The organism is Erythrobacter sp. JB1-15, from assembly GCF_057365035.1.
Genome location: NZ_CP200295.1, coordinates 3024745 through 3080667, shown reverse-complemented (window position 1 = coordinate 3080667; position 55923 = coordinate 3024745). Strand labels below are relative to the sequence as shown.

General features: G+C 58.3%; 59 protein-coding genes, 1 tRNA gene and 2 pseudogenes (2 of these 62 cut by a window edge). 39 read left to right on the top strand and 23 right to left on the bottom strand.

Going from position 1 to position 55923, the window contains the following annotated elements; genetic code table 11:
* Both AC0V6L_RS14870 and AC0V6L_RS14865 read left to right on the top strand, forming a co-directional pair.
* A protein-coding gene (locus AC0V6L_RS14870; RefSeq protein ID WP_486154939.1) for a DUF3857 domain-containing protein crosses the window boundary here: on the top strand, window positions 1-1738 show its 3' portion. Its footprint begins 1079 nt before the window's first position; only the last 1738 of its 2817 coding nucleotides appear in the window; its start codon lies beyond the left edge, outside the window; its stop codon occupies window positions 1736-1738.
* Window positions 1739-1850: 112 nt separating this feature from the next.
* Window positions 1851-4046, top strand: coding sequence for an FAD-dependent oxidoreductase (locus tag AC0V6L_RS14865; RefSeq protein ID WP_486154938.1), 2196 nt, complete (start codon window positions 1851-1853; stop codon window positions 4044-4046).
* Window positions 4047-4053: 7 nt separating this feature from the next.
* On the opposite strand, the gene radC is transcribed toward AC0V6L_RS14865, so the two are convergent.
* A complete protein-coding gene (radC, locus tag AC0V6L_RS14860; RefSeq protein ID WP_486154937.1) occupies window positions 4054-4902 on the bottom strand; it encodes a RadC family protein in 849 nt (282 codons plus the stop codon).
* On the opposite strand from radC, the gene AC0V6L_RS14855 reads away from it, so the two are divergent.
* The 8 genes from AC0V6L_RS14855 to AC0V6L_RS14820 all read left to right on the top strand — a co-directional run bounded on the left by AC0V6L_RS14855 (window position 4889) and on the right by AC0V6L_RS14820 (window position 11779).
* Window positions 4889-8146, top strand: a complete 3258-nt coding sequence (locus AC0V6L_RS14855) for an intermembrane phospholipid transport protein YdbH family protein (protein ID WP_486154936.1) — start codon at window positions 4889-4891, stop codon at window positions 8144-8146. The two genes, radC and AC0V6L_RS14855, sit on opposite strands and share 14 nt — an antisense overlap.
* Before the next feature lie 104 nt (window positions 8147-8250).
* Window positions 8251-8412 (top strand): YnbE family lipoprotein, encoded by a 162-nt coding sequence (locus tag AC0V6L_RS14850; protein ID WP_486154935.1) that lies wholly within the window; start codon window positions 8251-8253, stop codon window positions 8410-8412.
* Between the two features lie 64 nt (window positions 8413-8476).
* On the top strand, window positions 8477-8866 hold the full coding sequence (locus AC0V6L_RS14845) for a YdbL family probable chaperone protein (protein WP_486155159.1): 390 nt from the start codon (window positions 8477-8479) through the stop codon (window positions 8864-8866).
* Between the two features lie 226 nt (window positions 8867-9092).
* A complete protein-coding gene (locus AC0V6L_RS14840) occupies window positions 9093-9443 on the top strand; it encodes an AtpZ/AtpI family protein (RefSeq protein WP_486154934.1) in 351 nt (116 codons plus the stop codon).
* Between the two features lie 116 nt (window positions 9444-9559).
* A complete protein-coding gene (locus AC0V6L_RS14835; RefSeq protein ID WP_486155158.1) occupies window positions 9560-10324 on the top strand; it encodes a F0F1 ATP synthase subunit A in 765 nt (254 codons plus the stop codon).
* A gap of 54 nt (window positions 10325-10378) precedes the next feature.
* A complete protein-coding gene (locus AC0V6L_RS14830) occupies window positions 10379-10606 on the top strand; it encodes a F0F1 ATP synthase subunit C (protein WP_486146625.1) in 228 nt (75 codons plus the stop codon).
* A 110-nt stretch (window positions 10607-10716) separates the two neighbouring features.
* Window positions 10717-11211 (top strand): F0F1 ATP synthase subunit B family protein, encoded by a 495-nt coding sequence (locus AC0V6L_RS14825; RefSeq protein WP_486154933.1) that lies wholly within the window; start codon window positions 10717-10719, stop codon window positions 11209-11211.
* Window positions 11204-11779, top strand: a complete 576-nt coding sequence (locus AC0V6L_RS14820; RefSeq protein WP_486154932.1) for a F0F1 ATP synthase subunit B family protein — start codon at window positions 11204-11206, stop codon at window positions 11777-11779. The genes AC0V6L_RS14825 and AC0V6L_RS14820 overlap by 8 nt, the downstream gene beginning before the upstream one ends.
* A gap of 63 nt (window positions 11780-11842) precedes the next feature.
* Here AC0V6L_RS14820 and AC0V6L_RS14815 read toward each other — a convergent pair whose 3' ends face one another.
* The 7 genes from AC0V6L_RS14815 to aroA all read right to left on the bottom strand — a co-directional run bounded on the left by AC0V6L_RS14815 (window position 11843) and on the right by aroA (window position 18375).
* On the bottom strand, window positions 11843-12823 hold the full coding sequence (locus tag AC0V6L_RS14815) for an NADPH:quinone oxidoreductase family protein (RefSeq protein WP_486154931.1): 981 nt from the start codon (window positions 12821-12823) through the stop codon (window positions 11843-11845).
* 6 nt (window positions 12824-12829) lie between these two features.
* Window positions 12830-13585, bottom strand: coding sequence for a hydroxyacylglutathione hydrolase (gene gloB / locus AC0V6L_RS14810; RefSeq protein ID WP_486154930.1), 756 nt, complete (start codon window positions 13583-13585; stop codon window positions 12830-12832).
* Between the two features lie 179 nt (window positions 13586-13764).
* Window positions 13765-15474: a 30S ribosomal protein S1 gene (gene rpsA / locus AC0V6L_RS14805; protein ID WP_486146615.1), complete on the bottom strand. Its 1710-nt coding sequence runs from the start codon at window positions 15472-15474 to the stop codon at window positions 13765-13767.
* A 471-nt stretch (window positions 15475-15945) separates the two neighbouring features.
* Window positions 15946-16572: a (d)CMP kinase gene (locus AC0V6L_RS14800; RefSeq protein WP_486154929.1), complete on the bottom strand. Its 627-nt coding sequence runs from the start codon at window positions 16570-16572 to the stop codon at window positions 15946-15948.
* Window positions 16569-16790, bottom strand: coding sequence for a hypothetical protein (locus AC0V6L_RS14795; protein WP_486154928.1), 222 nt, complete (start codon window positions 16788-16790; stop codon window positions 16569-16571). Before AC0V6L_RS14795 ends, AC0V6L_RS14800 begins: the two co-directional genes overlap by 4 nt.
* A complete protein-coding gene (locus tag AC0V6L_RS14790; protein WP_486154927.1) occupies window positions 16787-17062 on the bottom strand; it encodes a CBU_0592 family membrane protein in 276 nt (91 codons plus the stop codon). The genes AC0V6L_RS14795 and AC0V6L_RS14790 overlap by 4 nt, the downstream gene beginning before the upstream one ends.
* Window positions 17059-18375, bottom strand: coding sequence for a 3-phosphoshikimate 1-carboxyvinyltransferase (aroA, locus tag AC0V6L_RS14785; RefSeq protein ID WP_486154926.1), 1317 nt, complete (start codon window positions 18373-18375; stop codon window positions 17059-17061). The genes AC0V6L_RS14790 and aroA overlap by 4 nt, the downstream gene beginning before the upstream one ends.
* Window positions 18376-18525: 150 nt before the next feature.
* Here aroA and AC0V6L_RS14780 point away from each other — a divergent pair, with 150 nt between their 5' ends.
* From AC0V6L_RS14780 to AC0V6L_RS14750, 7 genes are all read left to right on the top strand, one after another.
* A complete protein-coding gene (locus AC0V6L_RS14780; protein ID WP_486146603.1) occupies window positions 18526-18867 on the top strand; it encodes a TIGR02300 family protein in 342 nt (113 codons plus the stop codon).
* 96 nt (window positions 18868-18963) lie between these two features.
* Window positions 18964-19039, top strand: a tRNA-Ala gene (locus AC0V6L_RS14775).
* 160 nt (window positions 19040-19199) lie between these two features.
* On the top strand, window positions 19200-20705 hold the full coding sequence (gene ffh, locus AC0V6L_RS14770; protein ID WP_486154925.1) for a signal recognition particle protein: 1506 nt from the start codon (window positions 19200-19202) through the stop codon (window positions 20703-20705).
* Between the two features lie 46 nt (window positions 20706-20751).
* Window positions 20752-21297: a 30S ribosomal protein S16 gene (rpsP, locus tag AC0V6L_RS14765; RefSeq protein ID WP_486154924.1), complete on the top strand. Its 546-nt coding sequence runs from the start codon at window positions 20752-20754 to the stop codon at window positions 21295-21297.
* A 107-nt stretch (window positions 21298-21404) separates the two neighbouring features.
* Window positions 21405-21920 (top strand): ribosome maturation factor RimM, encoded by a 516-nt coding sequence (gene rimM / locus AC0V6L_RS14760; protein WP_486154923.1) that lies wholly within the window; start codon window positions 21405-21407, stop codon window positions 21918-21920.
* 153 nt (window positions 21921-22073) lie between these two features.
* Window positions 22074-22286 (top strand): hypothetical protein, encoded by a 213-nt coding sequence (locus tag AC0V6L_RS14755; RefSeq protein WP_486154922.1) that lies wholly within the window; start codon window positions 22074-22076, stop codon window positions 22284-22286.
* Window positions 22283-23245, top strand: coding sequence for a carbon-nitrogen hydrolase family protein (locus tag AC0V6L_RS14750; RefSeq protein ID WP_486154921.1), 963 nt, complete (start codon window positions 22283-22285; stop codon window positions 23243-23245). The genes AC0V6L_RS14755 and AC0V6L_RS14750 overlap by 4 nt, the downstream gene beginning before the upstream one ends.
* Before the next feature lie 398 nt (window positions 23246-23643).
* On the opposite strand, the gene AC0V6L_RS14745 is transcribed toward AC0V6L_RS14750, so the two are convergent.
* Window positions 23644-24075: a hypothetical protein gene (locus AC0V6L_RS14745; protein WP_486154920.1), complete on the bottom strand. Its 432-nt coding sequence runs from the start codon at window positions 24073-24075 to the stop codon at window positions 23644-23646.
* A 68-nt stretch (window positions 24076-24143) separates the two neighbouring features.
* Here AC0V6L_RS14745 and trmD point away from each other — a divergent pair.
* The 11 genes and pseudogenes from trmD to AC0V6L_RS14690 all read left to right on the top strand — a co-directional run bounded on the left by trmD (window position 24144) and on the right by AC0V6L_RS14690 (window position 33576).
* A pseudogene (gene trmD, locus AC0V6L_RS14740) lies at window positions 24144-24991 on the top strand (tRNA (guanosine(37)-N1)-methyltransferase TrmD).
* Window positions 24988-25356, top strand: coding sequence for a 50S ribosomal protein L19 (rplS, locus tag AC0V6L_RS14735; protein ID WP_486146591.1), 369 nt, complete (start codon window positions 24988-24990; stop codon window positions 25354-25356). The pseudogene trmD and the gene rplS overlap by 4 nt, the downstream one beginning before the upstream one ends.
* A 189-nt stretch (window positions 25357-25545) precedes the next feature.
* Window positions 25546-27762: a S9 family peptidase gene (locus AC0V6L_RS14730; RefSeq protein WP_486154919.1), complete on the top strand. Its 2217-nt coding sequence runs from the start codon at window positions 25546-25548 to the stop codon at window positions 27760-27762.
* A gap of 83 nt (window positions 27763-27845) precedes the next feature.
* Window positions 27846-28871: an aspartate-semialdehyde dehydrogenase gene (locus tag AC0V6L_RS14725; protein WP_486154918.1), complete on the top strand. Its 1026-nt coding sequence runs from the start codon at window positions 27846-27848 to the stop codon at window positions 28869-28871.
* 5 nt (window positions 28872-28876) lie between these two features.
* A complete protein-coding gene (locus AC0V6L_RS14720) occupies window positions 28877-29443 on the top strand; it encodes an aspartate-semialdehyde dehydrogenase (protein WP_486154917.1) in 567 nt (188 codons plus the stop codon).
* A gap of 21 nt (window positions 29444-29464) precedes the next feature.
* A complete protein-coding gene (locus tag AC0V6L_RS14715) occupies window positions 29465-30115 on the top strand; it encodes a DsbA family protein (RefSeq protein WP_486154916.1) in 651 nt (216 codons plus the stop codon).
* Entirely contained in the window at window positions 30112-30555 is a 444-nt protein-coding gene (locus tag AC0V6L_RS14710) for a GFA family protein (protein WP_486154915.1), read from the top strand. The genes AC0V6L_RS14715 and AC0V6L_RS14710 overlap by 4 nt, the downstream gene beginning before the upstream one ends.
* Window positions 30552-31319, top strand: a complete 768-nt coding sequence (locus AC0V6L_RS14705; protein WP_486154914.1) for an alpha/beta fold hydrolase — start codon at window positions 30552-30554, stop codon at window positions 31317-31319. Before AC0V6L_RS14710 ends, AC0V6L_RS14705 begins: the two co-directional genes overlap by 4 nt.
* Entirely contained in the window at window positions 31294-32895 is a 1602-nt protein-coding gene (locus tag AC0V6L_RS14700; protein ID WP_486154913.1) for a YbjN domain-containing protein, read from the top strand. Before AC0V6L_RS14705 ends, AC0V6L_RS14700 begins: the two co-directional genes overlap by 26 nt.
* Before the next feature lie 16 nt (window positions 32896-32911).
* The gene (locus AC0V6L_RS14695; protein WP_486154912.1) at window positions 32912-33070 is read left to right on the top strand and encodes a hypothetical protein; all 159 of its coding nucleotides are present in this window, start codon (window positions 32912-32914) and stop codon (window positions 33068-33070) included.
* Window positions 33067-33576 carry a type III secretion system chaperone family protein gene (locus AC0V6L_RS14690; protein ID WP_486154911.1) on the top strand — a complete coding sequence of 170 codons (510 nt, stop codon included), beginning with the start codon at window positions 33067-33069 and terminating at the stop codon, window positions 33574-33576. Before AC0V6L_RS14695 ends, AC0V6L_RS14690 begins: the two co-directional genes overlap by 4 nt.
* A gap of 37 nt (window positions 33577-33613) precedes the next feature.
* On the opposite strand, the gene AC0V6L_RS14685 is transcribed toward AC0V6L_RS14690, so the two are convergent.
* From AC0V6L_RS14685 to rpsF, 8 genes are all read right to left on the bottom strand, one after another.
* Window positions 33614-35119: a methyl-accepting chemotaxis protein gene (locus AC0V6L_RS14685; protein WP_486154910.1), complete on the bottom strand. Its 1506-nt coding sequence runs from the start codon at window positions 35117-35119 to the stop codon at window positions 33614-33616.
* The gene (locus tag AC0V6L_RS14680) at window positions 35116-35487 is read right to left on the bottom strand and encodes a hypothetical protein (RefSeq protein ID WP_486154909.1); all 372 of its coding nucleotides are present in this window, start codon (window positions 35485-35487) and stop codon (window positions 35116-35118) included. The genes AC0V6L_RS14685 and AC0V6L_RS14680 overlap by 4 nt, the downstream gene beginning before the upstream one ends.
* Before the next feature lie 104 nt (window positions 35488-35591).
* Window positions 35592-37046, bottom strand: coding sequence for an AMP nucleosidase (locus AC0V6L_RS14675; RefSeq protein ID WP_486154908.1), 1455 nt, complete (start codon window positions 37044-37046; stop codon window positions 35592-35594).
* 74 nt (window positions 37047-37120) lie between these two features.
* Entirely contained in the window at window positions 37121-37783 is a 663-nt protein-coding gene (locus AC0V6L_RS14670; protein ID WP_486154907.1) for a Fe2+-dependent dioxygenase, read from the bottom strand.
* A 9-nt stretch (window positions 37784-37792) separates the two neighbouring features.
* On the bottom strand, window positions 37793-38836 hold the full coding sequence (locus AC0V6L_RS14665; protein ID WP_486154906.1) for a hypothetical protein: 1044 nt from the start codon (window positions 38834-38836) through the stop codon (window positions 37793-37795).
* A 46-nt stretch (window positions 38837-38882) separates the two neighbouring features.
* Window positions 38883-39560: a 50S ribosomal protein L9 gene (gene rplI, locus AC0V6L_RS14660; protein WP_486154905.1), complete on the bottom strand. Its 678-nt coding sequence runs from the start codon at window positions 39558-39560 to the stop codon at window positions 38883-38885.
* Between the two features lie 13 nt (window positions 39561-39573).
* Window positions 39574-39798 (bottom strand): 30S ribosomal protein S18, encoded by a 225-nt coding sequence (gene rpsR / locus AC0V6L_RS14655; protein ID WP_034904833.1) that lies wholly within the window; start codon window positions 39796-39798, stop codon window positions 39574-39576.
* On the bottom strand, window positions 39798-40163 hold the full coding sequence (gene rpsF, locus AC0V6L_RS14650) for a 30S ribosomal protein S6 (protein ID WP_486146559.1): 366 nt from the start codon (window positions 40161-40163) through the stop codon (window positions 39798-39800). Before rpsF ends, rpsR begins: the two co-directional genes overlap by 1 nt.
* Before the next feature lie 197 nt (window positions 40164-40360).
* Here rpsF and AC0V6L_RS14645 point away from each other — a divergent pair, with 197 nt between their 5' ends.
* Together AC0V6L_RS14645 and AC0V6L_RS14640 are read left to right on the top strand one after the other, a co-directional pair.
* A complete protein-coding gene (locus tag AC0V6L_RS14645; protein ID WP_486154904.1) occupies window positions 40361-41308 on the top strand; it encodes a DUF808 domain-containing protein in 948 nt (315 codons plus the stop codon).
* Between the two features lie 10 nt (window positions 41309-41318).
* Window positions 41319-41960 (top strand): glutathione S-transferase family protein, encoded by a 642-nt coding sequence (locus tag AC0V6L_RS14640; protein ID WP_486154903.1) that lies wholly within the window; start codon window positions 41319-41321, stop codon window positions 41958-41960.
* An 18-nt stretch (window positions 41961-41978) separates the two neighbouring features.
* On the opposite strand, the gene AC0V6L_RS14635 is transcribed toward AC0V6L_RS14640, so the two are convergent.
* The 5 genes from AC0V6L_RS14635 to AC0V6L_RS14615 form a co-directional block, all read right to left on the bottom strand.
* Window positions 41979-42632, bottom strand: coding sequence for a glutathione S-transferase (locus AC0V6L_RS14635; RefSeq protein ID WP_486154902.1), 654 nt, complete (start codon window positions 42630-42632; stop codon window positions 41979-41981).
* Window positions 42629-43561, bottom strand: coding sequence for an oxygen-dependent tRNA uridine(34) hydroxylase TrhO (gene trhO / locus AC0V6L_RS14630; protein ID WP_486154901.1), 933 nt, complete (start codon window positions 43559-43561; stop codon window positions 42629-42631). Before trhO ends, AC0V6L_RS14635 begins: the two co-directional genes overlap by 4 nt.
* 50 nt (window positions 43562-43611) lie before the next feature.
* On the bottom strand, window positions 43612-45156 hold the full coding sequence (locus tag AC0V6L_RS14625; protein WP_486154900.1) for a class I adenylate-forming enzyme family protein: 1545 nt from the start codon (window positions 45154-45156) through the stop codon (window positions 43612-43614).
* 84 nt (window positions 45157-45240) lie between these two features.
* Window positions 45241-45513 carry a hypothetical protein gene (locus AC0V6L_RS14620; protein ID WP_486154899.1) on the bottom strand — a complete coding sequence of 91 codons (273 nt, stop codon included), beginning with the start codon at window positions 45511-45513 and terminating at the stop codon, window positions 45241-45243.
* The gene (locus AC0V6L_RS14615; protein ID WP_486154898.1) at window positions 45510-46934 is read right to left on the bottom strand and encodes a Mur ligase family protein; all 1425 of its coding nucleotides are present in this window, start codon (window positions 46932-46934) and stop codon (window positions 45510-45512) included. The genes AC0V6L_RS14620 and AC0V6L_RS14615 overlap by 4 nt, the downstream gene beginning before the upstream one ends.
* A 55-nt stretch (window positions 46935-46989) precedes the next feature.
* Here AC0V6L_RS14615 and AC0V6L_RS14610 point away from each other — a divergent pair, with 55 nt between their 5' ends.
* From AC0V6L_RS14610 to AC0V6L_RS14580, 7 genes and pseudogenes are all read left to right on the top strand, one after another.
* Entirely contained in the window at window positions 46990-47823 is an 834-nt protein-coding gene (locus AC0V6L_RS14610) for an LD-carboxypeptidase (RefSeq protein WP_486154897.1), read from the top strand.
* A 133-nt stretch (window positions 47824-47956) separates the two neighbouring features.
* On the top strand, window positions 47957-48895 hold the full coding sequence (gene fabD, locus AC0V6L_RS14605; protein ID WP_486154896.1) for an ACP S-malonyltransferase: 939 nt from the start codon (window positions 47957-47959) through the stop codon (window positions 48893-48895).
* A gap of 75 nt (window positions 48896-48970) precedes the next feature.
* Window positions 48971-50914 carry a beta-propeller domain-containing protein gene (locus AC0V6L_RS14600; RefSeq protein WP_486154895.1) on the top strand — a complete coding sequence of 648 codons (1944 nt, stop codon included), beginning with the start codon at window positions 48971-48973 and terminating at the stop codon, window positions 50912-50914.
* Between the two features lie 72 nt (window positions 50915-50986).
* Window positions 50987-51751: a 3-oxoacyl-[acyl-carrier-protein] reductase gene (gene fabG, locus AC0V6L_RS14595; protein WP_486154894.1), complete on the top strand. Its 765-nt coding sequence runs from the start codon at window positions 50987-50989 to the stop codon at window positions 51749-51751.
* Between the two features lie 187 nt (window positions 51752-51938).
* A complete protein-coding gene (gene dnaN / locus AC0V6L_RS14590) occupies window positions 51939-53066 on the top strand; it encodes a DNA polymerase III subunit beta (protein ID WP_486146535.1) in 1128 nt (375 codons plus the stop codon).
* A 19-nt stretch (window positions 53067-53085) separates the two neighbouring features.
* The gene (locus tag AC0V6L_RS14585) at window positions 53086-53709 is read left to right on the top strand and encodes a glutathione S-transferase family protein (RefSeq protein ID WP_486154893.1); all 624 of its coding nucleotides are present in this window, start codon (window positions 53086-53088) and stop codon (window positions 53707-53709) included.
* Window positions 53710-53745: 36 nt separating this feature from the next.
* A pseudogene (locus AC0V6L_RS14580) lies at window positions 53746-54842 on the top strand (DUF2855 family protein).
* Between the two features lie 120 nt (window positions 54843-54962).
* Here the strand turns inward: AC0V6L_RS14580 and AC0V6L_RS14575 are convergent.
* Window positions 54963-55169 (bottom strand): hypothetical protein, encoded by a 207-nt coding sequence (locus tag AC0V6L_RS14575; protein ID WP_486154892.1) that lies wholly within the window; start codon window positions 55167-55169, stop codon window positions 54963-54965.
* A 34-nt stretch (window positions 55170-55203) separates the two neighbouring features.
* On the opposite strand from AC0V6L_RS14575, the gene AC0V6L_RS14570 reads away from it, so the two are divergent.
* Together AC0V6L_RS14570 and AC0V6L_RS14565 are read left to right on the top strand one after the other, a co-directional pair.
* Complete coding sequence (locus AC0V6L_RS14570; RefSeq protein WP_486154891.1) at window positions 55204-55386, top strand: hypothetical protein; 183 nt, start codon at window positions 55204-55206, stop codon at window positions 55384-55386.
* 65 nt (window positions 55387-55451) lie between these two features.
* On the top strand, window positions 55452-55923 hold the beginning of the coding sequence (locus AC0V6L_RS14565; protein ID WP_486154890.1) for a glycerophosphodiester phosphodiesterase family protein. Its footprint extends 488 nt past the window's final position; only the first 472 of its 960 coding nucleotides appear in the window; it begins with the start codon at window positions 55452-55454; the stop codon falls past the right edge of the window.

Sequence of the window (55923 nt, the reverse complement as noted above, 5' to 3'; positions counted from 1 at the left end):
TGATGAGCTGGGAATTGCCGCAGAACCCGTTCTGGTATCCTCGCGCAGAGGCAATCTGGTGCCTGTATCGCTGCCTTTGCCCGGCGCGTTCGATCACGTGCTGGTGCGCGCGAGCATTGGCGGTAATCTGTATTACCTTGATGGCACGTCGCTGGGCGCGAACATCAATGTCGTCGGCAATGTGCCGAATTTCGAATACGCGCTGCCGATCCGGGCAAGCGGCGGTGATATTGAGCGCATAGAGCAGGTTTTGCCGCGCACGCCTGAGGTTTCCAATACCATCACGGTCGATGCCTCGGCCGGTGTTGATGTGCCCACTTTGGTCACCATGACCGCCAAGTTTTATGGCCCAGCCGCGGCCCAATTCACCGCAGCGGCGGAGAAAATCACCGAAGAGCGCAAACGTGCAATGTCGCGCGGGATGAGCAATGAATTGGCCATGGTCGAGTTTGACATCATTCCCGGCGAAGATGACAGCGAAGCGACCATGGTGATAAAGGGCGTGTCGTCGCCTTCGTTCGAATTTGATGGGCCTCGCGGGGAAGCATCGATTGGCATGTTTGCCGAAGCTATGCGGTTTTCCCCGAATCGGACCCGGCGCGAATGGCGCGAAATCCCAGTGCGCAATGGCGCGCCGAGCAGCGTGCAGATGTCAATCGACCTCACGCTGCCTGATGCACCGGGCGGGTATGAACTGCGCGATGCTCAGCCGATTGATGTCACGATTGCAGGCAAGCATTATGAGCGCACAATCGCGCTCAACGGCATGCGATTGACCGCGCTTGAAAAACTGACCAGCCTGGGCGGGGAAACCGCGCCAGAGGCGTTCCGCGAAGAACGCCGCAAAGCAGCGGCACTCGTCCGCCAGAAGCCGCTGCTGATCGCGCCCGATGATGCACCGCGTATCTGGCGTTATGCGACCCAGAAAGATCGCAGCGCGCTGGAGCCCTTGGCCAAAGCCTATGCAAAGATGATCGAAAACGATCCGGATGAAATGAACCCGTACATTCTTCGTGCGGCATTCCGGTTTGACACGTTTGATTTTGCCGGTTCGCTGGAAGATATGGATAAAGTCGTCGAGCTGGAGCCGACAGCGGAGTTTTTCGGCCAGCGTTCGACGGTTCATGCAATGCTTGGCGATCAGAAAAGCCAGAAAGCCGATCTGGAAGAAGCCTATGCGCTTGATCCGACCCCATCACGGGCGATTGCACTGGCTGAAACGCTCGCTTTGCTGGGTGAACTCAATGAAGCTCGCGAAATTCTGGAATATGAAGACGGCGATGAGAATGTGCGTGAGGAACTTGCGGTTGCTCTGGCCGAAGTGGACGCGCTCGAAGGAAACCCGCAGCAGGGCTTGCTGCGCATTTCGGACCTGTTGATCGATAAACCCAACAATCCCTATCTGCTTAATCAGCAATGCTGGTATATGGGCGTGTGGCAGATCGGCATGGATGATGGCGTATCGGCCTGCACCAAAGCGGTAGAAAACGCTGACAACACCGCCAATGCGATTGATAGCCGGGCGATGATGTTCCTGCGCAATGGCATGTATGAAAAAGCCTTGAGCGATGTTGACGCGGCGCTGGAGCTTAGCCCAAATCAGGCCGCATCGGTGCTGCTGCGCGGTATCATTCGCCTTGCCAAAGGGGACCGGGGCGGGCAGTCTGATATCGATGATGGGCTTGCACGCGATCCCAGTCTGCGCGCCGTTTATCGCCAATGGGGTTTTGATATTTAGGTTGGACCGCACCCGCGCGGGCTGCTGTTTTGGACTGAGCCGTGCAAGCTTTGTCAAACCAGCTGTAACTTATCTCTAGATCCTCCGAACCCGCTTGCAGGAGGATTTCGATATGGTGAGCGCTCGTTTACCGGCTGCTGGTTCTGTGCCGCCAGTATTACAGGAAGAGCGTTTGTCGCCCTTCATCCGGGTGACTTTGCGCCGCTGGGCCAAATGGTATGCGGGCGGGACGGAGCTGTTCTGGCCGTTCACCGATGCCGCGATCCGGTTCTTTGTTGCTCTGTGGTTCCTGCGGTCGGGGCTGGTCAAAGTCAGCGACTGGGATCAGGCAGTCTATCTCGCCGCCAACGAATATCCTGTCACCTGGATGAGCGCACAAAATGCGGCGGCAACAGGTCTGACGATTGAACTAATCGCGCCGGCGTTTTTGCTGCTGGGCCTGTTCACCCGGCCTGCCGCTATTGCCATGGCGGCGCTGACAATCATTGCGCAGGCCGTTTATGTGCCGACCACCACCAATCTCATCATCATTGCCATTTTGCTATGGTATGCGGTGCACGGCCCTGCCGCGTTCTCGCTTGACCGCGTGTTGGCATCGGGACTGAAGCAAAGCGCTTTGCCGTTCGCGCGTCCGGTTGTTGCAGCAGGTGAGTGGCTGCGCGATAATGTTTCGCTTGTAATCATGGCGATCACGCGGCTGTGGCTTGGTGCAGCGCTGCTCGCTTATGCTGATATCATCGAACCCCCGGTCAGCATCCAGACATGGTTGCCGATTACCATTTTTGCCGGTTTTCCTGATTGGCTGGCGATCCTTTTTGCGGGGCTTTTAGTCGCAGGGATCGGAGCCGGACTTGTATCATACGCGCTGTTTTTCCTCATCGGCCTGTTCATGGTCGCAGGCGCGCATCCCAATGTGACCTTTTTCCCGTTCCTGCTGTTGGCCATCTACGAAGCGAAAGGGGCAGGGCTGCTTTCTATCGACCGGTTGATCTGGGGCTGGATGGAGCGCAACATCCTGTTTGATCGCGATTATGCCGATATTCCGGATACATGGCCGCACATTGTGGTGGTGGGCGCAGGATTTGGCGGATTGGCAGCGGTTAGCAGGCTGAAACGATTGCCCGTGCGCATCACATTGATCGACAAGCGCAATTATCATCTGTTCCAGCCTCTGCTTTATCAGATCGCGACCGCCACTTTGAACCCCGCCGATATCGCAACCCCCATTCGCAGCCTGTTCCGCGCAGATGGCAATGTGCGTGTGCTTAAAGGCGAAGTGGCAGGGGTGGATGCAGCAGCAAAATCAATCGCAATGGGCGATGGCCAGGTGATCGGTTTTGACAAGCTGGTAATCGCCACGGGCGCAACGCACAGCTATTTCGGCAAGGATGAATGGGGCGCATTTGCGCCGGGTCTCAAAACAATTGAAGACGGCGTGGCGGTGCGCGGGGCGATCCTGAATGCCTTTGAACAGGCCGAAGCCAGCAATGACCCTGAAAGGATCAAGCGCTTGCTGACTTTCGTGATTGTCGGCGCCGGGCCCACAGGGGTCGAATTGGCAGGTGCGATTGCGGAACTGGCCAAGATCAATGTCGCGCGCGAATTTCGCACTGTGGACCCCGCTTCGGCGCGCGTAATTCTGGTGCAATCGGGTGAGCGGATATTGCCCGCTTTTCCCGAAGACCTTTCGGAAAAGGCTTCGGCATCGCTCAAAGCATTGGGCGCCGAGATCCGCTTGGGCAGCAGAGTGACAGATATCGCCGAGACCCATGTGCAAATTGGCGAAGCGGGCCGGATCGAGACCGAAACGGTGCTGTGGGCAGCGGGCGTTGCTGCATCGCCTGCTGCGCGCTGGCTGGGAGCGCAAAGCGACCGATCAGGACGAGTGGAAGTGGATGAGCATCTGCGCGTCAAAATGGGCGAGGCTGCCTCGGATGATATCTTTGCGATTGGCGACACGGCTGGCAGCCGGGCATGGGATGGCAATCCGGTCCCCGGCCTTGCTCCGGCGGCCAAGCAGGCAGGTCTGCATGTTGCCAAAGTTGTCGAGCGGGAACTGTTGGGCAAGGATGCGCCTGATCCCTTCGCTTACAAACACCAGGGCAGCCTCGCGACCATTGGCCGCAAATCGGCAGTCGCAGATTTTGGGCGCTTCCACCTTTCGGGCTCTGCTGCGTGGTGGCTGTGGGGGCTGGTTCATGTCGGATTTCTGACGGGCGCGCGCAACCGTGTGACAGTGGTTATCAATTGGATGTGGAGCTTTTTTGCCCAGCATTCGGGCGTCAGGCTCATCACCGAAAAGCTCTAAGTCAGCCTTAGATCAGGCCCTTTGCGCGCAGCGAGACATGCCCTTCGCGCCCGATAATCACGTGATCGTGGACAGTCACACCCAGCAATCGGCCTGCCTCAGCCAGTTTCTGCGTGATTTGAATATCCGCGCGGCTTGGCTCGGGATTGCCGCTGGGGTGGTTGTGCACCATGATAAGCGCGCTTGCGCCCACATCCATTGCGCGGCGGATCACCTCGCGCGGATGGATAGATGCCTCATCAATCGACCCTTCGGCGGCATGGTGGTCGTCGATCAGGCGGTTCTTGGTGTCGAGATAAAGGATGCGCACCCGCTCAACTGTCAGATGCGCCATATCAATCGCGAGATAATCAATCAGCGCTTGCCAGCTGGATAGAACGGGCTTTTGCGTGACTTCGCTGCGAGCCATCCGGCGGGCGGCCACATTGACAGCTTTTAATGCGCCAGCGGTGGTTTCGCCCACGCCTTTTACCCGTTTCAAGGCATGCGGATCAGCATTGAGCACGCCTGCAAGTGTGCCAAATTGTTTGAGCAGTTCCTTGGCGAGAGGTTTGGTATCGCCCTGACGGATGCCCGCAAACAGCAAATATTCGAGCACTTCATAATCGGCGAGCGCTTCTGCCCCGCCTTTCAGCAATCGTTCGCGCAGCCGTGCGCGGTGGCCCAATCCTGCGGTTTTTCCGGCATCTGATGCGGTTTTAGCCGGCTCGGTTTGAGCCTTTGCGGCAGGCTCATCACCAAAATCAAAATGATCCTCCGCCTGAGCCAAAATGATCCTTTCCGCCAAAAACGTGCATGCTTCATTGCCTTTGGCGCGCGATATGCGCAAGGTTTGCTGCAATATGGATCGCGACATTCCGAATTCCGAACCGCGCCGCAATGGCGGGCGCTTTTGGTGGCTGGGGCGCGTGGCGATTGCAATCCTTGCATTTGTCGTGATTGCAGGCGTGGTGTTCTGGTTCAGCCGCGAGCGAATTGCAGGCAATTTGATCGACGATGCGCTTGCAGGAAGCGAGCTTGAGGCCGCATATGACATCGTCTCAATCGGGCCGCAGCGCCAGATTATCGAAAACTTTGTCATTGGTGATGAAGCCAGCCCTGATCTGACGATTGAGCGGATTGTGGCGGAGGTGGATTACGGCTGGGGCGCGCCGCAAATCGGCCGCATCACCGCGATCAATCCGCGGATTTATGGCACTTTGCGCGATGGCAATCTCAGCTTTGGCGCGCTTGACCCTGCTATCTATGGCGAGGGGGAAGGGGGCTTGCCCGCGCTTGATGTCGCGATTGTCGATGCGCGCGGCGTGATTGAAAGCGATTATGGCAGGATCGGGCTGAAGCTTGAAGGCGAAGGCATGCTGGATGATGGCTTTGCTGGAAAGCTGGCCGCGACCGCGCCCGGCTTTGGCACGCAAAGCTGCAAAGCCGACAAGGCGACCCTTTATGGCGATCTCACGATTGATGCAGGCCTGCCGCAATTTTCCGGGCCATTGCGGGTGCGCGATGCGGATTGCGAGGGCGCAAAACTTGGGTCTGCCGATATTGCCGCTGAGCTGTCCACTGTGGAGGATTTTTCCAAGCTTGATGGCCGGTTTGTCATCGCCGCGCAGCAATTGGGCTATGCCGGAATATCGGGCGGAGCGGTCAAGGGCACTGCGCAATTGGGGCTGGACGCGGACGGAGCCAATCTGGCGCATGATATCGCGGTTCAAGCGCTCATAACACCCTATGGCGGTATGCAATCTGTCAGCGCCGATGGATCGCTCCGCAGCGCCTTTGCCAGCGGCGACACCGAATGGAACGCTGATATCACAGGGCGCAATCTGACCCCCGGCACCACGGCAAGCGCGCTGGTCGCTGATGCCAAAGCGGGGCTGGCAGGCACAATGCTGGAGCCGCTGCTGACCAAAGCCACACGCAATCTCGACAGCCAGGCAAGGGGCGCATCGCTCGCGGCTAATGTGACTGTGCGGCAAAGCGGCAATGGCCTTGCGCTGATAGTGCCCGAAGGGCGCGTGGTGAGCGCATCGGGTGTGCCTTTGCTGGCGCTTTCGCGGGTCAGTTGGTCTCCTGCTGGGTCTGCGCGGACTGGCTCGCTCACCGGAAACTTTATCACAGGCGGTGCTGGTTTGCCGCAGATCACTGGCCGCATGCAGCAACGCGGGCGAGGGGCGCTGACGTACCGGATGGCGATGGCCGATTATACAGACGGAGCCAATCGCGTTGCGGTGCCCCGGTTCGAGCTGCGCCAGAGCCGGGACGGCGCGATGCGTTTTACCGGCATTGTGAAAACCAGCGGCGATATTCCTGGCGGGACGATCAATCAGCTTACTCTGCCGCTATCGGGCACGATTTCGCGCCAAGGTGCCATTGCGCTCGGCGAACAATGCACGAGCGCGCAGTTCGGCGCGCTGACGCTGTATGATCTGTCCTTGCAAGCGCAAAGCCTGACGCTGTGTCCTGAACCGGGCGCGCGCGCAATGATAACCTATTCCGGCGCTTTAAAGCTCGCGGCTGTGACCGAAGGGCTCGATCTGCGCGGGGAACTGGCCGGATCGCCGATCACTCTTACCAGCAGCCAAACGGCACTCAGATACCCCGCGCCGTTCGAATTGAGCGATGTCGCGGTGCGCATCGGCAATCCCACCAGCGGTGTTGATTTGATGGCCGCCAGCCTGACGGGCGATTTTGTAGGCGGCTCAGACAATGACGGCGAGGATGGCGCGTTTGTTCGCGGTGATTTCGCACAGGGCAGCGCCGCGATTGATCCTGTGCCGCTTAACTTTACCGATATTGCGGGCAAGTGGCGGTATACCGACAGCGCCTTAATCGTAGACGAGGCGGCCCTGACCGTCAGTGAACGCACGGACGGCGCGCCGCGTTTCAACCCGCTTAACGCCGATGGCGCGCAGCTGACTTTGCAGGGCGGCGATATTCGCGCATCGGCTGATCTGCGTCATCCCGGTTCGAGCCAGTTGATAACGACGGTTCAGATCGCGCATGATCTGGGCAGCGGGGCCGGGCAGGCTTTGCTCGATGTGCCGGGTGTTACATTTGGCCGGGGGCTGGAACCTGTTGAGCTCACCTATCTTACAGAAGGTGTGATCGCCTTTGCCGATGGGACCGTTGCCGGCAGCGGGACAATCAACTGGACCCCGGATGCGGTGACAAGTTCCGGCGTATTTAGCACCAATGATTTTGACTTTGCCGCCGCCTTTGGCCCGGTTGAAGGATTAAGCGGCGAGATTGTGTTCACCGACCTGCTCGGCCTTACCACGGCGCCCGATCAGCAAATCACTATCGCCTCTGTCAATCCGGGTATTGAGGTGCTGGCAGGCCAGATCCGCTATTCGCTTACCAATGGCGAATTGGTGGACGTAAAAGAAGGGCGCTGGCCGTTCATGGGCGGCGAATTGATCCTGCGCCCGGCCCAGCTCCGCTATGGCGGCAGCGGGCAGCAGCGCTTTGTATTTGAAATTGTCGGGCTTGATGCGTCCAAGTTTATCTCGCAGTTGGAACTGACCAATCTGAACGCGACGGGCGCCTTCGACGGCACCATCCCTGTGGTGTTTGACGCAGACGGCAATGGCCTGATCGAAGGCGGTTTGCTCATATCGCGCCCGCCGGGCGGCAATATCGCTTATGTCGGGGAACTGACGTATGAAGATCTGGGCGCGATGGGCAATTACGCCTTTCAGTCGCTGCGCAGCCTTAATTATTCGCAGATGAGCATCGGGCTTAACGGCGATCTGGCCGGTGAGATCATCACCAATATGACCTTTGACGGGGTGAGTCAGGGCGAAGGCGCGCAAAGCAACTTTATCACTCGCCGTCTGGCCAAACTGCCGATCCGTTTCAATGTGAATGTGCGCTCTGAAAACTTTTATGATCTGGCTACGATGGTGCGATCTTTCTGGGATCCTGCGTTTGTCGGCGATCCTGCCAATCGCGGGTCGCTGCCGGGATCTGATGGGCGGCTGCAAGTGCTTAACCCCAATAACAATAACAACCCGCCAGCAGCGCCCGAGCCGGTTCTGCCTGATATTAGACGACCGGCTGAACCATCCGTTCAAGCTGGCGAAAGCGAGGAAAGCCTATGACCATCTCAAAATTGACCCGGCCTAAGCCTTGCGCCAATGATCTTGGGCGTAAGCAGAAAATAAAGGGTGGCGGGGCAATGAAGCATACCGGATGGGCGCCAATAATGGCGCTGGGTTTGAGCGCGGTTTTGGGCGGATGCATCAATATTGATGCGCCCGATGAACCCATTGTCATCGATCTCAATATCAACATTCGGCAGGAAGTGATTTATCGTCTTGCAGAAGATGCAGACGAGACGATTGAGGAAAATGAGGACATTTTTTAAGTCCAAGGTTTAGTTTTTGGCCAAGATTTACGTTTCAGCCAAGGATTACGTTCAGGAAAGCCCAATGATGACATTTCGCACCACCACTTTGGCATTCGCAGCAGGGGCCTTGGCGTTCAGCGCGATTGCAATGCCTGCCAGCGCCCAACGCGATCCGGCCTATGCCGCCGCGCGTGCAGCGGGCACCGTAGGCGAGCAGGTTGATGGATATCTCGGCATTGTCGGCAATCCCACGCCCGCGCTTCAGCGTTTGGTGGATGACATCAATATCAAGCGCCGCGCGGTCTATCAGCGCAAGGCGCAGGAAAACAGCGCCACATTGGAAGCTTACGCGCTTGCGTCTGGGTGCCAGGCTATTTTGCGCACGGTTCCGGGGGAAAAGTATCAGGCCCCTGACCGCACCTGGCAAACGCGTACAAGCGAGCCGCCTTTGCGCGATCAACGCTGCCCGTAGAAGGGTGAGGGCTTGGGTTTTTGCGCGTCCCATAACGGGATATGTGTGCGCCCCGAAACGGTGTCGAGCGCCCGTTCACTTGCATTCTATTCAACACACCGCGCGATAATTGCCGCGCGCTTGTGTCCACTGCCATTGACTTGCCATACGCCCGATTCTAAGGGGTGCGCGCCTCTTGCGGGGCTGTTTGTTGTGCTTGTGCAAACTCCCAACTAGGAATGAGCCGATGAGCGACAAGAAACCCGCACGAGAAACCATCGCTGAGGATGCGCGAATTGATGCGCTTGAGGAGCGGCTTAAAGCTGCCCGCGAGCGCGGAGACAAGCGCAACCAGCCAAGCGTGCATGGCTCTGATGCGAATTATCGCAGCGGCAGCCGCGTTTTGGCAGATCTTATCGGTGGGCTTCTTGGGGGAGTGGTGATCGGATATGGCATTGGCCATTTAACGAACACCAATCCATGGGGTCTGTTAGTGGGGCTGTTCCTTGGAATAGTGGTCGCTTTCAGAAATGTTATTCTCAGCGCAAATGCGCGCCCTGAGAGTGATGCCGAAACACCGAAGGGTGACGGGAGCTGATGCTCTCGCCGCCGATTGTTGCTGGCATTGCTTGATTTTACGCAAGGGTGCGCCGCGATAAACGATGCAATAAGGACTGATCTGACGTGGCAGCCGAAGAAGGCAGAGTCGATCCGATGAAGCAATTCGAGATCGAGCCGTTGCTCGGCTCGGACTCGTGGGAATTGGGTTCAACAGGTCTCAACATCGCATTCACAAACTCAACCATGTGGATGGCGATCACGACTGTTTTGCTCGTGGTGTTTGTCGCAGGCGGGATGAAGCGTCAGCTGGTGCCGGGGCGTTGGCAGATGGCGGTGGAATATTTCACCGGGTTCATCGACAATATGCTCGATGCCAATATCGGCAAAGCGGGGCGCAAATATGTGCCTTATGTCTTCACGCTGTTTATGTTCATTCTCTTCGGCAATTTGTTGGGCCTGATGCCTTTGGGATTGGTCGGGGTTCATCCCTTTACATTCACCAGCCACTTTACCGTAACAGGTGTGTTCGCTGTGCTCAGCTTTTCGATTGTTCTGATCGTTGGCTTTTGGAAGCACGGCATCAAATTTTTCAGCCTGTTCGTCCCGCACGGCACGCCGTTGCCCATGATCCCGATCATTTTCCCGATCGAACTTATCTCTTTCCTCGTGCGCCCGTTCAGCCTCGCATTGCGGCTGTTTGTGGCAATGATGGCCGGGCACGTGCTTTTGAAAGTGCTTGCCAGCTTTGTGATCGACAGCACTAATGCCGGTGCAGGATTCGGCGTGATGGTTGGTATTCCAAGCTTTGCGTTGATGATCGGCATCAGCGCTCTCGAAATCCTCGTGGCCGGCATTCAGGCCTATGTGTTCGCTTTGTTGACGTCGCTTTACATCAACGATGCGGAACACCTTCACTAATTTAAGCACTGGTTTTTCCAACATTTCTAACAAGTTTTTTTAAGGAGTTTTCAAATGGAAGTAGAAGCTGCAAAGCTCATCGGCGCAGGTCTTGCCGCAATCGGCGCAGGCATGGCTGCTATCGGCGTTGGTAACGTTTTTGGTTCATTCCTCGAAAGCGCGCTGCGCAATCCTGGTGCGGCTGATGGTCAACAGGGCCGTTTGTTCATCGGATTTGCGGCTGCCGAACTTCTCGGTCTGCTCGCCTTTGTTGTGTCGATGATCCTGATCTTTGTCGCCTAATCCAGACTAGCGCCGCACTCACTTTGGCCAGAATTGCTGGCTGATGGGGATGCGGCGCAAACGGGCGCAATTTGCGCCTTTCAACGGCACCGCATGCGGAGCATATTGCAATGCCTCAAATAGCCCAGCTTATGGAAACCTATTCCAGCCAGATTTTCTGGCTGCTGGTTTTCTTCGGCATCGCCTTTTTCGTTGTTGGCCGGGGCATGGTCCCCAAGGTTCTCGACACCGTATCCTTGCGTGACAAGCAGATCGCTGACGATTTGGCAGCTGCGCAATCTGCGCGTGATGCTGCTGATGAGCAGGAAGAGGCATGGCGCGTCCGTGAAAATGAAAATCGCGCTGCGTCTCAAGGGCTGATCGCGGAGGCCAAAGCCAAAGCGGCGGCGAATACGGAAAAAGTGCTCAACAAGGCGCAAGCCGGGCTCGACACCCAATTGGCCGAAGCTGAGACGCGCATCGATGAAGCTCGCACATCTGCCATGGCGGAAATTGAAGGTGTTGCAGCAGAAGCAGCGCAAGACATCGTGAGCAAATTGACCGGTGCCAAAGTTGATAAACGCACTGCGCGCTCCGCAGTGAAGAAAGCGCTCGCCAATGGCTGATCTCCTCTCGATTTTGATCGCAACCGGGAATGGGCCGGAACCCATGTTGGGCGAAACCGCGGACGGCGGTGTCTTCCTTAAGAACGAACCGTCCGCTTTGTTCTTGCAAGACTATCAGTGGGTATCGCTTGCGATGGGCATACTCATCCTGATTCTTATCTGGAAGAAAGTGCCTGGTATGATCATGGGCGGCCTCGATGCGAGAATCGCCGAGATCAAAAGCCAGCTCGATGAGGCCAAAACTCTTCGCGCCGAAGCCGAAGTGCTACGCGATGAATATGCAGCCAAGATCGCAGGCGCCGAACAAGACGCCGAGGCGATGATGGACAGCGCCAAGCGCGAAGCCGAAGCGATCATCTCGAAAGCCAAAACCGACAGCGCCGACATGGTGAAACGCCGCGAGCGCATGGCCGAAGACAAGATTGCAGCCGCAGAACGCGATGCCATCGCCGAAGTGCGCGCCAAAGCGGTTGAAGCGGCCTCTGCCGCATCGCGCAGTTTGATCGCAGAGCGCCACGACAGTGCGGCTGACAGCGTTCTGGCGGATGAAGTTATCGGATCGCTTTGATCCGCTGATCGCACGCTTTCTTTGAAGGGCTCGGCGCGGGGCAGAGCTCAGCCTCTCAGCCCCTCAAGAACCCGGTTCAAACACCACTTTGCCTACCAGCTCGCGCCGGTCCATCGCAGCAAATCCCTCGCGCCAGCGTGATAGGGGCAGCACACGGTCAATCGCGGGGGTGATCTGTCCCGCTTTCGCCAGATCAGCAATCGCTGCATTGATCGCTGCCCCGCGCTGCGGGAACCGCCGGGCATATTCGCCGGCGCGCACGCCTACGATTGAGAACCCTTTGATAAGCGGGATATTGGTGGCCACATCGGCTATTCGCCCGCTGGTAAAGCCGATCACGGCAAGCTTTCCGCCAAAGCCGGCGCAGCGCGTGGATTCGTCAAACACATCGCCTCCCACAGGGTCGAACACGATATCGCACAGCGCCCCGCCGGTGATGTCCGCAACTGCCTCGCGAAATCGCCCGTCTGCCAGGATCACCGTATCAGGAGCATAGCTTTGCGCAATCCGCTCGCGCTTGGCCTCAACGCCTGTGGCAGCGATCACTTTTGCGCCCAGCGCCTTGGCCAGATCGACCGCTGCAAGACCCACGCCTCCGCTTGCCCCGTGAACCAGCACCCATTGGCCCGGTTTAAGCCCGCACAGCTCGACCAGCGCGGTGTAGGCGGTTGAGTAGGCCGCGCCCATCGCGGCGGCTGCGTGAAAGCTCACGCCCTCTGGCATGAGCGAAAGGCCGCGGTCCGGCAGGCTGACGTGTTCGGCAAAGGCGCCCGTCTTGTTGCCGCCCATAACCTTGTCACCGGGCTTGAACAGGCTGCGTGAGCCGGCTTCGATCACTTCTCCGGCGGCTTCGAGCCCGCTGATGAAGGGGAGGGGCGGTTTGAACTGATATTGCCCGCGCGTCATCAAGAGGTCAGGGTAATTGAGCGAGGCCGCTTTGACGCTCACCAACACTTCGCCGGGCTGCCGCACCGGAATGGGAGCATCAATCAGCGCGGCACCGCTAAGATCGCTCGACAGCGATTGAACCTGTAAGGCCTGCATTGCGGTCTAGAAGTTGTCCTTACCCGAACGAAGCGCGGCAAAGGTCTCATGCGGGGCATCGCCGCCCCATTTCGCCGCTAGCACCGGATCATCGGCGCGCAGGAACGGATTGGTCGCAAGCTCACGCGAGAGGACAGTCGGGACGGTCGGCTCGCCTTTGGCCCGCTTGGCAGTGATGTGCGCGACATAGTCCTGCAAAGCGGTGTTGTCTGGATCCGCGTGGATGGCGAACTTGGCGTTCGCTTCGGTGTATTCATGCGCGCAATAGAGCGTGGTTTCGCTTGGCCATTGGCGGATACGGTCGAGGCTTGACCAGAACTGTTTGGGTTCCCCTTCGAACATTCGCCCGCAGCCCAGCGCGAACACGGCATCGCCCACAAAAGCGATGCTGGCATCCGCAATGTGGAACGCGACATGGCCATTGGTGTGACCCGACACATCGATCACATCCGCAGTGTATTCGCCCAGCTTTACGGTGTCGCCATGCTCAACGACGTGGTCGATAGCAGAGAGCTTTTCGACCTCGCGCGGGGCTATGACGCGCGCGCCGGTGGCTTTGACGATATCGGTGTTTCCGCCCGCATGATCCGGGTGCCAGTGCGTGTTCCAGATATGGGTGATGGTCCACCCTTTAGCGTCTGCCTGTTTGAGATATTCGGCCGCATCAGGTGTGTCGATCGCGGCGGTCTCTCCGCTTTCAGGGTCATGCAGCAGAAAGCCGTAATTGTCGGTGAGGCAGGGGAATTGATGAACTGTAAGCATGGCGAGCTATGTAGGCGATCCAGCTTCAGTAGGAAAGGCCCGCTCTCCGATTGGGAGAACGGGCCTTTTCTGGTTGGTCGATGCGCACAGCATCGCAAGGACGACCGTCCGCCCGCAGCGTGTGCAGCTCTGCTGCACGTCTAGCGAGGAGGTTCGCCCGGATGGGCGAACCCAAACAATCAGTCGTCCGATTTCTTGAGCGCTTCGCCCAGGATATCGCCGAGAGATGCACCCGAATCGGATGAACCGAACTGGGCCACTGCCTCTTTCTCTTCCGAGATCTGACGAGCCTTGATCGAGAAGTTCGGCTTTTTCGAACGGTCGAACCCGATGACCATCGCATCGACTTTCGCGCCAACCTGGAACCGGTCAGGGCGTTGTTCGTCGCGGTCACGGCCAAGGTCAGAGCGTTTGATGAACCCGGTCGCGCCATCATCGCCAACCTGCACTTCGAGCCCGCCATCGCGCACTTCAAGAACGGTAACCGTAACGGTCTGGTTCTTGCGAAGGGAGCCAGCAGCGGCTGCACCCGCTTCGGTGGGAGCGCCTTTTTCAAGCTGCTTCATACCCAGCGAGATACGCTCTTTTTCGACATCGACATCAAGCACAACCGCTTTGACTTCTTCGCCCTTGCGGTGAAGCGCCAATGCATCTTCGCCCGAAATGCCCCAGGCGATGTCTGACATGTGGACCATGCCATCGACGTCGCCGTCGAGCCCGATGAACAGGCCAAACTCGGTTGCATTCTTGACTTCGCCCGTGACTTCCGCGCCAACCGGGAACTTCTCTGCAAATTCGTCCCACGGATTGCGCTGAGCCTGTTTGAGGCCGAGCGAAATGCGGCGCTTTTCGCTGTCCACTTCGAGGACAATCACATCGACCTCTTGTGAAGTGCTGACGATCTTGCCGGGATGCACGTTCTTCTTGGTCCAGCTCATTTCAGAGACGTGGACCAGACCTTCGATGCCGGCTTCCAGTTCAACAAACGCGCCATATTCGGTGATGTTGGTGACAACGCCCGAAAGCTTTGCGCCCATTGGGTATTTCGCAGCCACGCCATCCCAGGGATCGCTTTCAAGCTGCTTCATACCAAGCGAGATGCGCTGCGTTTCGGAATTGATGCGGACGATCTGGACCGTCACGGTGTCGCCAATTGCGATCACTTCGCTGGGGTGATTGACGCGCTTATAGCTCATGTCGGTGACGTGGAGCAGGCCATCAATGCCGCCCAGATCAACGAATGCACCGTAATCGGTGATGTTCTTGACCACACCGTCGATCACCTGACCTTCGGCCAGCTTGTCGATCAGCTCGCTGCGCTGTTCAGCGCGCGTCTCTTCCAGAACGGCGCGGCGCGATACGACGATATTGCCGCGGCGGCGGTCCATTTTGAGGATCTGGAAAGGCTGCGGCACTTCCATCAGCGGGGTCACATCGCGCACGGGGCGGATATCGACCTGGCTGCCGGGCAGGAAGGCAACGGCGCCGTCAAGGTCAACGGTGAAGCCGCCTTTTACGCGGCCAAAGATGCGGCCTTCGACGCGCTTGCCTTCGCCAAATTCGTTTTCAAGCTTGTCCCAGGCGGCTTCGCGGCGGGCGCGGTCGCGGCTGAGCATCGCTTCGCCATCGGCGTTTTCGACGCGGTCGACATAAACCTCGACTTCGCCGCCGACGGTGAGGCCGTGAGGTTCATCACCTCGGGCAAATTCCTTAAGCGAGACGCGGCCTTCTGATTTGAGGCCCACGTCAATCACGGCATAGCCGTTTTCAATCGCGGTGACGGTGCCTTTGACGACGCGTCCTTCAAAGCCATCTTCGCCGGCGCCGCCGAGTTGTTCGTTCAAGAGCGCTTCGAAATCGTCGCGCGTGGGGTTAGGTGCAGTTGCCATAGGTAAGGGCAGTTCCTGTATTCGTTTTGCTACCGGCCACCGGTTTAGAGCAGGTCGCTCCGTCCGGGGTCTTAATCCGCCGCCTGGCGCACCATTGCGCTGGCCTTGCGGGGCAAGAGGCCGAGGTCTGCGCATTGCCGAATGCAAATCCGCAGGTTCTTCGCGGTTCCAAGGGATGCAAGAGAACGGGCGCGCGCCTAAGCCAAATGCGCCCCGATAGCAAGCGATTTCCCCGATTCGCTCGCTCCGGCGCAGAGGAGACATGGACCGGTAAGGCGGGGTTTTGCAAAAGTTGAGAAGGACCGCTGATCCCGCGCAAATCCTTGGCTGCGAGCCCGAACTGCGCTGCAAAAGTGTAACCTTTGCTTTTTGCCTGTTCGGAGGCGGGTTTGAGCGGGGAGGGGCGGTGGGAAAGGCAGGGCGTCATCATCCCTGCGTTTATGCCTTGCTCCGCACATTGTAGGAAAGCGGTTACCGCGCGTCGAGAGCGCTTTCAACCGCATCGCGCACCAATTCAAAAGCGGCATCGCGATCAAAAGCGGTGGTGTCGATCACCAGGGCATCGCTGGCCGGTTTCAGCGGAGCATCTGCGCGCCCCATATCGCGCGCATCGCGCCGGGCAATGCTGGCGGTGATGTCGGACAACTGCGCGGTCACTCCGCGCGCCTTCACTTCAAGCCAGCGCCGCCGCGCGCGTTCTTCCACGCTGGCGGTGATGAACAGTTTGACATCGGCATCGGGCGCAATGACGGTGCCGATATCGCGCCCATCCAGCACCGCGCCGCCCTCTTGCAAGGCAAAGGCGCGCTGGCGTTCAAACAACGCTTTGCGCACACCGGGATGCACCGAAACGCGGCTTGCAAATCCGCCTGTCGCCTCGCTTCGTAAAGCAGGATCATCGAGCAATTCGGGCGCAAAATCGCACGCGGCAAGAGCATCTGACGGTGCATCGGGATCGCCGCCATTTATCTGAACCTGATGGCCGACTGCGCGGTAGAGCAATCCGGTATCGAGATGCGGCACGCCGAAGTGATCGGCCAGCCGTTTGGCAATGGTGCCTTTCCCCGAAGCGGTGGGGCCATCAACGGCGATGATCACGAAAACTCCTCCTTGGCTTCATCGGCTGATATGCGCTGCGCTTCGCGTGAGCGCCAGCGGTAATGCAGCGCAACCATGCCGAGACACGCCACCGCCAGATTGGTGCCAAGCGAGATCCAATCAATCGCCCAATCATTCCAGAACAGCGATGATCCTATCGCAAAGCCAATCAACAAGGTGGCCGCAATCAAACGGCGATGGGCAGGGCGGATTGTCATGGTGTTTGCGCAGGAGGCGGGGGAGCCTTGCGCCGTGCCGCTTTCACCAGACCGAATATCGCAATCGCGGCCCAAAACCCCTCAAGCACAAGGCTCGGCCAATTGGTATGGACCAACAGGGAAACTGTCAGCAGCGCAGCGCCCGCGAGATTGGTGCCGTGCAGGACGTAAGGATTGGGCGCGTCTTTAAGCGTGAGATAGGCATAGGCAGCAATGATGCAGGCGGTGCCGGCAAAGCCGATATAGCTGTAAAGATCGAGCGAAGCTGTCACGCCGCGCCTTTTAGCAGAGCCATGAAATTCGGAAAACTCGTTGCAATCGGCGCGGTGTCATCGACACGCACGCCGTCCCTGCTGGCGAGGCCAGCGACCGCCATGCTCATCGCGATCCGGTGGTCGAGATGCGTTTCAACCTCAGCCCCTTGCGGCGTGCCGGGCAGGGGATCGCCTCCGGTGCCGTGAATGGTAAGGCCGTCTTCATGTTCTTCGATGCGCGCACCCGCTAGCGTTAGAGCCTTGGCCATCACCGCGATCCGGTCGCTCTCTTTCACCCGCAATTCCTCCAGCCCGCTGGTCCGCGTTGTTCCTTTGGCCAAGGCGGCTGCGACAAACAGAACGGGAAATTCGTCCACCATGCTGGGCACGATGGCTGGGTCCACATCAATCCCGGTGAGCGCGGAATGCTTCACTCGCAGGTCTGCCACCGGCTCTCCGCCAACTTCGCGCGGGCCCACTTCTTCAATAGAGCCGCCCATCTGCCGCAGCACGGTGATGATACCGGCGCGGGTGGGGTTGAGGCCAACATTCTCGATCAAAAGATCGCTCCCCGGCACCAGCAAGGCGGCAACCATGAAAAAGGCCGCAGAGGATGGATCACCTGGCACCACCACATCGCAGGGACGCAAATCCGCCTCGCCATGCACTTCGATTACGCGCGCGCCATCCTCGTTGCCCAGCGCCAGCTCCACGCCAAACCCCTTGAGCATGCGTTCGGTGTGATCGCGGGTCGGCACAGGCTCTATCACGCGGGTGATGCCCGGCGTGTTCAGCCCGGCCAGCAGCACCGCGCTTTTGACCTGCGCGCTCGCCACAGGCAGGCGGTAAGTGATCGGTACAGGCGGATTGGCCCCGCGCACCATCAGCGGCAGAGTGCCGCCTGCTGAGGCTTCAAAATGCGCGCCCATCTGGCTGAGCGGGGCAATCACCCGGTTCATCGGACGGCCTGAAAGGCTCGCATCGCCGGTAAAAGTGGCGGTTATCTGATGGCTGGCCAGCAATCCCATCAGCAGCCGGGTCGATGTGCCCGAATTGCCCATATCGAGGCTCCCGCGCGGCTCCAAAAGGCTGCCAAGCCCTGCGCCTTCGACCTGCCAGATGCCATCATCTGTGCGTTCGATATGCGCGCCCAGCGCGCGCATGGCGGCGGCGGTCGCATGCACGTCTTCGCCTTCGAGCAGCCCTTCGATCCGGCTTTGCCCCACGGCAAGCCCTGCAAACATCAAGGAACGGTGGCTGATCGATTTGTCGCCGGGGACGCGCAAACTTGCCGATAAAGGGCCGGAAGGAGAGAAGGTGTGAGCTGCCATTGCGCGGCGGTCTTTGACAGCGCAGTGTCGCTATGGCAAGGCGCCGCAACTTTCGGGTGGACAGGCTTGAAACACGGCCGGCCCGGTCCCACCAATTGAGACGTTCAGCGCCGCACCTTTAAGGCGCATCACAGATGTAAGGATTTTCGAATGGCGAAGCCGGAATGGGGAACCAAGCGTTCCTGCCCCAAATGCGGGACACGTTTTTACGATCTGGGCAAAGAAGACCCGGTGACCTGCATTGAATGCGGCGAAACCTGGACGCCGGAACCCGTGCTCAAATCCAAGCAGCCGATCCCGTTTGAAGAAGCCGACAAGAAAGCCAAAGAAGGCGAAGCAGACAGCGATCTGGGCGGCGATGATGAGCTGGAAGAAATCGGCAATATTGATGAGGAAGAGGATTCCCCCGATAACGACGTCGATCTGGGCGGCGACGATGACCTTGGCGTGACCAAGGGCAAAGGCGACGACGATGGGGACGACGACACCTAAAAACACTTGCTTTTTGTAAGGCGCTCTCATAATCGCGCTGCTCCCTGTGCGAATGGGGAGGTAGGTTCCATGAAAATGGGCCTGCACAAATGGTAAGGGGCCTTAGCTCAGCTGGGAGAGCGCAACACTGGCAGTGTTGAGGTCAGCGGTTCGATCCCGCTAGGCTCCACCATTTTACTGGCTTTTCCGCTGCTTACCCTGCGAAAAATCCAGCAAAATGGATTTAGATACAAAGCCGGGGCATTTGCTTCGCACGCTGGCCAACGAGGTTTCGTTCGCCGGCGTTTTTCGCGTTAAATCCTGTCGAAGCTGGCGGGCGAGGAGTGGATTGAATGTTTGATAATCTGTCCGACCGCCTGGGCGGGGTCTTTGACAAGCTTAAAGGCCGCGGCGCGCTTAAAGAGCAGGACGTGCGCGATGCCATGCGCGAAGTGCGCGTTGCTTTGCTCGAAGCCGATGTCGCGCTGCCTGTCGCACGCCGGTTTATCGACAGCGTCACCGAAAAGGCCGTGGGGCAGGAAGTCCTCAAATCGGTCAAGCCCGGCCAGCAGGTCATCAAGATCGTCCATGACGAACTCATCGCGACCCTTGGCGGGGACGATAGCGATGGCGGATCAGAAGGGCTGACGCTGGATGTCAAACCGCCGGTCGTCATTATGATGGTGGGCCTTCAGGGTTCAGGTAAGACGACCACGACGGCGAAACTGGGCAAAATGCTGCGCGAAAAGCATGGCAAGAAATCCATGATGGCATCGCTCGATGTCAACCGCCCGGCAGCCCAAGAGCAGCTCGCGGTTCTGGGCGAGCAAGTGGACGTTGCGACCCTGCCTATCGTTCAAGGCCAGCAGCCGGTCGATATCGCCCGGCGCGCCATGGAAGCGGCGCGGCTGCAAAACTTTGACGTGTTGCTGCTCGATACCGCAGGCCGCTTGCATGTTGACGAAGCGCTGATGGCGGAGATGAAAGCGGTCTCCGGCGTGTCTGCCCCCACCGAAGTGCTGCTGGTGGTCGATTCGCTCACCGGCCAAGACGCGGTGAATGTCGCGCAGAGTTTCACGAATGAAGTGCCGCTCACAGGTGTCGTCCTCACCCGGATGGACGGCGATGCGCGCGGCGGTGCGGCGTTGTCAATGCGCGCTGTCACTGGCAAGCCGATCAAATTTGCCGGCACCGGCGAGAAACTAGACGCGATCGAAGCCTTCCGCCCCTCAAGCGTTGCCGACCGTATTCTGGGCATGGGCGATGTTGTCAGCCTGGTTGAAAAAGCCGCTGCGACGATTGATGCCGAAGAAGCTGAAAAGCTTCAAGCCAATTTCGAGAAAGGCAAATTCGACCTCAACGATCTGCGCATGCAATTGAAACAGATGCGCAATATGGGCGGGCTGGGCGCGCTGGCTGGCATGATGCCGGGCATGAAGAAAGCCAAAGCCGCAATGGCCGCTTCCAACATGGATGAGCGCGTGCTGCTGCATATGGATGCGATCATCACGTCGATGACGGAAAAAGAGCGCACCAATCCCGCCTTGATGAACGCCAAGCGCAAAAAGCGCGTCGCTGCTGGCAGCGGTACGGATGTGCAGACGGTCAACAAGGTGCTCAAAATGCATCAGGAAATGGGCCGCGCGATGAAGCAGATCAAGAAAATGGGCGGCCTTAAAGGGCTGGCTGCGATGTTTGGCGGCGGCGGTGCTGGCGGCCCGATGGGCGGAATGGGCGGCGCAGGCGGCGGACCCGGTGGCGGAATGCCCCCTATGCCTGGTTTGGGCGGTCCCGGCGGCGGCGGGATGGGCGGTTTACCGCCCGGTCTCCCCGGCCTTGGCGGAAAACCTAAGAAATAAGAATTCGAATTTGATACAGACAGTTACACTTGAAAGGTAATCTATTATGGCAATTGCATTGAGGCTCTCTCGTGGCGGCGCGAAAAAGCGTCCCTATTATCGCATCGTGGCAGCCGACAGCCGCAGCCCGCGCGATGGTAAGTATCTGGAGCAGATCGGCACGTACAACCCGCTGCTCGCCAAGGATGACGAAAAGCGCGTTACACTGAACGAAGACCGCGCGCGGTATTGGCTGGGCGTGGGCGCGCAGCCATCCGACCGGGTTCTGCGTTTCCTCGACGCTGCAGGCATCAAAGAGCGCGAGGCGCGCAACAACCCCAACAAAGCCAAGCCCGGTGAAAAAGCGACCGAACGCGCTGAGGAAAAAGCGGAAAAGCTGAAAGAAGCTGAAGAAGCGAAGAAAGCAGCCGAAGAAGAAGCCAAAGCCGCAGCCGAAGCGCCTGCAGAAGAAACTCCTGCTGAAGAGCCTGCAGCCGAAGCACCTGCGGAAGAAGCGCCCGCTGAAGAGGCAGCAACTGAGGAAGCGGCAACTGAAGAAGCTCCGGCCGCAGAAGCACCCGCGGAAGACGCTGGCGAAGAAAAGGCTGAGTAAGCCATGTCTCCCCTCCCGCCTGCGGGAGGGGCCGGGGGTGGGTGCGTGTCGAACCTGCGCGCCCAGCCTCGCCCACCCCAAACCCCTCCCGCCTGCGGGAGGGGCTTATGAGCAACAAACCCATAGAACTCGCCTCCATCACCGGCGCACACGGTGTCGCGGGCGAAGTGCGCCTAAAATTGTTCGGGGAGGGCGTGGAAGCGCTCTCCCAGCATAAGACTTTCACAGCGCGTGATGATGGGCGGGAATTAAAGCTCTCCAAGATCCGCTCTGATAACAAAGGCGGCGCAGTGGCGCGCTTTGCAGGCGTGTCTGGCCGAAACGAGGCGGAAAAACTGCGCGGGACCGTGTTGACAGTTACGCGCGATGGCTTGCCCGATCTGGGCGAGGGCGAATATTACCACGCTGATCTGATCGGACTTGCTGCCGAAACCGATACGGGCGAGCCGATTGGCAAGGTCATCGCGGTCGAAAACTTCGGCGCAACCGACATTATCGAGATCAAGCGTGAGCCGCCGCCTGCGAAAGGCACCAAAACGATCATGGTCCCCATGACCAAGGCTGCGGTGATCGAATGGGACGCGGAAACGCTTGTGATTGCGAGCGATTTTGTGGAAGATTGAGGCGTCTTTCACGAACAAAGCGATCACATGTTTCCCACCATTCCCCACATTCTGTTCTGGCCTTTGATGGCCGCTGCGATCCTTGGGACAACCTATGCGGCCGCATATGTAATTTTCGTGACCCGAAAAATCCGGCCATCTAATAGTAAGAATATGCTTGTTGGCGCCCTTGGGGCAATTGTACCCGGCATTTGGGTTGGATTTGCTGGATCGGCGGATAACTTGGAAACCGGCGGGTGGGATGCAACCTTCATCGCGCTCGTAATCATGGGGTTTTGGGGGTCCAGTTTCGGCGCGCTTCTTGCTGCCTTCTTTGCCCGTATCATGGTCCCCAAAGACGATCCTCCGGAAGAGACATTCAAATGACCCATCTCCCAACCTCTCTTCCCGTCGCCATTTGCCAAGCGGCCCCCATTCCGCTCGATTTCACGGGCGGGATTGAAAAGGCCACTCGGCTCGCCGCTGAAGCCATTGATGCGGGCGCGCGGTTTGTGGCGTTTGGCGAGACATTACTTGGCGGCTATCCGCTTTGGCTGGATGAGGCTCCGGGTGCTGCCTTGTGGGATCATCCGGGGACTAAAGCGCTGCACCAGATCATGCTCGATAATGCGATTGTGCCAGGCGATGAACGGCTGCTGCCATTGCAAGAGCTGTGCGATGCGAGCGGCGCGTGCGTTTCGCTGGGCGCGCATGAGCGGGTGCGATCAAGCCTTTACAACAATCAATTGCTGTTTCGCCCCGGCGAGCCGCCATTGGACCACCGCAAACTGGTGCCAACGCACGGCGAGCGGCTGATCTGGATGCGCGGCGATGGCTCGACTCTGGGAGTGCATCAGGCGGAATGGGGCAGGGCGGGCAATCTCATCTGCTGGGAACACTGGATGCCGCTCGCGCGCGCCGCGATGCACAATCTGGGCGAAAGCGTCCATGTCGCCGCATGGCCCACAGTGCGCGAGGAATACGCAATAGCCTCAAGGCATTACGCGATGGAGGGGCGGTGTTTCGTGCTGGCAGCGGGGCTGGTGCAGCAGCGGGACGATCTGTTTGACGGGTTGGAGCGAGTGGGTGGTTCTGCCGAGGCGCGCGAGCTGTTCGAGGCGATTGAGGGCGAGGCGCTTAATCGCGGCGGCTCACTGATCATTGCGCCCGATGCGCGGGTTTTGGCGCAGGCAGGCGAGGGTGAGGAGATTTTGCACGCCGAACTCGACCTAAGCGAGATCGGGCAGGGGCTGGCGAGCCTTGACACAGACGGTCACTATTCGCGGCCTGATGTGTTTGAGCTCAGTGTCGATACACGGGCAAAGGATGGGATCACTTGGCATTAGTCTTTCCGATCGGTATTTTGCTTTCAGCTGCCCTTGCTTTTGGAGTTGCAACTGGAACTGCCCACCTTTTTCCTAGGCTAAACAGACTTATAGTTACTGGTGGCACCGCATTCTCAATCGGTTCTCTGCCTTTCTGGGCGGCTCTAGCCGATGGACTAGAGTTGCAGGCACAGATTGTTCCGTACCTAACCCTGTCCTTAGCAGTTTGCTGGCTTCCAGCTTGGATTGGCAGTGCACGGCAAGGATCGCGGGACGAGAAAATAGAATAATACTCACACCCATGAAAATCCCGCTCATCCTGAGCTTGTCGAAGGATTGCACTTTCCTTCATCCCGCAGCGCAGAAAACGAACCGGCCTTTAGGTAAGCTCAGGGCGGACGGAGTGCTATAAAACCGCTCTAGCGCGCGCCCCAGCTTACTCGGTATTTGGTCGTCCCCGAAATGCCGTTGAGCGAGAAATCATGGCTGAATTCGTAGAGCCCGGTTTCCTCGATTTCGACTTCGTAAGTGCCCGATGTGCCCGCCTCGACTTTTTGCATGTTGTCGCTGAAACCAAAGGTCGTGAACGGCTTTATATCAAGGATAACCTTGCCGCTTTCGGTTGAACTGACATCGTATTCGATAAAGGCGGTTTGCCCTTTGAAAAGAAGCATCTTTTTAAGGCCAAAATCGCTTGACCCGGCGTTAAGAGAGACACCCGGTCCCAGGGTCTCGCTCCGGCTGCCATAGCCCAGATAGGGGAACAGAGTTGAGATATAGAGGAACAGCCACAGGGCCAGCACACCAACAATGGCGCCGGCACCGATCTTGAGTGTTCCTTTGCGTTCCATGCGGGATAATTACCCGATATAGGTTAGCAATTGCTTGATCGCGCCATGGCTGGCACAGGCTGCGTCCCATGACCTTCGCCGCCACCATCCTCACGCTTTACCCGGAGATGTTTCCCGGACCACTGGGCGCATCGCTGGCGGGACGCGCGCTGGAACGAGGCGATTGGTCGCTCAGCACCATTAACCCGCGCGATTTTGCGACCGACAAGCACCGCAATGTGGACGACACGCCTGCAGGCGGCGGAGCGGGCCTGGTGCTTAAGGCGGATGTGATGGCGGCGGCGTTGGATAGTGTGACGCAAAAGCCCTCCCACCTTCAGGGGGAGGGTTGGGAGGGGAGCGGCACGGATCAGCCCATCCCGAATGACGCGCCCCACCCCCAAACCCCCTCCCCTAAAGGGGCGGGGGCTTTCATTCCCATTCTCGCCATGACCCCGCGCGGGAAACCCATCACGCAAGAGCGCATCCGCGAGATTGCCTCCGGCCCTGGTGTCACTTTCATCTGCGGGCGTTTCGAAGGGTTTGACGAGCGCCTGTTCGACGCGCGCCCTCAGATTGAGCAAGTCAGCCTTGCCGATATCGTCCTTTCGGGGGAGAACCCGCCGCGCTTGCGATACTTGATGCTTGCATTCGGCTGCTGCCCGGCGTAATGGGCGCGGCTTCTAGCGGGGTGGAAGAGTCGTTTGAGGACGGCCTTCTGGAATACCCGCAATACACCCGGCCTCAAATGTGGGAAGGGCGCACGATCCCTGAAGTGCTGCGATCGGGGGATCATGCGAAGATCGCTGCTTGGCGTAAAGCCATGTCGGAAGATCACACTCGGTTACGCAGGCCGGACTTGTGGGAGCGTTATTCAGACGCTCGGGTCCAGTCTGCCTCTGGCGCGCGGCGAAAAGATAAAGGAACGGACCAGTGAACCTGATCCAGCAAATCGAAGCCGAAGAAATCGGCAAAGCGAACAAAGATATTCCTGAGTTTCAGGCCGGCGACACTGTGCGCGTCGGTGTGAAAGTCATCGAGGGCACGCGTGAGCGGATCCAGAACTTTGAAGGCGTTGTGATTGCGCGCTCGAACCGCAGCATCAATTCCAACTTCACGGTTCGCAAAATGAGCTTTGGCGAAGGCGTGGAACGTGTATTCCCGCTTTATGCGCCGATCGTCGACAGCATCACCGTGGTCCGCCGCGGCGTTGTGCGCCGTGCGAAGCTCTACTATCTGCGCGGCCGCACAGGTAAGCGGGCTCGTATCGCTGAGCGCCGTGAGAATGCGCCCAAGGCGTAAGGTTCTTGCCTGAGAGAATTTGAAAGGGCGGCTCGGTTGGGCCGCCCTTTTTCGTTGGGTTCGCTCTTGCCAATCGTGTTCGTCATTGCGAGGAGCATAGCAACGAAGCAATCCAGCCTCCGACCCTGGATTGCCGCGCTACCCCGGATCAAGTCCGGGGTCGCTCGCAATGACGAGGTTTACATCAGAATGCGCCTTCTTCTTGCCGCCGCCGCTGCCTTCCTTGCCACTCCAGCCATCGCGGATGACCACGTGACCACCCAAACCGATCTCACATTTGAGCGCGTCTTTGCCTCGCCTTCGCTAAACGGCCCTGCGCCGCGCCAGACCAAATTTTCGCCCGATGGCAAATTCTTGACGCTTCTGCGCAACCGCGAAGATGACCGGGAGCGATATGATCTGTGGGGTTTTGAGATTGCCACTGGGGAATGGCGGATGCTTGTGGACAGCGAAAAGCTGGGCACAGGGCGCGAGCTTTCCGAAGATGAAAAGATGCAGCGCGAGCGCGCGCGTGTCGGCAACCTGAAAGGCATCATCAGCTATCAATGGGCAAGCGATGGGTCGGGCGTGCTCGTGCCGCTTGATGGCGATCTGTACCTCGCAAAATTGGACGGCACCGTCACCCGATTGACCGATACCGAGGAAAGCGAGCTCAACCCCAAGCTTTCGAGCAAGGGACGTTATGTGTCTTTCGTGCGCGAGCGGCAATTGTGGGTCGGCGAAGTGGGCCAAGAGGCCGCGCCTATCACACCAAAGGAAAAAGACACGATCCGCTGGGGCGAAGCGGAATTTGTTGCCCAGGAAGAGATGGGCCGGCTGACGGGATATTGGTGGTCGCCTGATGACAGCCGCCTGGCCGTCCAACGCACCGATGAAAGCCCCGTGGGCATTGTGACGCGCGCCGCGATTGGCGCGACGGGAACGAAGGTGTTTGACCAGCGATACCCCGTGGCAGGCTCTGACAATGCGATTGTCGAGCTGTTTGTGATGGACCCCGATGGCGGCAACCGCGTCAAAGTCGATCTGGGCACAGAGACCGATATCTACGTCGCGCGCGTTGATTGGGCCCCTGATGGATCGCTCTACGTCCAACGCCAGAACCGCGAGCAAACGGTGCTCGATATGCTCCGCGTTGATCCAAGCACCGGCGCGAGCGAGGTTTGGTTCACCGAAAAAGCCGCGCGCGAGGATTATTGGATCAACCTGTCTGACAATTACCGTTTCCTGAAAGACGGCAATTTGCTGTGGTGGTCGGAGCGGCGCGGGGCCGGTCAATTCTATCGCTTTGATGGGGAATATTGGACATTGCTTTCCAGCGGGGCTGAACCCGCGACCACTTTGGTGGGAGTGAACGAGGAAAAAGGTGAGTTCTTTTACCAGGCAACCACTGGCGTGCTGACGCAGCAGATATACAGAGGCCTGCTCAAAGCGTCTGCGCCGGTCACCTCGCTTACCGATGCCGAATACACCAATTCAGCGAGCATGGACAAAACGGGAAGCACGCTCTTGGTGTCGCGTTCCGCCACCAATCAGCCCACGCAAAGCTATCTTGCATCAGCCGATGGCACTCGCCTCACTTGGGTAGAGGAAAACGCTCTGGATGCGGATCATCCATACACGCCATTCCTCGCCAGCCATGTGACGCCTGAATACGGCACCATTCCTGCGGAGGACGGCACGCCGCTGCATTGGATGATGCTGAAACCGGAAATGGAGCCGGGGAAGAAATACCCCGTATTCTATTACCACTATTCCGGCCCAGGTCCGCAAATCGTGGACAAAGGCTGGCAGGGCGCGTTGGCGCAGGCCGTGGTCGATAAGGGGTATATCTATTTCGCGCTCGATAACCGGGGCACTGCCAATCGCGGGGTTGATTTTGAGCAGCCAATCTACCGCGCGATGGGCGGGGTGGAAGTGATTGACCAGAAGACGGGCGCTGAGTTTCTCAAAACACTCGATTTCGTCGATGGAGACAAGATCGCGCTCTATGGCTGGTCCTATGGCGGGTATATGACGCTGAAGCAGTTGCAGGCTGATTCCGGGCTTTATGCCGCCGGTATCTCAGGCGCTCCGGTTACGCGCTGGGGGCTGTACGACACGCATTACACAGAGCGCTTTATGGGCGATCCCCGCATAGTGCCCGAGGCTTACGAGAAAGCGAGCGCCATTCCCGATGCCACAAAAATCAGCGATCCTTTGCTGCTGATCCACGGCATGGCGGATGACAATGTGGTGTTTGAAAACTCATCTGAGCTGATCAGCGTCTTGCAAGAAGGCAATGTGCCGTTCGAAATGATGCTTTATCCCGGATACACGCACCGGGTGGCAGACGAGAATATCTCGCCCCATCTGTGGAACACAATCTTTCGCTTTTTGGAAAGCCACGGGGTAACGCCGCCTGAGTGATTGGGCCGGAATAAGATGACCGCTTGCGCGCGCGGCGCATGACGCTATCGCAGCGGCGAATATGTGATTTAGGAGTAAGTGAATTGGGTTACCGGGTGGCCGTTGTCGGCGCGACAGGCAATGTCGGGCGCGAAATGATGCAGGTTCTGGCAGAGCGCGAATTTCCGTGTGACGAAGTTGCAGCGGTTGCTTCCTCGCGCAGCCAGGGCACTGAGGTGGAATTTGGCGACACCGGCAAAATGCTCAAATGCAAGAATATCGAGCATTTCGATTGGGTAGGCTGGGACATTGCGCTGTTTTCCGCAGGAAGCGGCCCTGCCAAGGAATACGCGCCCAAAGCCGCCGCAGCCGGATGCGTCGTGATCGACAATTCCTCGCTCTACCGGATGGAGCCCGACGTCCCGCTGATCGTGCCAGAGGTCAACCCCGATGCGATCGACGATTATACCAAGCGCAACATCATCGCGAACCCCAATTGTTCAACCGCGCAGCTGGTGGTGGCGCTCGCGCCTTTGCACAAGGCTGCGGGGATCAAGCGCGTTGTCGTCTCGACCTACCAATCGGTTTCGGGCGCAGGCAAAGCGGGCATGGACGAATTGTTCGAACAAAGCCGCGCTATCTTTGTCGGCGATCCGGTGGAGCCTCGGGCTTTCACCAAGCAGATCGCGTTCAACGTGATCCCGCATATTGACGTCTTCCTTGACGATGGATCGACCAAGGAAGAATGGAAAATGATGGTCGAGACGAAGAAAATCCTCGATCCCAAAATCAAACTCAACGCAACTTGCGTGCGCGTGCCCGTTTTTGTCGGCCATGCTGAGGCAGTGAATATCGAGTTTGAGCGAGAAATCACTGCTGAACAAGCGCAAGACATCCTGCGCGAGGCCCCCGGCATCATGCTGATCGATAAGCGCGAGGATGAAGGATATGTCACGCCTGTCGAAAGCGCAGGCGACGGCGCAACCTATATCAGCCGCGTGCGCGAAGACCCGACGGTTGAGAACGGCCTGACGCTTTGGTGCGTTTCGGATAACCTGCGCAAAGGCGCTGCGCTCAATGCGGTTCAGATCGCTGAATTGCTAGGGCGGCGGCATTTGAAGAAGGGGTGATGGCGATGCGCGTGGTCCTTGTTGTTCTGGCACCCATCGCGCTCGCCGCGTGCGGCAGCAATGATGTGCCAAGCCCGTCCGAGCGAGAGGCGAGGGGGCTTACCGAACCCAATCCGGTGGTCGCCGATGCCGTGGTGCTTCAGCGCAAGGGGCTGAAAGCGGGCGCGGAAGGGTTCTTCTTTGGCGCAGGCAAGAACGAGGCAATCGGTTCCGCGGCCAAACTGCTGGGCGAACCGGTGCGCAGTGCCGCCAACAATGAATGCGGCACGGGCGCGATGGAGATCACTGATTTTGCAGGCGGGCTCACTCTCAACTTTTCCGATGACGTGCTGGTGGGGTGGCTTTGGCGAGGGCCGCAGGATGGCGACGCCGCGCCTGCGGTTCCAATCTCGCTGATGGGCGATGTGCAATTGGGCACGCCGCGCGCTGAGTTGGAGGCGGCGGGCGGCTATCTGGCTGTGCCGCAAAGCACTTTGGGTGAAGAGTTTGCGCTGGGCGATGCGATTGGCGGCTTTGTCGAAGATGATGCGGTCTCGCTGCTTTATGCAGGAGTGCAGTGCTTTGCCCGCTAGGGACGCGGTTTAGGAGAGATTATGACACTTGTCGCCGATCTGTTTTTCAGCTTTCGCTCGCCTTATTCCTACCTTGCGGTTGGCAGGTACCGGGCGATGACGCAGGACTATGATCTCGATATTGCCTTGCGCGTCGTTTGGCCGATTGCTGTGCGCGATCCCGATATACTGTTTACCGGCAACCCTGCCGCGCCGCGCTATATTTTGATGGATAGCTACCGCGCAGCCCAGCATCTTGGCATCCCGTTTCGCTGGCCGCGTCCTGATCCTGTGGTGCAGGATTTAGCGACGCGCGAAATTGCGCCAGATCAACCTCTTATCCGCCGTGTCTGCCGCCTTGGCCAGGCCGCCAGCAGGCGGGGTGAGGGATTGGCATTTGCCGATGAGGTCAGCCGCGTGATCTTTTCCGGCGAAGTCGATGATTGGGACAAAAGCGATCATCTCGCGCAGGCCGCTGCGCGCGCCGGGCTTGATCTTGCCGAAATGGAGGCTGAAGTCAGCAGCGATGCGGCCGCGCTTGACGCAGAGATTGAGACGAACCAGCAAGCGCTGGAGGCGGCCGGACATTGGGGCGTGCCGACCCTTGTGCTGGATGGCGAACCGTTCTTTGGTCAGGACCGGGTGGAAATGGCGCTTTGGCGGATGGAGCAGAAGGGCTTGGCCAAAAGGTGAGCGCATCGCCGCACAGGGGCGGATGCCAATGCGGCGCGGTGCGGTATCAGATCGCCGCAGATCGTCTCAAAGCCTATGCCTGCCATTGCCGTGAATGCCAAAAGCAATCAGCCAGCGCCTTTGGGATATCGGTGCCCGTGTTTGAAGCAGCATTTGATCTTACTGGAGAGGTGAATTGCTGGAGCCGGCCAACCGATAGCGGGTCCACCACCGATTGCTTTTATTGCCCCCAATGCGGCACGCGGCTTTACCATTCGGGAGCAAATCGTCCGGGGCTCATTACTGTGAAAGGCGGCTCATTGGACAATGCAGGCGAACTTGAGCTTTCCGCTCACATCTGGGTTCGCAGCAAGCAGAACTGGTTGCAGTTGAAAGACGGTTTGCCGCAATGGGATACCCAGCCGCAAACCAATGAAGAATGGATGGAAATTCTTGCATGAGCGACCCGCAAACCGCACACTTCGCTTCATTCGGCGGCACGCAGCTTGCCTATCACACGGCAGGCGAGGGACGGCCCGTTATCCTGCTGCACGGCCTGTTCTCTTCTGCCCAAATGAACTGGATCAAATGGGGCCATCATGAGCGGCTTGCTGCGGCTGGTTTTGAAGCCTTTATGCTCGATTGGCGAGTGCACGGGGGCAGCCCTTCGCCCCATGATCCGGCGGCCTATCCCGGCGATGTGCTGGTGCGCGATGCGGCGGCGTTTGTCGATCATCTGGGGCTGGCTGAAGGCGAATATGATCTCGTGGGATTTTCGCTGGGCGCGCGCACGGCGATCCATGCCTGCGCCAAGCGCGTGCTTGTCCCGCGCAAGCTTGCCGTCTGCGGGATGGGGATAGAAGGGCTTGCCGAATGGGAACGGCGCGCGGCGCATTTCATCCGCGTGATTGATGAATTTGACACGATAAAGCCGGGCGATCCGGCCTATGTCGCGCGCACTTTCCTCAAAAGCCAAGGGATAGACCGGGCGGCTGCGCGCCTGTTGCTGAGCGCGCTGGAGCCGTTCGATCTTGCCATGCTTGCCAACATCACCATGCCCGCTCAGGTCATATGCGGCGTGGATGATGGCGATAATGGCGCAGGCGAAAAACTTGCCGCCGCTTTGCCTGATGCGACATTCGCGCAGGTGCCTGGAAATCACCTGAACAGCGTAACATTTCCCGAATTGGGCGATGCGATTGCGGCGTTTCTTGGGCCGCAATAACGCACTGGACAAGCGCAACAATCCCGGCGAAACCTGTGTCTTGCAAAAGGGGAGCGCGCAATTGATTAGCGATTTTGTAAAAATGGGCATGGGATTGGCCGCTGCTGCTGGATTGGTTTTCAGCGCGCCGCTTGCCGCGCAAGATACGGGCAAAGAAACTTTAAGCGCGCCGGTAAGCGAGCCGGCGATAGACGCCAAAATCGCCGAACTGCCTATGGTGAGCGCACGCAGCGTGGCCTCTGTTCAAAAGGCATTGGATGCTGGCGGATATCAGCACGAACTTTTCACCAGCGAAGAGACGGGCGAAGTCAGTATCTCTTTCACTTTGGGAGACTGGAACTCGGCAGTCCTGTTTAACGATTGCGATGAGGCGGTGGCCGGGTTTTGCGACACATTGGTTTTGTCCACCGGCTTTGATCGCGAAACACCCATGGGCGATGCGCAAGTGCGCGAGGCCAATCTGCGTCACCGATATGTTTCGGTCTATTTGGACGAGGAGGGTGATCCCTATATTCAATGGGCCATTCTGACTTTGGGCAAAGGCATTGATCCTGCGATTTTTCTATCGGCGGTCGAGCGATATTCCTCAGTCGTCGATGATTTCAGCGCGTTTGCGTTTGAGGGGGATGAGGAACAGGCTTCTAGCGCGGCTGGCGCTTTGCTGGTCGCCAATAAACGCGGCAACACCTTGACCAAGATTGATCTGGACACCGGCGAAACCCTGCTGACTTTGCCAAGCTGCACCAATCCGCACGAATTGGCAGTCTCGCCCGATGGCAAGCATGTTGCGCTGGGCTGTTATGGCGGCACCACGGTGGATGTTTTCAGCGCGGCGAGCCTTGAGAAAGTCAAAAGCATAGACCTAGGCGAAAACGCCCGTCCGCATGGGATCATCTGGCACGAAGACGGCGATATCTTCGCCACCGCAGAGGGGCGCAATTCGATATTCTGGATCGGCAATCCGCTGGGCGATGCTCAGTTGATGGAACACGCCACCGCCAAAGAAGGCAGCCACATGATTGCCGTGGCGCCCGATACCCGCTGGGCGTGGACGACGGATTTGTCCTCCAAAACGGTAACGCGCATTGATCTGAGAGGCAGCGAAGAGCCTTTGTCGGTGACAGTGGGAGAAGAGCCCGAAGGCATTGCCTTAACGCCTGATGGCAAAAGCTTGTGGGTATCAGCGCGCGGTTCGGATCAGGCCTTTGAACTGGACCCTGTGGCCATGACGGTGCGCGAAACGGTGGAGACGGGGCGGTTTCCCTTGCGCCTTGCGATCAGGCCGCAGGGCGATGTCGCGGTTACCTCAGACCTTCGCGATGGGGGATTAAGCGTGATCGATCTGGCAAGCGCCAAAGTTGCCCGAACCATCGCGGTGTCATCCGCAAAAGAAGCGCAGGACCGGTTTCAGGTGACGATATTGTGGTCGGATGATGGATCGAAAGTCTATGTCGCAGAAACCGCCAGCAACACGGTTGCAGAAGTTGATTATGAAAGCGGCACAGTGCTGCGCCGATTAACTGCGGGCGAAGGCGGCGATGGGCTGGCCATTTTGCCGCAGGAACAGGCAGGCTGATGCGCATCACTCGGCTATGGCCAATCGCCGCATTGATGAGGGCGGCCTTGAAAAACTTGCAGGAAACACGGTGCTTAATATGAGTATGCAATGCGAAGTGGACATAGCACAAAGCGATGCGCTTTATGTTGATATGGCTTCACAAAACGGCCTTATTCCGGTGAAGGCGCAATGAGACACCTTGCTTTATGGACCGCTATCAGCGTGCTGTTTTTGGCCAGCGCACCTGCCGCCGCGCAGCAAAACCAACCGGTCGTCTCCCGGTTTGATGATGCCACGATTGCGCGCCTTCTTCTAAGCGTTCAGGCAACCTGGAAAACAGAAGCCACGCAGCAAGGGCAAGTCATTTACCGTGCGAGCGCAGAGGGCGGGGTCAATTTCACCGCGCTTCCGGCTGCCTGCAGCGAGGAAAGGGGGTGTTTGAGCCTGCTGGTCATCGCGAATTTCACTGGCATTGCGGCGGACAATAGCGGCGAGCTTGATGCATTCATCCATCGCTTTAATGATATCAACCCGTCAGCCAAGGCGTACAGAGTGCCCAATAATGGCGTGGTCCTTCAGGCGTATCTCAATGCAGCGGGCGGGATCAGTTTTGCCAATGCGCAGGCGCAATTGCTGGTCTTTGGTCAGGATCTGGCCCTTTTGCGTGAGCAATTGACCGCGCTCGATACACCGCGCTGATCATTTTGGCACGGTCAGGCGATCGTGCAGCTCTTTTCTATGCCGCCTTGAGGTGCTGCGCGAACTCCTGCGCGGTGTTCTGAAGCGACCCCACGTTTTCCAGCAACCGTGCCGCCGCTTTATCAAGCTCTGCGGAAAGCGCGCGGGCGGTGCTCGCAGTGGTTGCAAGCGACTGACTTTGTTCCGCCATTTCGCCTACCTCGTCAGCCGCACCGCGCGCGGTGTCTTCAATTGTGCTGGCAGATCGCCGCTGCGCTTCAACGTCCTGACGGATGATTTGGGCCGCATCGTTCAGCTCGCTCACGGCCTGATCGATATCGGCAAAGGAGTGTTCTGCATCAACGCTGCCTTGACGTATGCCTTCAAGAAATTCGTCGATTTCTGTTGCGGCTTCGCCAGCCTGGCCCGCCAGAGCTTTCACTTCCTGCGCTACAATTGTGAAGCCTCTACCAGCAACGCCAGCGCTGGCCGCTTCGATGGCCGCATTGAGCGAGAGCAGATTGGTGCGTTCTGCAATGCGGACTATCGCCCGCGTTGCCTCGCCAATCGTGTCAGAATGCTGAGTGAGAGAACCCATTGCCTGGCCTCCGCGCAGCGATCTTTCAGTCGCCCGCCGGGCCAACTCCTTTTGTTCGCTCACGCCGCCAGCAACTTTGGCAATCGACTGCGACAAAGCGCTGATCCCTTCTGCGACCCGGTGAGATGTCTGCCGCGCTGATGAAGCGGTGTGCGCAACTTGGCTGGCTTGCTCACCGGTTTCCTGCGCCAGATGATCGAGCGATTTCGTCATTCCTTCAAGCGCTTCGGCTGTGTTCAAAACAGATGCCGTGACAGTGCGGATAGAGGTTTCAAAGCTGCTGGCGATTTGCGCATACTCTTGCTTGCGCAGCCGCATCACTTTTACCTCGTCCTGCTTGCGGGCCATGCGTTCGCGCTGGGTTGCGTCCATCGCTGCTTGCAATTGTGATGCTTGCTCCTCGACCTTTTTTGCCTGTTTTTCGCTGAGGTGAAGTGCCTTTTCTGCACGGCGTAAAATCCGCCCAAGGTTTATTCCCATAAAGCAAAGGATCGAGCAGATCAGGACGACAGCCAAAGCATGGATCATAATTCGTCCCAAGCTTGAACCGCCCGCAAACACCAATTCTGGCATGCTAAACCCAAGAATAAGGTGATGCAAAAGCACGAGAATGGAAGCGAGGATCAACGGCCTGACATCGCACAAGGCCGTGAGCGCCGCCATGCCGACCAGGAAATAGAGGTGCAGGTCCACCTGCCACCCCAAATCTTGCATCCCCGAAACGATCAATGCGGGCTGGGCAACCACAACAAAACCAGCAGCCATTCTGGCAGCAAAATCTGATCGGCCCGCAACGGAATGCAATGTCGGCACAATGTTCAGCGCTGCGCTGAACGCCACTAGCCACAAATCAACATGCAGACCCAGCAGCGCCATTCCCAATAGTATGGGCGGAACGAACCAGCATCCCGCGGCGATCAAGCGAATGGTGCGGCAGCGCAATTCGGAAATGTCTGAAAACATCATGATGCGCGTTGCACCTGCCCGCAACCGGGCGCGTTGGCGTTCAGAATGATGATGTGATTGTTCAGCAGTTCTTGAGCAAACTGGCGATCCCATCCGGATACGATAAAGCCATCGGCCCATTTTGCGCGTGCAAGGATGCGTGTTTCTGGCTGCGAGAATGCGCCGATTAGCGCGGCTTTGCCCGTTTGATCAATTGGCACCACAAGCACAGGCTGACCACTGCGCGGTGCATAGGCAATAGCGACAAATGCAATCAGGGTAAGCCCGCCTTGCCCCGCCGTGCCGATCCATCTGGACAGCTGAGACGGCGCCGTGGTGGCCGATTTCGGCTGAGTCAAATGTGGGGGCGGCCAGATCATGTCCGGCATGTGCCCGCTTTTTGGTTAGGGTAGCCTTCGTCTCTGCCTGAGGGGCACTGCGTAGCCTTGCAGATAGGGACCCGCGCTGCGTTGGGCGATTGTCCATCTTGGCCCTATCGGAATGGCGGTTCATTAAAGGCGCGCAATTTGCGGCTGTGCAACCGGTCTCCTTCGGCGCGCAGCCGGGCACACGCCTCCAGACCGATTTGCAAGTGGGCGGCAATCGCCTCTTCATAAAACTTGTTGGCCTGTCCCGGCAGCTTGATCTCGCCATGCAGCGGCTTGTCCGACACGCACAGCAACGTGCCATAAGGCACGCGGAAACGGTATCCTTGCGCGGCTATCGTGGCGCTTTCCATTTCGATCGCGATGGCGCGGCTTTGCGAGAAGCGTTTCGCGCTGCTGGCATAAAGCAGTTCCCAATTGCGATCATCGGTGGTGACGACCGTGCCGGTACGCATCCGCTGTTTCAGATCAGCGCCCTGCGTGCCCGAAACATCCTCAGCAGCGCTGGCAAGGGCAACTTGAACCTCGGCAATGGGGGGAATTGGAATTTCGGGCGGCAACACATTGTCGAGCACATGGTCATCGCGCAGATAAGCATGGGCAAGCACGAAATCGCCGATTTTCTGGCTGGAACGCACCCCGCCGCAATGGCCGATCATCATCCATGCGTGCGGGCGCAGCACGGCAAGGTGATCGCAAATCGTTTTGGCATTGGAAGGGCCAACCCCGATATTGACAAGAGTGATGCCCTGACCATCCTCACGCATTAGGTGATAAGCGGGCATCTGGTGCCGCCGCCATGCTGTATCGCTCAATTGGTGCTGCGCATCGTCCACCGGCATAGTGATGTCCAGACCGCCCGCACCGGTTAGCCCGGTATAACCATCAGTGCCGATCTGCTTGGCACCCCAGTTCACAAATTCATCGACATAGCGGTGATAGTTCGTAAACAGGATGAAGTCCTGAAAATCCTCGACATTGGTGCCAGTGTAATGCGCCAGCCGAGCGAGCGAGTAATCGGTGCGCAGCCCATCGAACAGCGACAGGGGCATATCCTGCGCCTCGTCAAATTCGATCCCATCGGCCAGTTCATCGCCGATCAGCGCCAAATCGGTTGAGGGAAAGAAGGCGGCGATTTCCTGCGGGGCAATTCCCACCATCGCCGCGCCCGCTTTACCATCGAGCACATAGGGGAAGGGGATTTCCTGCCGGGACCTTTCAACGGTGACTTCCACGTCAAACGCTGCCGAAATCAGCTCCAATTGCTCAGTCAGATAGGATGCGAACAGATCGGGCCGGGTGATTGTGGTGGTATATGTGCCGACAATCTCCAGCCGTCCAAATGCGCGGCTGCGGTCTGCCGCGTCAGGGTCGCTGTCAGCCGCCTCAAGCCCGGCATAAGTGAGAGTGATCTGCGGATAGGCATAGCTGCCATCCTTGCGCCGTTCAGGCGGCGGTACAATGCCATCGCGGCCATAGGCGATCACATCTTTGCGCAGGGCATCGACGGCATCGTCATAGTGTTTTTGGAGCTCAGCGAGAATATCGGGTATTGAAATCATCGCGCAGGCCTTAGCTGCGAAATGCGAATGTTACAAAGCCTGCATTCTGATTGCGCGAATTTCTCGCAAGAATGCTAACCGCGCAGCCACATTCGTTTCAGGTTGTATTGCACCGCTTGCAGCCGGGTGTAATTTTCATGGCTCATCCCATTGCCTTCGAGCGCTGCCACTTCGCCCAGTTCATACAGCAATTCGCGGTGATGCGCATCGGGGATCTGGCTCTGGATGAAAGTCAGGCCGACCAGACGTTCGCCTTTGGTCACCTCTTCTACTTCGTGCAGCGTGGATGATGGATACACCACGGCAGAGCCCGCTGGTCCCTTTACCCGGACGCTTTCGCTGCCAAGCTGGATGCGCAGCGCGCCGCCATCATAATCGCCCGGATCGTTTAGAAACAGAGTGCACGACACATCCGAACGGATCGAGACATTGCCGATTTGCATCACGGTGGAATCGGGATGCAGCCCGTATTTCATACCCTTGGTGTACCGCGTGATAAGCGGCGGCGCGAATTGCGCCGGGACGGCAAAATTGACGAAATCCTCGCAGCCAAACAGCGCCTGCGCCATGATATTGACTGCATTTTGTTGCAATTGCTCATCATGCATATGCAGGTTGTTTTTGGTTTTATTGTGCGGATTGCTGATTTTGCCATCCACGAATTTCGCCTGCGCTGCGATCTGGCGCAATTGGGTCAGCTGCGCATCAGACAGCACGTTTTCGATCAATCTGAACATGGGGAGTGTTTAGGCCCGCTCGTGCGCGGCTGCAATGATGGGATGCGTGTTTGCCTGACTTTGGAGCCAATCAAGTGCCGCTGTGATCTGCGCGCCGTGCGTGCGCGCTGCATCGGCCAGCACATCTTCGCGCAATTGGGCGGAATACCCGTGCTCTGGCGCTTTGGAATATTGCTGCATGATCGGCCCTGTGGTGAGCGTCTGCGCTGTATCTGCATCCATGCCTATACCCAAAAACTGCGCCATCTGGACAAGGGCGGGGGCGGGCTCTTTGAGGAAACTGTCGAAATTCACCCACAAGGCGCGGTCCGAATTCGCTGCGTCAAGAGCCGTCATTTCGCATGCCCAGGCCATTGCAGCCCGCTTCGCTTCGTCCAATTCCCATAAGTTGATTGGTGGACCGCCCGCCGCGCTCAGCCGCGTATTCAGCCGCTGGAGGCGGGCGGCAGACAAAGCCGCCAATTCCTGGCGCGAGGCCTCTCCTGCAAGGATCGTCTGGATATACCGTTCAGGTGACAGCGTCAGAAACACCGCTTTGCGCGGCCCTGCTTCACCGCCTGCGAGTATGCGCGGCGCGATATCGCTGACAAAGCTTGTGGCTTTTACCAAAGCGCGCTGATCGGCGCCGAATGTGCGCGATAACCAGCGCAGCGCCAGTTGCAGGCGTTGGTCTAGCTTTCCCGGCTCCCACGGCGAATGCGGCAACCCTTCCAGAGCGGACAGCTCTGCAAACTGGCGCAATATCTGCGGTTCGCGCAGGGCCAGCGTATCTGCCGCCTCACCCAGCAAGCGGGCAATCAGCGTTGAACCGACATGGCCGATGTGAAAAATGAACTGCGCATCATCGCGGATGCCGGCAGAGGCGCTTTCCAATTGGTCCCACGATGCCCATTGCATCGGCAGGGCAGGTTGGCCGCCTGTAGGTTGCAGCAGGCGATTGTCTAGGAAACTGGCGCTGCGATAATCCGCCTCGCGCATGGTGACCACCAGAACGCGGTCGTTCGCCACATCAAGTGTGTGCGCAAAAAGGCCGGCATCCGATTGAAATGTCATCGGGATACCGGCCTTTCGTGTTCAGCAAAGAAAGCTTGGCGCGAATTTACGCGTCGTCGCTCTCTTCGGTTTTGTGATCGGTTGCCTCAACCAGAGCTTCTGCTTCGCTGGTGTCTTCGGGTGTTGAAACACCTTCTTCCAGCAATTCTGCAGGGATTTCGCCCGGCTCAAGGTTGGGATCGATGCGGTTGGCATCAGCGGCTTCTTCGATTTCGCGCTGTTCGTCTGCGAACATCTGCGCAAGCACGTCAACGCCCTGGCTTTGCAGCTCAGCTTCATCGTCAGAGCGTGCGACATTGGCTTTCACCGTCACATGCACTTCGGGGTGAAGCGCCACAGTCACATCGTGCATGCCGATCGTTTTGATCGGCGCGCCCATAATGACCTGCTTTTTGTTGACTGCGTGGCCTTGAGCTTCAAGCCCTGCAACCATGTCGCGAACATTGACCGAACCGTAAAGCTGGCCAGTGTTTGATGCGGCACGGATAAGCACGACTTCTGCGCCGGCAACCTTTTCGCCGGTCTTTTCAGCTTCACCGCGCTTTTCAGCGTTGTCTTTTTCAAGCCGTTCGCGGTTTGCTTCAAAAACAGCCTTGTTTGCGTCATTGGCGCGCAGGGCTTTTTTCTGAGGCAACAGAAAGTTGCGGGCATAGCCATCTTTAACACTGACAACATCGCCAATGGTGCCGAGTTTCTCAACGCGTTCGAGGAGAATAATGTCCATTGTGTCTTCTCCCTTATTTCACGATGTAGGGCAGCAGGCCGATATGGCGAGCGCGCTTGATGGCTTTGGCAAGTTCGCGCTGTTTCTTGGCAGAAACGGCGGTGATGCGCGAAGGCACAATCTTACCACGTTCAGACATGAAACCCTGAAGCAGGCGCACGTCTTTGTAATCGATCTTGGGGGCATCGTTACCCGAAAACGGGCAGGATTTGCGGCGGCGGAAAAACGGGCGGGCCATCAGTCGCGCTCCTCACGGTCAGACCGGCGTTTGCGGTCGCGTTCATTCTTGCGCATCATCACAGATGGGCCATCTTCGTGCTCTTCGACACGGATGGTCATATAGCGGATCACGTCTTCGTTGATGCGGGTCTGGCGTTCCAATTCAGCAACAACGCTGCCGGGGCCATCAATGTTCAGCATCACAAAGTGCGCTTTGCGGTTGCGTTCAATTTTGTAAGCAAGCGATTTGAGGCCCCATGTCTCCGTTTTGGTGACTTTGCCATCATTCGCTTCGACGATTTCGGTCGCCGTGGCCGCCAGCGCATCAACTTGAGCCTGGCTCAAATCCTGACGCGCGAGGAAGATATGCTCATAATGAGCCATACTTCGCGTTCCTTATATTGCATGCCGATCGCTGGCTTGTCCGTCCGGATGACGGGGCCCCTCCGGCTTTCTTGGTTCCGCCCGGTTAAAAGCAGAAGCGCGCACATAACGTGTTGCCGCTGCAATGCAAGGTTTCTTTCCTTTTGGAACGCACCGCTTTATCGCGGGTCTCACAGGCGCAAAGGGGATTAGTGAATATGCCATCAGGATTGGTCGCTTTGTTGGATGATGTCGCAGTGATTGCGCGCACGGCTGCCGCCTCAGCCGATGATATCGCAGTCGCCGCCAGCCGCGCAGGCTCCAAAACGGCGGGCGTTATCATTGATGATGCCGCGGTCACGCCCAGTTACGTCACCGGATTATCGCCGGCGCGCGAATTGCCGATCATATGGGCGATCACCAAAGGAAGCCTGTTTAACAAGCTGGTGATTTTGCTGCCCGGTGCGACCCTATTGTCTGAATTTCTTCCTTGGGCGATCATTTGGATATTGATGCTGGGCGGCGCTTTCTTGTGCTATGAGGGCGCGGAAAAAGTGATGGAGAAGCTGGGCGGGGCAAAGCACGGCAAAACGGTCGAGGATGTGATCGAAGACCCGGTGGCGTTTGAGAAACAGCGCATAGCAGGCGCGGTGCGCACTGACCTCATTCTGTCAGCCGAAATCATGGCGATTGTCCTGAATGAACTGGACTTGCCAACCTGGTGGGAACGCGGCCTTGCGCTTGCGTTGGTGGGCGTTGCGGTGACGGTGATCGTCTACGGCGCGGTCGCCATTATCGTAAAGCTGGATGATATCGGCCTGTCTTTGGCCGGCCGCGACAATGCTGCGGCCAAGACATTTGGCGAAGGGCTGGTCGCGTTCGTCCCCGTATTGCTCACTTCGCTATCGCTGATCGGCACGGTCGCGATGTTGTGGGTGGGCGGCGGCATTATCGTTCACGGCACGCACGAGGTTGGCTTTGACCTGTTCTATGACATCGCCCACGGCGCAGAATACTGGGTGAAAGGCGTCACTGGCGCATTATCGGGCATTGCTGGCTGGTTCACCTATGCCTTTATCTCTGCCGTCCTCGGCCTTGCTTTGGGGGCCGTGATTGCGTTTGTCCTGCATAAAGTAATGGGTGTGGGACACGCAGAGGCGCATTAAGGCGGCGCGTATGACAAAACCAATCTTATACACCTGCGCCCGGTCGCGCGGTCTTCGTGCAACATGGGCCGCAGAAGAAGCAGGCGTTGATCTGGACCTTAACGTCCTGCCATTTCCGCCGCGTTTTCTTGCGCCCGAATATCTTGAAACCAATCCGCTGGGCACAGTGCCGCTGTTGGTGGATGGAGATGCGCAGATGAGCGAAAGCTGCGCAATTGCCCACTACCTTGCCACGCGAAGCGGCCCCAGCGACCTGGTGATCGCGCCGGGAGAAGCGGACTATGCCGCTTATCTCGATTTCACCTATCACGCCGATGCGACGATCACCTTCCCGCAAACCGTCTATATGCGCTTTGCGATCTTCGAAAAAGACAAGGGCTGGGCAGAGGCAGGCGAGGCTTATGCCAAGTGGTTTGAAAAGCGGCTGGTGAAAGCCGAGCAGCGGCTGGAGGCGCGCGAATATCTGTGCGCGGACCGTTTCACCGTGGCGGATATCTGCGTGGGCTATGCGCTGATCCTGGCGCAGAATGTCGGGCTGGATGACCGGGTGCCCGAAAGCCTTAAAGCGTACCGCGCGCGCCTGACCCAGCGCCCCGCTTATCAGCGCGCGTTTGATCGCGAGGAGAAAGGGCGATTGGCGCTGGAGGCATAGCGCTGACCGACAAGTTGGCTATGGCCCGAAGAAAATCGGTTCATCGCCCGCTTTCCAGGGGTCAAATTTGGGCATGACCGCCTTGAACAGCTCCGATGCCAGATGCCCCTCTAGCCAGCTTTGCAAATGCGGCAGGTCAAGCGCGTCGAACCAGCTGCGATCCGTGTTGGCGAATTGGCGAATGAATGGAAACAGGGCGATGTCAGCAAAAGTGGGGCGAGGGCCAAACAAGTTTTTATGCCCCGCCAATTGCGCATCCAACCGCTCAAGGATCGCCAGCCCTTTTGCACGGTGGTGCAGCCGAAACGCGGTTTCATCGCCGCCGTTCTCTTCTGGATAGCGAACGGGGTATTTGTACCGATCAAGGTGGCGCTTGAACGCGTCATCGTTTTCCCCAATGACAGCCGCATCATCCTCGCCCAGCCAGCCATCTGGATCGTTCTTGGCCAGCGCCCAACGCATCACGCCAAGGCTTTCATCAATCACCGTGTCATCCGGCAAGACCAGAACGGGCACTGTCGCTTTGGCGGATGCCTCGCGCAGTTCGGGGGGCTTATTGGCCAGCTTTACCTCGCGCAGTTCCACTGTGATGCCAGCGGCCCATAACGCCATTCGCGCGCGCATCGCATAGGGGCAGCGGCGAAAGCTGTAGAGGATGGGAGCCGCGTTCATTCGTCCGCCGTCCTCTTTGCCGTTTCGCGGCGGCGGGCCAATTCCATCTGCCGCTGGCGTTCTGCATATCGCTCGCGCTGCGCATCGGTTTTGGTTTCAATGCACAGCGGGCACGAAATGCCTTCGGCATAATCGGGCGATGCCTTGTCCTCATCGCTAATCGGATAGCGGCAGGCGCGGCATAGCGAATATTCGCCCACTTCAAGCCCGTGTTTCACCGTCACCCGTTCATCAAACACAAAGCAATCGCCCCGCCACAGGCTTTCATCAGCAGGCACATTTTCGAGATATTTGAGAATGCCGCCATGCAGATGATAGACATCCTCCACCCCTTCTGATCGCAGAAAACTGGTGGATTTTTCGCAGCGTATTCCGCCTGTGCAAAACATCGCGACTTTCTTTTTGCCGGCAAGCAAATCTTCGCGGTGGGTGCGGAACCAGCCCGGAAATTCGCCGAAAGCCGCCGTTTGCGGGTTTATCGCGCCGTCAAATGTGCCCAGATCAACTTCATAATCATTGCGGGTGTCGATCACGATGGTGTCGGGATCGGATATGAGCGCGTTCCAATCGTGCGGATCGACATAGCGCCCGGCGCTGGCGCGCGGATCAATGCCGGGTTCTCCCATGGTCACAATTTCGCGTTTCAGCCGGACTTTCATACGGTTGAAAGGCATGGTTTTGGCATAGGAGAATTTCACATCCAATTCATCGCAATCGGGCAGGGTGCGAATATGATCGAGCACTTGGGTGACCGCTTCGGGTGCGCCTGCAATTGTGCCATTGATCCCTTCGCCAGCGAGCAAAACGGTGCCTGCCGTGCCCGCTTTTTTGCACACCGCCTGCAATGGGGCCTGCAAGGCTGCAGGATCAGCAAACGGGGCAAAGCGGTACAGCGCGGCGACTTGGATGGGCAATTCAGGCGTTGGCATAATGCCGCCCCTAACCCGGCGCAGGGCTTCGCGACAAGAGCGTGCGCCGCTCAGGCGGCTTGATCTTCGCTTACAGGGCGCGCTGACAGGTCGCGGCGCAGCAATTTGCCCAGCGGATCGCGCGGCAGCTGATCGACAAATTCGATGTAACGCGGGCGTTTGTATCCGGCGATTTTGCCTTTGAACCGCGCAGTAATTTCCTCCCGGGTCAAATGCGCGCCCGGTTTCAGCACAACAAACGCCTTAACTGCTTCGCCCCATTTCTTGTCAGGCACGCCTGCACAGCCCGCGTCGAGAACTTCGGGCATGTCGGCAAACACCGCGTCGACTTCCGCCGGATAGACGTTTTCGCCGCCCGTCTTTATCAGCTCCTTTGCTCGCCCCAGCAGATAGCCAAGCCCGCGTTCATCCATCCGGCCCAGATCGCCGGTGCGCAGCCAGCCATGGCCCAGCGCCGCCTCGCTCGCGGCTTCATTGCGCCAATAACCCAGCATGACAGAAGGACCGCGAAGGCAAATCTCGCCTTCCTCGCCGGGGGGCAATTGGTTGCCTTCGGGATCGAGAATAGCCATTTCCACATGCGGCATCGGCCAGCCGATAGAGCGGGGATGTTCGAGCATATCGGGATAGTCGATAAAGGTGGCAAAGCCGCACACTTCTGTCTGGCCATATCCGCCGACAACGCGGCAATCCCACTGCTTTTCAAACCCCTCATAGATCTGCGGCTTACCCATGCCAGACCCGCCGGTATATTTGGTAAGCGGCATCACCCCGCCGCGCACAGCGTCCATTTCAAACCACGGAAAGCTGATCTGAGGAAAAGCGCTGGTGGTGGTGCAGTGTTCGCGGTGGATCAGATCAAGCACCTCTGCAGAGCCCATATCGCGCCCGGCAAAGACGCTGCATCCCCCGCAAGCGAGCATGGCGGCTATCTGCTGCATGCCCACAACGTGAAACAGCGGATTGATCGAAAGCAGCCGCTCCTCCTTGGTAAAGGCGCGCCGCACTGCAAAGCCCATGGCCGATGATGCAACCGCGCTGCCCGCCTGAAGGCACCCTTTGGGCTTGCCCGTCGTGCCGCTGGTATACATCATATAAAGCGGGCGTTCGGGCGGCAGATCGGGCAGAGTTTGCGTAAGCTGAGGCGTGTTTACGATGCTTTCAAACAGGCCGTCTTTGCCGTGCGCTTCATCCACCACGATGGTCTCGCCCGGCGCGCTTTCAGCCAGCAGATCGGCAAAACGCGGGTTCACAAATGTCAGCGAAGGCTGCGCATTGCCGATGATCCAGCCAAGTTCACCAGGCGCAAGCCGCCAATTGAGCAGCACCGCAATCGCGCCGATCCGCCCGCAGGCCAGCAAAGCGGTGAGGTAAGGCGCGCCATCGGTTAACAATAACGCGACCCTGTCCCCGCAGGAAATCCCGCGCGCCAGCAGCCAAAGCGAAAGCCGTTCTACCCGCGCATCAAGCTGCGCATAAGTCAGCCGCTGGGTGCCATCCACGCACGCCTCTCGCGGCGCATATTGGGCGGCATTGACGCGCAGCAGCGTATCCAGCGAGAAATCGCGAGGGTGGGAATGGGGGCGGGGCGCCATGGCTCTCTCCTTTGGCGCGAAAGTTAATGCGGGATGAGCCGGTTCACCATGCGCGTTTTTGAGGGCGGGTGAGGGCGCGCGCGATTACCCTTCGTCAAGAACCGTCCCGCATCGCCCGCACACCCGATTGGGCCACGGCACTACGAACATGCCGCGAAAAAACAGGTTTTTGCCGCAAGTGGAGCAGTTAAATCCCAGCATTCTTCTGTTTGCCGCCACCAGACCAATGATCGCGGCGGCAAAAGCAAAGGTAGAATGACCAAAGAAACGGTCCACGACCAACACGAACAGGATCGCAACCACCAGCGATCCGGCCATCCACCACGCATGGCGCACAGCGGCGGCGTATAGGGTCATGACAATTGCTCAAACACGGATTTGGCAAAGCTGCTCAGCGTATCATCGCGCGCGCCCATTATGACGATGCGGTCCCCCGGCTTTGCTATGGCGGCCATGCGCGCGCCGCAATCCGCGCGGTCCGGGATGTGCTCAGCAGACCCGCCTGCGTCGTTGATTAAGGCGATGATCCGCTCGGTCCCTTCGCTGCGGTCGACTGTGCCGCCAAAATAAACAGGATCGCACATGATCGTGACATCATCGGTATCAAGCAGATCGGCAAACACCGCTGCGAGTTCATCGCCCATTTGCTTCAAGGGGCCATATCCATGCGGCTGGAAGAACGCGATCACGCGCCCCTCGGCCGCTTTCAAAGTGCGCAATGTGGCCGCGCATTTTTCCGGATTGTGGCCGAAATCATCAATCACCGTAATGCCCGATGCGCTGGTCCCCACCACATCAAACCGGCGGGCCAGCCCCGCAAAAGAGGCAAGCGCATGGGCCGCCTTTTGCACATCCACGCCTGCGGCATTCACTGCTGCAATCGCCGCCATCGCGTTCGATAGATTGTGCCGCCCCGGCATTGGCAGTTCGAGCGCAAAAGCCTCTTTCTTGCGAGTGTCGACAATGGCGGCGCTGATGCCAAAGCCGGTTTCCTCAATCGAGCCGGGCTCTATCGCCAGGTCAGCATCGGTGTTCTCGATCCCAAAGCTGATATATTGATGCGCGCGCGCGGCCAGCATGCGGGCTTCTTCATTGTCGAAATTGATCGCCGCGCAGCCCGATGCCGCGACATAATCGCCAAACAAGACGCGCAATTCCTCGATGGATTTGTGATCGAGGCTGACATTGAGCAGCACGCCGATGGTTGGGCGGTACAGCGCGATGGAGCCATCGCTTTCATCCACTTCGCTCACGAACACTTCGCGCCTGCCGATCCGCGCGCTGGCAAAGGGATTGCTGGCCGAGATGAAGTTTTTCATCACCGCCCCGTTCATCACCGTTGGGTCAAAGCCCGCTTCGCACAAAATCCACGCGATCATGCCTGTCACGGTTGATTTGCCCGATGTGCCGCCGACCGCGATGGAATAGCCTGCATCGTTGAAAAAAGCGGACAGCAATTCAGCGCGCGTCATGCGGGTAAGGCCAAGCTGTTTTGCGCGCGCGGCATCGGGCACTGTGTCTTCCACGGCGGCAGAGGCGATCAGGATCTGCCCTTCAGCAAGTCCGCTGCCATCCTGCGGCGACAGGGCAAAGCCATTTTCCGCCAGCCACGCGAATTTCGCCGGTGTGCGCCCTTGATCGTAGCTGCGATCAGAGCCTGCAACATCGTGATCCATGCCCCGCGCAATCTGGGCAAGCGGCAACATGCCCGACCCGCCGATCCCGCAAAAGAACAAGGGGCGCCCAGTTATATCGTCACGTTCCGGCTTAGCTGTCATGGCGCATACGGTTATGGGCTTGCGTTAACGCTGACAAGCGACATAGGCTGATGACATGACAAATATTGCAATTTGTGCCCCGGCAAGAGGAATTTCGCGCGGTTCCGCTGATGCGTTGGAAGAACTGGTCGCTGCCGAATTTCCCCAGCACCGCGTGACCTTTCACGAACAGTGCTTTGAACGCGAAGGGCATTTTGCCGGAAATGATCTGCGAAGGCTTACCGCGTTTCTGGAATGCGCGAATGATCCCGCTTTTGATGCGGTGTGGTTTGCGCGCGGCGGCTATGGCTCCAACCGCATCGCCGAAGCTGCAGTGGTGCGCATGAATGAAGCGGCGCGCGCCAAAACCTATGTGGGCTTTTCAGATTGCGGATATATGCTTGCCGCGCTGTACCGCGCTGGCATCGGGCAAAGCGTGCATGGGTCAATGCCGGTCAGCGCCCGGTCTGAAACCGGGCGAGAAGCGGTGCGGCGCGTGCTCCGGTGGTTTGGCGGGGACAATTCGGGGCTGGAGCCCAGCCTTGACGGCGCAACTCCTGCCGCCGCATTCAATCTCTACACTCTCGCGATGATCGCCAACACATCCTTGATGCCCGATCTGTCCGGTCACGTTGTGATGGTGGAGGAAGTGAGCGAGCATATCTATGCGGTTGATCGGTTGTTTTTTCACCTTTCCGGCAGTTTGAAAGGGCGCATTGCAGGCCTACGATTGGGCGAAGTTTCCGACGTGCCTGAAAACGACGTCGAATTCGGGCAAAGCCTTGATGAGATAGCGCAGTTCTGGTGCGACCGGGCAGGAATCCCCTATCTGGGCCGCGCGCGCATTGGGCACACGGCGGATAATCATGTGGTGCCTTTTGGACTTGCAGGGCCAGCTGCCCGGCCTTAGGCGAAAGGGGACTTTTGTTCAGAACCCCAAGCCGCCCGCTCCCTCCACCCTTCCACCCGGATTGTATCCGAAAATACTCCGGGTGGAAGGGTGGAGGGAGCGGGCGGCCCGGAACAGCCAAAGAGAATAACGCATGCAAGCTTTCGTATTCCCCGGACAAGGCAGCCAAAAAGTCGGCATGGGCACAGACCTAGCCGCGGCCAGCCAGGCGGCCCGCGATGTTTTCGCCGAGGTTGATGATGCTTTGTCGCAAAAACTGTCCGCGATCATGGCGGACGGGCCAGAGGATCAACTGACTCTTACCGAAAATGCACAGCCGGCGATCATGGCCAATGCCATGGCAACCTTGCGCGTGCTTGAGACCGATTTTGGCGTCAGCCTTGCTGATACAGCGCAAGCAGTCGCGGGCCATTCGCTGGGCGAATACACCGCCTTGTGCGCAAGCGGAGCGTTTGATCTGGCGACGACCGCGCGCCTGCTCAAACTGCGCGGGCAGGCGATGCAGGCGGCTGTGCCTGTGGGTGTGGGCGCGATGGCGGCATTGCTGGGCGCTGATATCGAGAAAGCGAGCGCCTTGGCCGATGCGGCTGCACAAGGTGAAGTGTGCGAGATCGCCAATGACAATGATCCGGGGCAGGTCGTGCTCTCCGGGCATAAAGGCGCGATTGAACGCGCCGCCGCGCTGGTCAAAGAACACGGCATCAAACGCGGCGTGCTTTTGCCGGTATCGGCACCGTTTCATTGTTCGCTCATGCAGCCCGCCGCTGACCGTATGGGAGAAGCGCTTTCCCAAACGCCTATCGCCGATTTCGCTGTTCCGCTTTACGCCAATGTGACCGCTGCCAAAGTCATCGATCCGAATGAAGAGCGCGCACTGCTCGTCCAGCAGGTCACAGGCCGCGTGCGCTGGCGTGAAAGCGTGGAGCAGATGCATGCAGATGGTATCGAGAGCTTTGTCGAACTGGGCGGCAAAGTGCTCTCCCCCATGATCCGCAAGATCGCAGGCGATGCGCAAACCACCAGCCTTATCACGATGGAAGAAATCGAGGCTTTCGCCAAATCGCTGAGCTAAGGCCTAAGCGTCTGATACATTTTGCATTCAGGTAAGTTTGCGTTACTTCTTCCCATAGCAACTGGGGAGGGGCAAATGACGATTTTAAGACCTGCACGAATTGGTTTGTTCGCAGCCGGATTGTTGGCCGGATTATCAGCCTGCGCCAGTCTGCCTGATCCTGATCGCAATCCCGGAAGCATCCCGACCTTTGCCAATGCGGCTGAAGTAGACGCCTATATCGCCGCACAGAAGCGTGAGGAAAAACGGCTGATCGCGTCCCGGCCTCAATCAGATGCAGAGGCTGAGTCAATCGTCGTCACGGGTTCTCGCGTTGAAGAAGTCGCGATCACCAACAATCAGGAAGCGGGCATAGACGAAGGCGGCATTGTCAAAGCCACCGGCGAATTCCTCGTCATTCTGCGCCGGGGCCGCGTTTATGTTGTGCGGCACGGCGAGGGCGCTTTGGAGAAAGTCTCCAGCATTGATGCCTTCCCGCCCGATGATCCCACACCCGGTGACACGTGGTATGATGAAATGCTGCTGTCGAACGGCATGGTCGTCGTCATCGGTTATTCCTATGGCGAGGACGGCACCGAAATCTCGCGTTTCAAATTGTCGGATGCAGGCGCGCTTTCCTATATCGACACGCACTATCTGACGAGTTTCGATTATTATTCATCGCGAAATTACGCGACCCGCATGATTGACGGCGAATTGTGGAGCTATTCCCCAAGCCCGTTTCGCGAAAACTGGCGCGAAACGCTTCCCTTTTTGGAGCGGCGATTGCCGGGTGGCACCCGCGTTAAAGTGGGCGACAATCTGGTGCCTGAAAATATGGGGCTTTCAGCCAGCATGCTGGGTAATGTGTCGCCGGCTGCTAACCTGATGCACGGTTTCACGCGCTGCGATGTGCTGGAGCCGCAGCTGACCTGCACGTCGCGCGCCGTGCTGGGCACCTATTCAGCCGAATATTACTTCGCGCAGGATGCCGCTTATCTTTGGACTGAAGAAGGGCGCGCGGGTTGGCGCTGGCGCGGGACCGATCAGAAAGAAGGCCATGTGCTTTACCGCGTGCCTTATGATGGTTCAGACATGACAGCGATGGGCGTCCAGGGCGCACCGATTGATCAGTTTTCCTTCCATGAGGATGATGACACCGATAGCCTGTTCGTCCTCACGCGGGGCGAGTTCACTTTTGCGGGCACCAGTTCCATCGGGGCAACCATGTGGGACAGCGAATTTTCCGATGGCGATACAGCCCTTGTGCGCGTGCCATTAGAAGCAATGGGCAATGGTTCTGAGAGCCTGCCGCAGGGCCTGTTTCGCAGTCTGCCAAGCCCCGATGGCTGGCGCGTTCAAAACCGCTATGTCGGGCGGCATTTGCTCTATGCAGGCGCGTATTACCGCGATGAAGGCGAAACGCCCGAGGTCTATGTCACCCCGCTCGATGCCGGCTGGGCGCAGCGGGTCGAATTGCCGCACGGGATCAGCCGGATTGACCGGCTTGGCTCTGATGGGGTGGTGATCGGGCAGGACAAGGACAATCAGCTCGGCTTTACCGCGATTGAACTGGGTGAGGCAGCGCGCCCCGCTAAGCGCGGGACAACCAGTCTGCTGCCCGCCACCGATGAAGGCGAAAACCGCAGCCATGCGTTCTTCTGGCGGCCCGAGGCCAATGCGCCGGAAAGCGGTAATGGCGTGATGGCGCTGCCTGTGAACAAGGAGCTGGACGGGTATGACTTTGAATTTCTCGGTTCCTCCACCGCAATGACGTTCCTGTCGCGCGTGGACGGCAAACTGGCCCCCATTGGTGAGCTTGGCACTGTGCCGGATGAGACGACACTGGCCGAGGCGCAAAAGATGCAGGATCTGGCCGATGAAGGCGATTGCAAGGCGTCCTGCACCGATTGGTACGGCAATGCGCGCCCGATCTTTATCGGCACACGCATCTTTGCGCTGATGGGTGATCAGATTGTCGAAGGCGAGATCGCAGACGGGGCGATGCGCGAGATTAAACGCATCAACTTTGCCCGGTGACAGGCATGCTCCCCGGTTGACCGCGTGCCTCCATGCGCGCAACAGGGCGAACATGCATTTATGGAGGCACATTTGTTCGATCTTACAGGCATGAACGCGCTGGTTACCGGCGCATCCGGCGGGATTGGTTCGGCGATTGCAATGGCGCTTGCAGGGCAAGGCGCGCGGATCGCTTTGTCAGGGTCCAACGGGGATAAGCTGCGCACCTTTCGCGAACAGCTAATCAGCGAAGTGGGCTCGCCCGAAGCTGGCGATCATGTTGAGATTACGTGCAATCTGTCTGACGCCGCTCAGGTTGAGGAATTGATCCCTGCCACGCTCGATACGTTGGGCGGGATTGATATCCTCATCAACAATGCCGGGATCACGCGCGATAATCTGGCGATGCGGATGAAGGATGAGGAATGGGATCAGGTGATCCAATTGAACCTCGAAGCCGCCTTTCGTCTGATGCGCGCCAGCGCCCGGCCCATGATGAAAGCGCGCTTTGGCCGGATCATCAACATCACCAGCGTGGTGGGCACGACGGGCAATCCAGGGCAAATGAACTACGCTGCGGCCAAGGCTGGCCTTAACGGCATGACCAAAAGCTTTGCGCAGGAAGTCGCATCGCGCGGGATCACTGCAAATTGCCTTGCCCCCGGTTTTATCCGCACGGCCATGACATCGGCTCTCGACGAAAAGCAGCAGGCGGCAATCAATGCGCGCATCCCAGCCGGTAAAATGGGCGAGGGCGATGACATTGGCGCAGCCGCAGTCTATCTCTCCAGCCGTGAGGCAGGGTACGTCACGGGCCAAACGCTACACGTGAATGGCGGCATGGCGATGACGGGGTGATCCGGCTGGGTGTGAAGGGGAACAAGAGGTGCAATCCGCCCCCTTATCCCCAGCGCAATTCCCCCTCGTAAAGCTACAAACTTGCCCGTATTGTTATCGGCGCTAAGGTTTTGGGATGAATTCCCTTGGGGCGGGATCGATTCCATCGGTCACAGCCCCAATGCAACACAAACGATAGGCAAAGCTGATGAAGGCTACGATCGAACGCGCGACGCTTCTTAGGTGTCTCTCCCATGTTCAATCGGTGGTTGAACGCCGCAACACCATTCCGATCCTGTCCAATGTCCTGATTGAGGCATCGGATAGCGGTGATGTGAAAGTCATGGCGACCGATCTCGATCTGCAAGTGATCGAAACGATGAGCGCATCGGGAGTGGAAAGCGCAGGCGCCATTACGGTTTCCGCGCATCTGTTGTTCGATATCGCTCGCAAACTGCCCGATGGCAGCCAGGTCAGCCTTGAAACGGCAGAAAACCGGATGGAGATCAAAGCCGGGCGTTCGCGGTTCAAACTGCCGACCCTGCCGCGCGATGATTTCCCCGTGATCGTCGAAGGCGATTTGCCGACCTCGTTCGAGCTTCCGGCCAAGACATTGGCTGAAATGATCGACCGCACCCGGTTCGCGATCTCGACCGAGGAAACGCGCTACTACCTCAATGGCATCTTCCTGCATGTCACCGATGAAGACGCGCCTGTTTTGAAAGCCGCGGCAACCGATGGTCACCGGCTCGCGCGCTTCACTTTGGCACGCCCTGATGGCGCAGAGGGCATGCCCGACGTCATCGTGCCGCGCAAAGCGGTCGCCGAATTGCGCAAATTGCTGGATGAGGCGATGGACGGTGCCGTGCAGATTGACCTTTCGGCGAGCAAGATCCGCTTCACCCTTGGCGGAGAAGGGGGCGTGGTGCTCACTTCCAAGCTGATTGACGGCACATTCCCCGATTACAGCCGCGTTATCCCAACCGGCAATGACAAGCTTTTGAAAGTCGATCCCAAGCTGCTGTTCGCAGGCGTGGACCGGGTGGCTACCATCGCGACCGAGAAAACGCGCGCGGTGAAAATGGGCCTCGATACAGACAAAGTTACGTTGTCCGTCACATCGCCCGACAATGGCACCGCGACCGAGGAACTGGCCTCCGAATATCAGTCTGATGGGTTTGAGATCGGCTTTAACGCCAATTACCTCAAAGACATCCTCGACCAGATCGACAGCGACGAGGTTGAATTGCACCTCGCCGATGCAGGCGCGCCGACGCTGATCCGCAAGGATGAAAGCTCGCCTGCTTTGTATGTGCTGATGCCGATGCGGGTGTAGCGGTTCGCTCACCTGCACCATGGCGCAGGCCCGCATCTTTGGCACGGTCACTTCGACCTATACGCGCATTGTTCAAATCACATGCGAGGAAGCGGGCGTAACGCACGAAACCATCGCGACGGCGGCGCATTCGCCTGCCAATCGGCATCCCTTTGGCAAAGTGCCCGTGGTGGAGATCGATGGGCTTGAACTGATCGAAAGCGCCGCGATCGCCCGCTATATCGACAATGCGCATAATGGCGGGGCGTTGCAGCCCGCAGACCCCGCCGCGCGCGCGGCATGCGACAAATGGATCGCGATTGCCAACAATTACCTGTTTCCGCTGTTTGAACGCGGGCTTGTTATGCCGTGGATCATGCACCGCTTTGCCGGCCAGCCAATTTACCCGGAGAAGATGAACGCGGCTCTCCCGCAGATCAGCCGCGCATTGGGTTTTTGCGAGGCAGAATTGCAGCGCGATGGCGCTTGGCTGCCGCTTGGCTTCACCATGGCTGATATATTCCTTTACCCCGTGATGCGCTCCCTCCAACTGACCCCGCAGGGCGGTGTGGGCATTGGCCAATGCGAGGCTTTGATGGAATGGCTGGGGGATTGCGAAAAACGCGCTTCTATTCAGGCAACCCGCTGGGAAACCGAAAGCTGATCGGCTAGGACGGGGCGAAACAGGAGAGACAGCGCAATGACACTCACACAGGTCCACGTCCGCAAAGACGAACTCACTCACGCAGAGCTTGCTTCCGCCGAACTAGGTCCGCTGGGCGAAGGGGCGGTGCGGATGGAAGTGGAAAGCTTCTCCGTCACGGCCAACAACATCACCTATGCCGTGGTGGGCGATGGCTTTGGCTATTGGAATTTCTTCCCCCGCGCGCTGATGACCCAGCAGGCCTTGGCATCGTGCCGATGTGGGGGCACGCGAAGGTTACCCAGAGCAATTGCCCGGAAATCGCAGAGGGAGAGCGCGTCTATGGCTATCTGCCCATGGCGAGCCATCTGGATGTCGTGCCGGGCAAAATCAGCGCGTCAGGTTTTACCGACACGGTTGATTATCGCCAGCCGATGAGCCCGGTCTACAATCAGTATTCGCGTCTTGCTGCTGATCCTGAACACGATCCCGCATACGAAGCAGAGCGGATGATCTTTGGGCCTTTGTTCAAAACGGGCTTTCTGATCGACTATTTCATGCGCAACGAAGGCTGGTTTGAAGCTGAGCAGGTGATCCTGACCAGTGCGTCTTCCAAAACCGCCATGGGCCTTGCCAGCGTGGCAAAGCAAAACTCTCCCGGTATCAAGCGTATCGGCCTGACATCGCCCGGCAATATCGACTTCGTCGAGAAGACGGGGCTTTATGACAAAGTGTTTGGCTATGACGAAATTGGCCGCATGGCCATCGCGCCCAGCGTGACGGTGGATTTTGCCGGGAATGCGACGGTTTTGGCGAACTTGCACACTCATTTTGAGGCGACGCTCAAATATTCATGCCTTGTGGGCGCAACCCACATTGAAGAGCGCGGTCCAGGCATGGGCGGGGCAGAAGGTCTTCCCGGGCCCAAGCCCACTTTGTTCTTTGCCCCCGATCACATGGTGTCGTTCTTTAAGGAGCACGGGCACCAGGGCGGCGCGGAATTGGTCGCGAAAAGCTGGCGCGGGTTTTTGGATGTTGCTGCGACGAGCGTCACGATTGATACGCGCGCTGGGCTGGAGCAGGCCCGCGATGTCTATCTTGAGATGCTGGGCGGTTCGGTTGATCCGGCGCAGGGCATTGTCATCCAGCCGTAAAAACCCGCATCACCCTGCCGATTGCAGATGCGAAAAGGCCTCCGGCAGCGCACAATGTGCATCTGGCGGGGGCCTTTCAATTGTAGGCTGCGTCAAAACAGCCCGGCAACTTCGTAAGCCTTACGGGCTGGTGGGCTGATCGTCGTCGCTTGCTGCGAGGACGACGAGGCCAACAATACCGGCGATGAGGGCAGCGATCAGCACGCCTTCAGCGCCGCCGCCGAGGTTTTCACCATCGGTGACCGGTGCAACGACCGGCAGGCTTTGAGCGGCAACAGGTGCACCCGCAAGTGCAACAGCGCCGAGCATAAGAGCAGTTTTCTTCATTTTGATCTCCTTTAGACACTCGATAGCCATCATTGTGTCCCAATTCAACACGGTTCCGCGTCAAAAAGCACCGTTACGGCGATTTCATGAAGGTTTAATGGACGCGCGCAAGAATATTGACGCTGAAACATTTCTTTACATTTTGGTTTGTTTTTGCGGCCTTGTAGCTGCCTTTATCGTCGCTGCCTTTATCGTTGCTCTGCTGATTGCAGGTTGATCAATTTGCACCCGCACCAGATAGCCGCAAAAGACTGTATTCGATTCGCAAAAGGCATCGCTTCCATGCAACTATACCTCTTGGCGCCCCTCGCTGCCGCTGTGACCTTTGCCGCCACGCCTGCTGCGGTTGGGCAAGCCCCGGACCGCTCCGAAAAAGCGCACCAGACATGGCGGCTTGTCCCGCAAACGGGGCTTTCTGCGATGCTCGATTGCTTTGAGGCTGAAGAGACAACGCTGATCTCGGCGCATCGGGGCGGGCCATCTGCCGGATTGCCGGAGAACGGGATTGAGACGATGGACGCCGTCCTCACCGCGATCCCCGCCATTATGGAGGTTGATGTCGCGCAGAGCAGCGACGGTGTGCATTATCTGATGCATGACCGCACGCTTGACCGGACCACCACGGGCACTGGCAAAGTGACCGAGCGGGATTGGAGCTATGTCGAGCAGCTGACACTGGTTGATGAGGCGGGATGGCAAACACCGTACCGCGTGCCCACTTTGGCCCAGACATTGGAATGGGCACGCGGGCGCA

Bases quoted from the DNA above. Each gene is read 5' to 3' on its own strand.
- AC0V6L_RS14640 (WP_486154903.1), top strand. From the start codon at position 41,319: ATGACAAAACCAATCTTATACACCTGCGCCCGGTCGCGCGGTCTTCGT.
- AC0V6L_RS14845 (WP_486155159.1), top strand. From the start codon at position 8,477: ATGATGACATTTCGCACCACCACTTTGGCATTCGCAGCAGGGGCCTTG.
- AC0V6L_RS14690 (WP_486154911.1), top strand. From the start codon at position 33,067: ATGAGACACCTTGCTTTATGGACCGCTATCAGCGTGCTGTTTTTGGCC.
- AC0V6L_RS14820 (WP_486154932.1), top strand. From the start codon at position 11,204: ATGGCTGATCTCCTCTCGATTTTGATCGCAACCGGGAATGGGCCGGAA.
- aroA (WP_486154926.1), bottom strand. From the start codon at position 18,375: ATGGCAGCTCACACCTTCTCTCCTTCCGGCCCTTTATCGGCAAGTTTG.
- AC0V6L_RS14840 (WP_486154934.1), top strand. From the start codon at position 9,093: ATGAGCGACAAGAAACCCGCACGAGAAACCATCGCTGAGGATGCGCGA.
- fabD (WP_486154896.1), top strand. From the start codon at position 47,957: ATGCAAGCTTTCGTATTCCCCGGACAAGGCAGCCAAAAAGTCGGCATG.
- AC0V6L_RS14745 (WP_486154920.1), bottom strand. From the start codon at position 24,075: ATGGAACGCAAAGGAACACTCAAGATCGGTGCCGGCGCCATTGTTGGT.
- rplI (WP_486154905.1), bottom strand. From the start codon at position 39,560: ATGGACATTATTCTCCTCGAACGCGTTGAGAAACTCGGCACCATTGGC.
- AC0V6L_RS14575 (WP_486154892.1), bottom strand. From the start codon at position 55,169: ATGAAGAAAACTGCTCTTATGCTCGGCGCTGTTGCACTTGCGGGTGCA.
- AC0V6L_RS14600 (WP_486154895.1), top strand. From the start codon at position 48,971: ATGACGATTTTAAGACCTGCACGAATTGGTTTGTTCGCAGCCGGATTG.
- AC0V6L_RS14665 (WP_486154906.1), bottom strand. From the start codon at position 38,836: ATGACATTTCAATCGGATGCCGGCCTTTTTGCGCACACACTTGATGTG.
- AC0V6L_RS14795 (WP_486154928.1), bottom strand. From the start codon at position 16,790: ATGACAATCCGCCCTGCCCATCGCCGTTTGATTGCGGCCACCTTGTTG.
- AC0V6L_RS14675 (WP_486154908.1), bottom strand. From the start codon at position 37,046: ATGATTTCAATACCCGATATTCTCGCTGAGCTCCAAAAACACTATGAC.
- AC0V6L_RS14815 (WP_486154931.1), bottom strand. From the start codon at position 12,823: ATGCAGGCCTTACAGGTTCAATCGCTGTCGAGCGATCTTAGCGGTGCC.
- AC0V6L_RS14855 (WP_486154936.1), top strand. From the start codon at position 4,889: ATGGATCGCGACATTCCGAATTCCGAACCGCGCCGCAATGGCGGGCGC.
- AC0V6L_RS14730 (WP_486154919.1), top strand. From the start codon at position 25,546: ATGCGCCTTCTTCTTGCCGCCGCCGCTGCCTTCCTTGCCACTCCAGCC.
- ffh (WP_486154925.1), top strand. From the start codon at position 19,200: ATGTTTGATAATCTGTCCGACCGCCTGGGCGGGGTCTTTGACAAGCTT.
- AC0V6L_RS14850 (WP_486154935.1), top strand. From the start codon at position 8,251: ATGGCGCTGGGTTTGAGCGCGGTTTTGGGCGGATGCATCAATATTGAT.
- AC0V6L_RS14615 (WP_486154898.1), bottom strand. From the start codon at position 46,934: ATGACAGCTAAGCCGGAACGTGACGATATAACTGGGCGCCCCTTGTTC.
- dnaN (WP_486146535.1), top strand. From the start codon at position 51,939: ATGAAGGCTACGATCGAACGCGCGACGCTTCTTAGGTGTCTCTCCCAT.
- AC0V6L_RS14695 (WP_486154912.1), top strand. From the start codon at position 32,912: ATGGCCAATCGCCGCATTGATGAGGGCGGCCTTGAAAAACTTGCAGGA.
- rimM (WP_486154923.1), top strand. From the start codon at position 21,405: ATGAGCAACAAACCCATAGAACTCGCCTCCATCACCGGCGCACACGGT.
- AC0V6L_RS14825 (WP_486154933.1), top strand. From the start codon at position 10,717: ATGCCTCAAATAGCCCAGCTTATGGAAACCTATTCCAGCCAGATTTTC.
- AC0V6L_RS14705 (WP_486154914.1), top strand. From the start codon at position 30,552: ATGAGCGACCCGCAAACCGCACACTTCGCTTCATTCGGCGGCACGCAG.
- trhO (WP_486154901.1), bottom strand. From the start codon at position 43,561: ATGCCAACGCCTGAATTGCCCATCCAAGTCGCCGCGCTGTACCGCTTT.
- AC0V6L_RS14835 (WP_486155158.1), top strand. From the start codon at position 9,560: ATGAAGCAATTCGAGATCGAGCCGTTGCTCGGCTCGGACTCGTGGGAA.
- AC0V6L_RS14755 (WP_486154922.1), top strand. From the start codon at position 22,074: ATGCTTGTTGGCGCCCTTGGGGCAATTGTACCCGGCATTTGGGTTGGA.
- AC0V6L_RS14625 (WP_486154900.1), bottom strand. From the start codon at position 45,156: ATGGCGCCCCGCCCCCATTCCCACCCTCGCGATTTCTCGCTGGATACG.
- AC0V6L_RS14780 (WP_486146603.1), top strand. From the start codon at position 18,526: ATGGCGAAGCCGGAATGGGGAACCAAGCGTTCCTGCCCCAAATGCGGG.
- rpsA (WP_486146615.1), bottom strand. From the start codon at position 15,474: ATGGCAACTGCACCTAACCCCACGCGCGACGATTTCGAAGCGCTCTTG.
- AC0V6L_RS14670 (WP_486154907.1), bottom strand. From the start codon at position 37,783: ATGTTCAGATTGATCGAAAACGTGCTGTCTGATGCGCAGCTGACCCAA.
- AC0V6L_RS14865 (WP_486154938.1), top strand. From the start codon at position 1,851: ATGGTGAGCGCTCGTTTACCGGCTGCTGGTTCTGTGCCGCCAGTATTA.
- AC0V6L_RS14620 (WP_486154899.1), bottom strand. From the start codon at position 45,513: ATGACCCTATACGCCGCCGCTGTGCGCCATGCGTGGTGGATGGCCGGA.
- AC0V6L_RS14680 (WP_486154909.1), bottom strand. From the start codon at position 35,487: ATGCCGGACATGATCTGGCCGCCCCCACATTTGACTCAGCCGAAATCG.
- AC0V6L_RS14685 (WP_486154910.1), bottom strand. From the start codon at position 35,119: ATGATGTTTTCAGACATTTCCGAATTGCGCTGCCGCACCATTCGCTTG.
- gloB (WP_486154930.1), bottom strand. From the start codon at position 13,585: ATGCTTACAGTTCATCAATTCCCCTGCCTCACCGACAATTACGGCTTT.
- AC0V6L_RS14720 (WP_486154917.1), top strand. From the start codon at position 28,877: ATGCGCGTGGTCCTTGTTGTTCTGGCACCCATCGCGCTCGCCGCGTGC.
- AC0V6L_RS14635 (WP_486154902.1), bottom strand. From the start codon at position 42,632: ATGAACGCGGCTCCCATCCTCTACAGCTTTCGCCGCTGCCCCTATGCG.
- AC0V6L_RS14645 (WP_486154904.1), top strand. From the start codon at position 40,361: ATGCCATCAGGATTGGTCGCTTTGTTGGATGATGTCGCAGTGATTGCG.
- rpsF (WP_486146559.1), bottom strand. From the start codon at position 40,163: ATGGCTCATTATGAGCATATCTTCCTCGCGCGTCAGGATTTGAGCCAG.
- AC0V6L_RS14715 (WP_486154916.1), top strand. From the start codon at position 29,465: ATGACACTTGTCGCCGATCTGTTTTTCAGCTTTCGCTCGCCTTATTCC.
- rpsR (WP_034904833.1), bottom strand. From the start codon at position 39,798: ATGGCCCGCCCGTTTTTCCGCCGCCGCAAATCCTGCCCGTTTTCGGGT.
- AC0V6L_RS14750 (WP_486154921.1), top strand. From the start codon at position 22,283: ATGACCCATCTCCCAACCTCTCTTCCCGTCGCCATTTGCCAAGCGGCC.
- rpsP (WP_486154924.1), top strand. From the start codon at position 20,752: ATGGCAATTGCATTGAGGCTCTCTCGTGGCGGCGCGAAAAAGCGTCCC.
- AC0V6L_RS14585 (WP_486154893.1), top strand. From the start codon at position 53,086: ATGGCGCAGGCCCGCATCTTTGGCACGGTCACTTCGACCTATACGCGC.
- radC (WP_486154937.1), bottom strand. From the start codon at position 4,902: ATGTCGCGATCCATATTGCAGCAAACCTTGCGCATATCGCGCGCCAAA.
- AC0V6L_RS14610 (WP_486154897.1), top strand. From the start codon at position 46,990: ATGACAAATATTGCAATTTGTGCCCCGGCAAGAGGAATTTCGCGCGGT.
- AC0V6L_RS14830 (WP_486146625.1), top strand. From the start codon at position 10,379: ATGGAAGTAGAAGCTGCAAAGCTCATCGGCGCAGGTCTTGCCGCAATC.